The organism is Caloramator mitchellensis (assembly GCF_001440545.1).
Taxonomy (GTDB): Bacteria; Bacillota; Clostridia; order Clostridiales; family Caloramatoraceae; genus Caloramator; species Caloramator mitchellensis.
Genome location: NZ_LKHP01000009.1, coordinates 1 through 57671 on the forward strand (window position 1 = coordinate 1; position 57671 = coordinate 57671).

A 57671-nucleotide genomic window follows, 5' to 3' on the forward strand; every position below is an offset into this window, starting at 1 on the left:
AAAGAAGGGGTAGGTGAATCACCTACCCCTTAATTACTTTGCTATCTTTAAACGAGCAATTTCATTCCAATTTTTAGAAGTTACAAGCTCAACTGCCGATAAATCCTCTTTAATTTCGCTAACTTCACTTGAAATATTATCAAGTTTAGTATTAACATCCGTTTTAAATTCTGTAAGGTCAGCAACTTGATTAAAAACAGAATCTAATTTTCCCTCAATCTTTATAAGTTTATTGTTAATAGGTTCTAATTTTTTATCGAGTAATTCTTCAATTGCTGCTAAAAGATTCTGATTATCCATATATAAACACCTCCGGAAATGATAATATAATTATATCATAGCCAAGTAAATTATAAAATAATCACATAGACTTTTTATTTGAGGGAATTGAACAAAATTTAATTTTTCTGAATATCTCAATGGATAGCTAATAGCCTATTGTTTTTATTATAATGTTCTTTTAAACAATATCCATAATATTTTTTACCCATTTAAAATTAATCTTCAAATCTAACAAATCAATTTTAACTTCATCTTCAAATGTAAATTGTTCAGGTGGTCCGAACTCTTTATCTTCCTGTAATTTATATACTAGTATTTTTTGATTATTTGGGTTTATAATCCAATATTCTTTAACCTTATAGTGATTATATAAATTTAATTTTTTTACATAATCAATAGAAGCAGAAGATGGTGATACGATTTCAATTATAAAATCAGGGCTTCCTACAACACCTTTATCGCTAAGTTTACTTTTATCACAAACAACAAAAATATCTGGCTGAACCACATCTTTAGAAGAAAACATATTTTCGTTTTCACCAACAAAAATAACATCCAAAGGTGCAGAGTAAACTTCGCATGACGAATTAATTGCTTTTAAATGATTATTAATTAAAGTAACCAATTCAACTATAATTTTTTGATGAACTCTTGAAGGTGAAGGGGACATATTATATGGTATACCATCAATAATTTGAATATTCGAATTTTCTGGAAAAGCTAAATAGTCCTTAAAAGTCATAGGTTTAAAATCAGCAAGCGGCATATAAAACACCTCCTTTCTTATTATAGCATACTGAGAAATACTGTAAAATAATAACCTTTTTTGAACACAAAAAAGAATTCAAATTTATGGCATTATAATGGTATAATAATATAAATATGTTTGGCACATGAGGGGGATTATCTATGGACAGAAAAATTACGATTTTATCCAACCTTGCACTTCTTTCAACTGCAATGATTTGGGGGGGAGGATTTGTTGCAACCAAAAGTGCGCTTTCTGAAATTACTCCATTATATTTAAACGCTTTTAGATTTATAATAGCAACTGTTGTATTATCCATAATTTTTTATAAAAGAGTCAGAAACATTAACAAAGAAGAATTAAAGGGCGGACTTATAATAGGGCTATTTCTAAACTTTGCATTTGCCAGTCAAACGATTGGACTTCAATTCACTACGCCAGGAAAACAGGCCTTTATTACTGGAACAAACGTAGTATTAGTTCCATTTTTGGCTTGGGCTCTTTATAAAAAAAGACCGGACATATACTCATTTGCAGGAGCAGCACTATGCTTTATTGGGATAGGGGCACTTACATACAATAAAGGAATGTCAATAAATATAGGCGACCTTTTGACAATGGTGTGTGCATTTCTATATGCAGGGCATATAGTTTCAACTGGCTTCTTTGCTGAAAAATTAGACCCTATAAATCTTTCTGTTATACAGTTTGCAGTTGCTGCAATTCTTTCGCTTTTAACAGCATTTATATTTGAACCACCGGTTAAGGCAGTTACAATGAACTCATACCTTGCTATAGCCTACCTTGCTCTTTTGTCAACATGTGTTGCATTTGTGCTTCAGACAGTCGCACAAAAATATACAAAATCAACATCTGCAGCGATATTTTTGAGCATGGAGGCTGTATTTGGAAGCATATTTTCAGTAATATTTACAAACGAAGTATTCACTTTTAGAATGATACTTGGCTGTGCTCTAATACTAATGGCAGTAATAACAGTAGAAACAAAGCTTGAATTCTTAAGAAGGTGATAAAATGTGCGGAAGATTTTGGCTTGAGGGAGAAATAGAAGATATAGCAAAGTATTTTGGAATAAACAAAATAGAGGATAAAGAATTCACAAAGGGAGAGATTTTTCCCACAAATTTTGCACCCATAATCACAAAAACTGTGGATAAAAATTCAAAGGATGTGGACAAATTAATAACACCATTTAAATGGGGATTTCCATTCCAAAACAAAAGCATAATAAATGCAAGGGCAGAGACGATAGATATAAAACCATTTTTCAAAAATTCCTTCTACAATAGAAGATGCCTTATACCTGCAAGCGCATTTTTTGAGTGGAAAAAGGAAGATAGAAGCAAAACAAAATATAAAATATATAAAGATGAAAAGTATTTGCTTCTCGGTGGAATATATAATGAAAATTCATTTGTAATAATAACAACTCAGCCTAACGAAGAAATGTCAAGGATACATGATAGAATGCCGCTTATTATCGATAAAGACAAAATGGACTACTGGCTGTTTGGAGATATAGAGGATGCAAAACATATAATCAATATTAACACAAACAACAAATTAATATTCACACCCCAAACTGAGGGACAATTAAAATTTTTATTTTAAGAACGGGAAACCGTTCTTTTATTTTTTGAATAATATATATTAGATTATTTTTAGGGGATGGTGGGATGAAAAGTATAGGTAATAAAATTCTTATCTCAAGTATTGTTTTGATGATTTTAATATTTTCTACAATATTCATAAGTTTTTGAATAATATTAAATAGAACATATGAAAAATATCAAATAGATGTTAAGGAATTTATTACTGAAGGTGTAAAGGTTATAGATGGAGATATGCTTGAAAAACTTACAAAAACAAAGGATATGGGTAGTGAAGAATACAAAACAATTCAGCATAATATGATTGATTTTGTTGCTGGGCACAATATTAAGTATTTCTACACGATGGCTGTTGAGGATGGAAAATTGTTTTTCGTTAACGATGCAGCGTATGAGCCTACTCCAATTGGAGAGCCGTATGAATTTAGCAATGAAATAAAAAGAGCATTTGAAGGTGAACTAACAATCACAAAGGAACCTTATACGGATAAATGGGGAAGTTTTTTAAGTGCCTTTTGCCCAATTAAAAATTCAAAGGGAGAAATAATAGGAATTGCAGGTGCAGACATAGATGTAGGAAATTTTTTAAAAGTTAAAGGTGATTTTAATAGAATATTTATCATAACGAGCATCACTATAATGCTATTATTAACCATAGTAGCTTATTTATTTACAAAGGGAATTAGCAAGGATGTAAAATTAATTTCGTCAAACTTAGATAAAATATCAGCTGGTGATTTTACAAATATGATACAGGTTAAAAGAAGGGATGAGCTTGGAAAAATCCAAGAAAGTATTAATATAGTAAATAAAAAGATGAAAGAATACGCAGAAACATTAAAAAAAGGAAGCCAAAATATACTCAATTCATCTGAGATAATAGATAAAAATTCTGAAAAAATAAACATTAAAATACAGCACGCATCAGCATCTACCCAGGAGATTTCAGCAAGCATTGAAGAAATATCAAATCTTTCAAAAATAATATACGACAAAATTGAAAAATTAAAAAGTACTACTCAAAACACACAAAATATAACAAAACAAGGACTTGATATTTTAGAAAAAATTGAAAAAAATTCACTTGAAATAAGTAAAAAAACAAAAAAGACAATTGAAAATGTAAAAACATCATATAACGATATAAAAACAAAAATGCAAAGGGCAATAGAAGATGTGAAGATAGTAAACCAAATTTCAAAAGTGGCAGAGAGCATACTTGAGATATCACAGCAAACAAACCTTCTCGCACTTAACGCTGCAATTGAAGCTGCAAGAGCTGGAGAATCGGGAAGAGGATTTGCAGTTGTTGCACAGGAAGTAAAAAAACTTGCCGAAAAATCATCAGCCGACGTTACAAAAATACAGGATAGTATTAAAAACGTCTTATTTATAGTCAACTCACTTTCGGAAATTTCCAGGGAAATACTCGAGTTATTCGATAAAACGATAATATCCGATTACAATAATTTTGTAAGTATAAGCGAAGAGTTTAACAAAATTGGAGTAGAGTTTAAAAAGGTAATAGAATACGTATATTCTATGATAGACGAAACAACAAATGCAACTTCTGAGATTTATGAATCCATGAGCAGCATTAACTCAACTATAATCCAGGTTTCAACTGCAACTAACGAGATTGCAAAGGGAATGACGGAAATAGCAGAAGAGAATATGAAATTAACTGATATAATTGAGAATAATTTTGAATACGCAAAACAACTATATGTCATGACAGAAAAATTTAAAACAGGTAGTTAATCTACCTGTTTTTTTATGTGCATATAGTGGACAAGATAATTGTATAGAGCAAAGAAGGCTAAAAATATTGCACAGTATAATAAATATATGCCATATGTCTTGCTATAAATCAAAGTTCCAATTGCTAAATAAAAAAGAACTGTAGCTGCCTTTCCGTAGTATTTTGCAGCTATAACTGTTTCATGTTTTTTAAACAGAGTAAATCCACCGATAATCATCAGGGCTTCTTTAATAAAAACTATAAAAAACACCCAGTGGGGAATTATATTTGTATAGGATAATGAAAATAATACTGTTAAAAGCATTATTTTATCGGCAAGAGGGTCAAGAAGTGTTCCCCATTTAGTAATCATATTAAACCTTCTTGCTATAAATCCATCCAATACATCGGTTACTCCTGCAACAAAAAATATAAGCATTGCGTATACAAAGGAATTACTAAAACCCGAAAAGTATATATATAAATAAAAAGGAACAAGTAAAAATCTAATTAATGTTAAAGCATTAGGAATATTCATGACGGCCCTCCTTTCAAGTTCTATTTTAATTATATCATAAAACTTGGAAATAAAACATATTTCAAAAATACGAATATATTATTCTATTATTGCTCGTATATTACACAAATATACGAATAACAAAACTATCAATGCGTTTTATTATTGACTATTACCAAAAGCTTTGTTAATATTAATCTGTGCTAAAACCCTAAAAAATAAAAGGGGGTATTAAAATGTATGATGTATTAATAGTTGGAGGAGGGCCATCAGGAATTTTTGCAGCTCTTGAGCTTGTAAAGTATAGCCCAACTTTAAAAATCGCTCTTTTGGAAAAGGGAAAGAGCATGAAAAACAGAAAATGCCCAATAATTGAAAAGGGAGTAAAATGCCAGCACTGCAAACCCTGTGCAATAGTATCAGGCTGGGGCGGGGCAGGGGCCTTTTCAGACGGTAAATTAACATTAACTACAGAATTTGGAGGAGTTCTTGACGAATACATAGATACACAGGAGCTAAACAAACTAATAAACTACGTTGATGAAATATATGTTGATTTTGGAGGACCAAAGGAAGTTCACGGCGACATAACTCCCGAGGTCGAATCAATAATGAAAAAGGCTGCAGCAGCTGACCTTAAATTCATCCCCGCAAGGATAAGACACCTCGGAACAGACAACTGCTTCAACATTCTAAAGAGCATGGAAGATTATTTAAGAGAAAGAATAGATGTTAAGACAAATACAGAGGTTAAAAGGCTAATAGTAGAGGAAGGAAAAGTAAAGGGTGTTGAACTTAAAAACGGAGAAACTTTAGAGGCAAAATATGTTGTAGTTTCACCAGGAAGAGAGGGTTCTGACTGGTTTTCAAAGGAGATAGAAAGGCTAAACCTTGAGGTTACAACAAACCCGGTTGATATAGGGGTAAGGGTTGAATGTCCAGCCATTGTTTTCAAGGATATTACCGATGCTGTTTACGAATCAAAACTTGTTTACTACACAAAATCCTTCGACGACAGGGTAAGAACATTCTGCATGAACCCATTTGGAGAGGTTGTTGTTGAAAACAACGGAGGCATTAAGACGGTTAATGGACATAGCTTTGCTAATAAAAAGAGCGAAAACACAAATTTTGCACTCCTTGTCTCAAAGAACTTTACAAAGCCATTTAATTCTCCTATAGAATACGGAAAATATGTAGCAAGTCTTGCGAATATGCTTGGAGATGGCGTCATCGTTCAAAGGCTTGGAGACCTTTTAGAGGGAAGAAGAACAACTGAGGAAAGGTTAAAAAGAGGACTTGTTAAACCTACATTAAAGGATGCAACAGCAGGGGATTTAAGTTTGGTATTACCATATAGATTTTTAACTGATATAATAGAGATGTTGGAGGCACTTGATAAGGTTGCCCCAGGAATTTATTCAAAGCACACACTTCTTTACGGTGTGGAAGTCAAATTCTACTCATTAAGGGTAAAGCTTACGCAAAACCTTGAAACGCAGATAGAAAATCTATTTGCAGGTGGAGATGGTGCGGGCATCACAAGAGGGCTTGCACAGGCTTCTGTATCAGGAGTAATAATTGCTAGGGAAATACTAAAGAGGATATGAGGTGATTAAATGGGACTGGTAGTAATAGGTGCCCAATGGGGAGATGAAGGGAAAGGAAAGATAACAGACTTTTTAGCAGAAGGCGCTGACGTTGTTGTAAGATATCAGGGAGGAAACAACGCAGGGCATACAGTTATTGCAAACGAAAAGAAGTATAAACTTCATCTAATACCATCAGGAATTCTTTACGATGAAAAATTATGCATAATTGGAGACGGTGTTGTTATAGACCCTAAGGCTCTTTTAGATGAAATAGAATATTTAAGAAATGAAGGAGTAGTTGTTACTCCTAAAAAGCTTTTGATAAGCGACAGAGCTCATGTTATAATGCCATACCATAAACTTATAGATGCATATTCAGAAAAGCAAAGGGGCAGCAAGGATATAGGAACAACAGGAAAAGGAATAGGCCCTTGCTATACCGACAAACACGAGAGAACAGGTATAAGAATCTGCGATTTACTTCACAGGGAAATATTTGCGGAAAAATTAAAAACTAACCTTGAAGCTAAAAATAGAGTAATAAAAGAGATTTATAATGAAGAAGAATTGAACTTTGATGAAGTTTTTAATTCATACATAGAATATGCAGAAAAAATAAGAGAATTTGTAACAGATACTCCATATGTTCTATATGAAAAAATAAAGGAAAACAAAAAGGTTTTATTCGAAGGGGCACAAGGAACTTTGCTTGACATAGACTATGGAACATACCCATATGTTACCTCTTCCCACCCAATATCAGGCGGTGTTTGCATAGGAGCTGGGGTTGGACCTACTATGATAGATAGGGTTGTTGGGGTTTGCAAGGCATACACAACAAGAGTTGGAAAAGGGCCATTCCCAACAGAGCTATTCGACGAAGTAGGAGAATTCATAAGGGAAAAGGGATTTGAATACGGAACAACAACAGGAAGAGCAAGAAGATGCGGCTGGCTCGACCTTGTAATATTGAAATATGCAGTAAGAATATCAGGCCTAACAAGCATCGCAGTAACAAAGATAGATACACTTGCAGGAATAGAAAAGATTAAGGTTTGCACAGGCTATGAGCTAGACGGTAAAGTAATTGAATATTTCCCAGCATCCCTTGAAGACCTAGCAAAATGCAAACCAATCTATAAGGAATTTGACGGCTGGGACGACTCAATCCAACACGCAAAAACATTCGAAGACCTTCCAAAGAACGCAAAGGAATACCTGAAATTCATTGAGGACTTTACAGGAGTGAGAATCTCAATAGTCTCCGTAGGTCCAGAAAGGGAAAACACAATAGTTGTAGGGAAGTATTAATCCGGTGGCATCACCGGATTTTTTTCGACCTTTTATAGAAATTCTAACATAATTTTGTTAGAATGTTATATAGGTGGAAATTATCAATGATTGGGGGATTGTGGGATGAAAATTTTAAAAGAAGAAAAAAGTTTAAAGAAACAATATAAGGTTTATTTAATTTCTACCATTATTTCTTTTTTACTATTGCTATGGAATTTTCAAGTTATTATTAATTCAATTGATAAACCTTCAAATGTATCTGTATATTCTGAAATAATTTTCTTGTTTATATTCGCGTTTTCATCATCAAGATTTGTTATATTTGCAAGAGGAAGCATAGGTGAGAAAAGAGTTGTAAAAGCATTAAGTAAATTCCCTGATGAATACATTTTGATAAATGATATAAGGATTAATAATGGTGAAAAATCAGCTCAAATTGATCATATCTTGGTATGTCCCAAAGGAATTTTCAGCATAGAAACAAAAAGCCATTTAGGTAAAATATATGGAAATGAAGAAGAACAATATTGGATGCAATATAAAAAATCAAGCAAGGGCAGGACTTATGGTAATAAATTTTATAATCCGATAAAACAAAATAAAGGACATATTAATGCTTTAAGAAATCTCTTAAACGATAAATATTACATAAACTCAATTATCGTCTTTACATCTGCAAAAGAATTAAAGGTTTATACAAAACATGTTCCTGTATTAAAAGTCAATAAACTATATGATTATCTATCAAATTATGCTACTAATAATTTTTTAGGTATAGATGAAATAAACGAAGTTGCAGAGTTGATATTAAAAAATGATATATCAAAATAAATTAGAGGATGATGATTATGAAAAAAGACGAAATAAGACTTGCAAGTCCAGCAGAAGATTTATTTATTGAACTCTTTTCAGATATATTTGGAGTAGATAAAACTAAATATTTATTTGTCCAATATCCTGTAGTTGATATTTACGGGAACAATAGATTTATAGATTTTGCACTTGAATGTGATAATTATAAAATTGCAATTGAAATTGACGGCGAAAAATATCATAACCCTTATAAAGTTAATGAAGGTAAATATTATGATGATTTATTAAAGCATAATAGTCTTGTATATCAGAATTGGAAAGTTTATAGATGGGCATATAAACAGTTAAGAGATCAACCTGAGAAGGTAAAGGATGAAATATTAACCTTTATAGGAGAAATGCCTATATTTAAAGAATTTGAAGAATTTTTACCAAAACAAAAAGGACGAGCTATAGTTCTTAAAAATCACCAAGAAGAAGCATTGAAAAATCTAGAAGAGATGAGACAGGAAGGCGAAAGCATAGCTCTTTTATACCACGCAACAGGAACTGGCAAAACAGTTACAGCTATAACTGATGCTAAAAGAGTTGGGAGAAGAACTTTGTATCTTGCTCATACAAAGGATTTGGTATATCAAGCAAGTGAAAAGTTTAAGGAGTTTTGGCCTGAATTTGAACCAGGATTATATATAGCTGAAAAAAGGGAAAAAGATTCCTATATTGTTTGTGGTAGTGTGCAAAGTATAAGCCAAAATATTGAAAGTTTTAATCCTGTTGAATTCGGATATATCATAGTTGATGAAGCTCACCATGGTGCAGCAGAAACATATAAAAAAATATTAGGCTATTTTAAACCTAAATTTACATTAGGATTGACAGCTACCCCGGAAAGAATGGATGGAGAAGATATACTTGAACTTTTTAAGAATGTAGCACATAAGCTAGACTTAAAGACGGCTATTGATATGGGGGAACTAGTTCCAATAAGATGCATAAGAGTAAAGACTAATGTTGATATTTCAAATGTTAGATTTAATGGAATAAAATATAATTCTCAAGATCTTGAAAGTAAGATATTTATTCCTGAAAGAAACAGAGTTATTGTAGATACTTATTTAAACTATGTAAAGAACAAAAAAACTGTAATATTTTGTGCTTCGGTTAAACATGCAGAAACTATTGCAGAAATGCTAAAGGAAGAGGGAGTAAAAGCAGAAGCAGTTTCAGGAGCTATGTCATCAAAGGATAGACAAAGAATTTTAAAAGATTATGAGCATGGGGATATAAATGTTTTATGTGCATGTGACCTTTTGAATGAAGGATGGGATAGCCCAAGAACAGAAGTTTTATTTATGGCAAGGCCGACAATGTCTAAAACCATTTATTTACAGCAATTAGGTAGAGGCACAAGGAAATATGAAGGAAAAGAATATTTAATGGTGTTTGATTTTATAGATAATGCAAATATGTTTAATATGGGATTATCTTTGCACAGGATATTCAACATTGATAAATATAAACCAGGTGAATATGTTTTAGCTCCAGAAGAAATGAAAAAGCATGAAGACAATATGCTTAAAAATGGTGAAAAACCTGCTGTTTATTTAGATTTTCCTGTAGATGTAACCGACTATGAATATGTAGATTTATTTAACTGGCAGGAAAAGGTTAAAGATTTGATTTCTCAATTGGAGTTTGTAAGGATGGTTGATGTTCAGCAGGAAACGATAGCAAGATATATTAGAGAAGAAAAAATAATACCTGACTTTCAAGTTCCTACTGGAAGTAAAGTTTTCAATTATTTTAAAAAAGAAACTGTTGAATTTTATGCTAAACAGTTCGGATGGAGATTGATAAATCATAACAACATGAAAGATATGTTTATAGAAATGATTAAAAAGATGGACATGTCATATTCCTATAAACCTGTTCTTTTAAAGGCGATGTTAAAATATGCTGATAATTATGGAAAAGTATTGATAGAAGATGTTGTTGATTACTTTATTGAATTTTATATGAATAGAAAAAAGAAGGGGTTAATAGTTGAAAAACCAAATAGCTTATACTGCAAAGATGAAATTGATAAAAAAGCAGTTAAAAGAAATATTTTTGAAAATCCATTTAAAAGATTTGAAGATATGAGGTTTTTAAGAAAATCAAAGGATGTAGAATATGTAGAATTCAGCCCCTATGTATGGAAGAAGCTTTTGGATGAAGAAAAGGAATGGATAGAAAAATACTGTGATGAGAAATTAGATGAATATTATAGTAGATTTAATAAATAAAATTTAGGAGTTTGCTTATGGATTCTATTAAATATTATGATGAAAACGCTATAGAATTTTTTAACAATACTGCTTATGTTGATATGGGTGAAACATATGATAGATTTTTAAAATATCTTAAAAGAGGAGATCACATATTGGATGCCGGTTGCGGCTCTGGAAGGGATACAAAATATTTTATAGAAAAAGGATTTAAGGTTACAGCAATTGATGCTTCAGAGGAAATGGTGAAGTTAAGTTCAAATTTTACAGGTCATCAAACAATCAAAATGGATTTTAATGAAATAGACTTTGAAAATGAATTTGATGCAATATGGGCATGTGCTTCTATACTACATGTGCCTAAAAACGAAATAAAAGATATATTATTCAAGTTTGCTAAAGCATTAAATGATAATGGAATATTATTTGCTTCATTTAAATATGGTGAAGGTGAACAATTTAGAAACGGAAGGTTATTCAACTACTATAACGAGGACTCTTTAACAAAAACTTTGAATGAGATTGGAATATATGATATTTTGGAAATATGGAAATCTAGTGATGTTCGAAAAGAAAGAGAAAATGAAATATGGATTAGTGTGATTTTAAAAGAAAAAAAGATGTAGTATAAAAGTAGAAAAACTTTTTAATCAAATTCTATTTCATACAGATAGAGCCTTGAACTATCTAGTTTTTGATCATTTTGAGGATTCAGGAGGCTAAGAAAATGGAAAAAAATCAATTTGAAGCAATTTTGCCCATTATTAGCTCTAGTATTGTTGAAAGAATACAAAAAGAACTAAATATAACTGAAAAAGATGCTATAAGAGAGTTTTATTCTTCTCATCTTTATGAATTATTGGAACAAGAAGAAACTAAAATATGGCAATACAGCACAGAAAAACTGTTTGAAATGTTTTTGGAAGAAAAAGACAAAGGAAAGATTACATTCCCACAGGTGTGAGGTGGTTTTTATGAATAAAACACTAGATTTTACTGTGTTTTGTCTTGAGAGTTATAAGCAGGTGCATAATCTTACTGGAAAAGAGGCATTAAAAGTATTTGATGAATATGATATATTTAATTATATAATATCTTTTTATGATGTTCTTCATTCAACTGGAAGAGATTATATTGTTAAAGACATAGACCAATATATAAATACAAGAACAAGTAATAAACAAGCTTAAACTTAGCAGGCTAACTATGAAATTATACTGAGAAAAACCGAGTAAAGCCAAAGCAATCTTTGAAAAAAAGCTAATTGAATAAATTACTGTATGTGAGTTTTGAACAGTAAATTTTCTTGTAAAAAATAAGTAAATTATATATAATTTAGTGATAGGTTTATTTTATTAAGGGGGATTTATATGGAAAATTATACTTCTCAAATTAGAATCAACCCAGAACTTAGAGCTGCAGCAAGGGAGCAGCTTAAGGGCAAATGGGGAGTGGCAGTTTTAATTACAATACTACCATCATTAATAGGTGGACTTTTAGGAGCAATTCCTTATGCTGGAGTTATAATTAGTATACTTATTTCTGGTCCTCTTGCTCTAGGCGTTGCTATGTGCTTCTTAAAAATTATTAGAAAAGAAGATGTAAAAATTGAAAATTTATTTGATGGTTTTAAAAACTTTAAAACTTCTTTCTTAGCGCAGTTATTAATAGGTATTTTTATATTCTTGTGGTCATTGCTGCTTGTAATTCCTGGAATAATTGCATCATTAAGTTATTCATTAACTTATTATATAATAGCTGATGAACCTGAATTAGGAGCCCTAGAGGCTATAAAGAAAAGCAAGGAAATGATGAAGGGATATAAGTGGAATTTGTTTTTGTTGTATTTAAGCTTTATAGGCTGGGGAATATTATCTCTATTAACTTTAGGAATAGGATTTTTATGGTTAGGGCCATATGTTAATGCTTCATTTGCAAACTTCTATGAAGATTTGAAGAATGCAAGAAATCCTAAGGTTTCGGCAATTGAAGGAGTTAATGAGAAGCTAATTCAAGAATCATATGAACAAAAAGATGAACAAAATGATGAAGCCTAAGCATTTGCTTAGGCTTTTTATTTTAAAATATATTTTGCCTGACTTGCAATAGAATTGTTATAATATAATAGTAATAGAACCTTTTTAAGGGGTGGAATATTTTGAATACATATGAGATAGTTAAAATTTTTAACAACAATGTAGTTTTGGCTAAAAGAGAGAACACAGAGTATATTTTAATTGAAAAGGGATTGGGTTTTGGAAGAAAAAAAGGGGATATTATTGAAAACAATCGTTTTGAAAAGGTTTTTATTCTTGAAAAGGATATTAACGAAAGGTTTAAGGAACTTACTAAAAATATTGAGTCTGAGATTGTTGGTGTTTGTGAAGAAGTGATTGGATTGGTTTCAAAGGAATTTGAAATTTTAGATAGAGAAATCCATATCAAGCTTGTTGACCATATTGCATTTGCTATTAAAAGAATAAAGGAAAACGATGAAATTGAGAATCCATTTACAACTGAGATAGAGGCACTGTATGAAAAGGATTATGAGGTTGCAAAAAAGGCAGTTGAACTGATTGAGAAAAGGCTTGATATTGAGGTTCCAGAAGGGGAAATTGGATTTATTGCACTTCACATAAATGCTGCAAAAAATAGACAGGGAATTTCTGAGACTATAAAATGTGCATATATATGCAACAGCATAACTGAAATATTAGAAGATGAACTTAAAATTGATATAAACAGACATTCAATTGATTATGCAAGGTTTGTAACTCATATTAAATTTGCAGTGCACAGAATAAAAAATAAGATACCTATAAAAAATGAACTAAAGTCTGCAATAAAGAGAAAGTATAAAGAGGCATATAATATAGGCAAATTAGTTGCTAAATTTATGGAGAATGAATTGGGAGAGAAAATTTCAGAGGATGAAATAACATACCTTGCAATGCATATTGAAAAGTTGAAAAACAAGAGTGTATATTGAATGTTTTAGTTTAATATTATATAATTAAATTAAGGCAGCGTGCAACACAAGGCAAGAGCTGAAGGGAAACCTTCGGCTCTTTTTATTTGGAGGGATTTTATGAGGATTTTAATTGAAGAAAATTATGAAGCTATGAGCAAGAAAGCAGCATTGATGGTTGCAGGGCAGATTCTTTTGAAACCAAACAGCGTTTTAGGGCTTGCAACGGGTTCAACTCCGCTTTATATGTATAGGGAACTTGTTAGAATGCACAGGGAAGAGGATTTGGACTTTTCAAGTATTACTACATTTAACTTAGATGAATATGTTGGGCTAAATCAAGATAATATAAACAGTTACCACTATTATATGTTTGATAATTTGTTTAATCATGTGAACATTAAAAAGGAAAATATTTTCATCCCTGATGGAATGGCGGAAAACCTATATGAAGAATGCAAAAGATATGAAAAGCTTATAAAGGATAGAGGGGGTATAGACCTTCAGATTCTTGGAATTGGTAAGAATGGGCATATTGGGTTTAATGAGCCTGATTTAAAGTTTGAGGCAACTACCCATGTAGTTGAATTGGATGATGAGACCATCAAGGCTAATTCAAGATTTTTTAGCAGTATTGATGAGGTTCCAAGAAGGGCTATAAGCATGGGGATAAAGACAATTATGCACTCAAGAAAGATAATACTACTTGCAAGCGGAGAGGAAAAAGCCGAGGCAGTTAAGAAGGCTATTTTTGGACCAATTATTCCAGGCCTTCCAGCATCTGTTTTGCAGCTTCATCCAGATGTGACTATAATACTTGATAGAGAAGCAGCTATGTATGTTGAAAATATTGACAACATACAATAGAAGGTATAAAATGAAATTAATAGAATATTTATAAATAATTGGCGTGCGACTTTGTAAGGCAAGAGCCAAAAAGGTAGTCTTTACCTTTTTGGCTCTTTTAAATTTATAAAAAGAAGGGGGATTTTTTAATGGGTAACAACAAAATTCTTGCCAGTTTGCAAAAGCTTGGCAAAGCATTAATGACTCCAGTTGCCGTGTTGCCTGCTGCAGCGCTCCTTTTGAGACTTGGAGCACCGGACGTTTTAAATTTGAAATGGATGTTTGCAGCTGGTGATGCAATATTTGGCAACCTTGCGCTTTTATTTGCGATAGGTATTGCTATTGGATTTGCTGAAGAAAACAATGGTGTTGCAGGACTTGCGGCGGCGGTAGGATACTTTGTATTGACCAAGGTTGCTACAACATTTGATGAAAAAATCAACATGGGTGTTTTAGCAGGTATTATAGTTGGTATTTTGGCAGGAACTCTTTATAACAAGTATAAAGCGATTAAACTTCCTGACTTTTTAGGATTCTTTGGCGGAAAGAGGTTTATTCCAATCGTTACTTCTTTCTATTCATTAGTTATAGGTGTTTTGGCTGGATATGTATGGCCTTTAATTCAAAACTTCATTAGTTCTTTTGGAAATGCAATAGCATCTTCAGGTTCAATTGGAGGTTTCTTCTTCGGACTATTAAATAGACTTTTGATTCCACTTGGACTTCACCATGTTATTAATTCATTCGTATGGTTCCAGTTTGGAGAATTTACTGATTCTGCAGGAAAGATAATTACTGGGGACCTTTCAAGATTCTTTGCAGGAGATAAAACTGCTGGAACGTTTATGACAGGATTTTTCCCAATAATGATGTTTGCACTTCCTGCTGTATGTTTTGCTATGATTATGGCTGCTAAAAAGGAACACAGAAAAGAAGTTACTGGTATGCTCCTTGGTGTTGCTTTCACTTCATTCCTAACAGGTATAACAGAACCTATTGAATTCTTATTCATGTTCTTATCACCTGTTCTATATGTAATTCATGCACTGTTAACTGGTTTAGCACTTGCTGTTACTGCAGCTTTGGGAATGAGGTGCGGATTTGGTTTTTCTGCAGGGCTTATTGACTATGTTTTAAACTATGGTATCTCAAGTAAACCAATAGGACTTTTAGTTGTAGGACTTGTATTTGGCGTAATTTACTACTTTGTATTCTATTACATCATTGTAAAGCAAAATATTCCAACTCCAGGAAGAATTGAAGAAGAGTCAAGCGTTATGGCTAAATTGTCTTCCTCAGGACTTAAGGATAAAGCAACCGAGATATTAGCTGCACTTGGAGGAAAGGAAAATATACAAAATATTGACGCTTGTGTAACAAGAATAAGGGTTACTGTAAATAATCCGGAAATTATAAAAGAAGAAGATTTTAAGGCTCTTGGTGCAACAGGAGTTATCAAGATGGGTAAAAATAATTTCCAAATTGTTGTTGGAACTTCAGCAGACCCACTTGTTACTCATATTAAGGCTATAATGAATAGCAAGAATTTGAGTATGTAATAATCTTCCCGGGCCTTTTCGCCCGGGGATTTTTTGAGGTGTCCTATGAAGAGATTTTTGGATTGTTTTGCATCGGATTTTAGTAGGATGAGTAAAAATGAATTTATTCAATCGATTAAAATGAGTGAAGGCAGGGTTGTTGTTTCTGAAGTTATAGGCACTTTGCAGCCAGTATTAGTTAATATAAGCAATGCGGAACTTGCTTCTGCTTTTGGTGCAGATATTATATTGTTAAACATGTTTGATGTAGATAATCCCTTGATTAATGGAATAACTGTTGAAGATAAGAGTGACTATATTAAAAAATTGAAAAGGCTTACTGGAAGGGTTGTTGGAATTAATTTAGAGCCTGTAGATTTTACAAGAGCAAATGTAAATATTTCAAGAGGAAGAGTTGCGACAGCAGAAAATGCAATAAAGGCAAAGAATTTGGGAGCAGATTTTATTGTTTTAACTGGGAATCCAAATAATTATGTTACAAACAGAGAGATAATAAATGCTATAATTGAAATTAAAGATGCCGTTGAAAATGATTTAGCTGTATTTGCAGGAAAGATGCACTCTTCTGGCATTATTGATGAAAGTGGAAAAAGTCTAATAACCATTGAGGATATTAGTTCATTTATAGATGCTGGTGCGGATTGTATTTTAATTCCAGCACCGGGGACAGTTCCAGGAATAACTTTGGATTATGCAAAGGAGCTTGTAGATTTTATACATTCTAAGGGTGCTTTGGTTATGACCGTGATTGGAACATCGCAAGAGGGTGCGGATGAGGAGACTATAAGGGAAATTGCACTTATGTGTAAGATGGCAGGTGCTGATATGCATCATATCGGAGATGCAGGGTTTGCAGGAATTGCAATTCCAGAGAATATTCTTAAGTATTCAATTGCGATAAGAGGTAAAAGGCACACTTATTTTAGAATGGCGGCATCAATTGAAAGATAGGGAGGAGTTAATTTGTTCGGCTTTTTTAAAAGAAATACAGCAGAGGTTGAAGTTAAATCATTGCTTAAAGGAAAGGTTGTCGATTTAAAAAGCGTTCCAGATGAAGTTTTTTCCAGCAAGATGGTTGGAGATGGATTTGCAATAGAGCCATACGAAGACGCTGTTTATTCACCTGTTGATGGAGTAGTTGTTCAGGTGTTCCCAACCGGTCATGCTATAGGGATTAAAACAAACGAAGGGTTGGAGATATTGATTCATATTGGAATCGATACTGTTGAGATGAAGGGAAGAGGCTTTACGACATATGTAAAACCTGGAGATGTTGTTAAAGCGGGAGATAGGTTAATTTCCTTTGACACAGAACTTATTAGAAAAGAAGCAAAGTCAACTGTGATACCTGTAATTATTACAAACATGGAATTGGTAAAGGATATAAAGGTAAGTTTAGGAGATGCTGAGAGAGGAGATAATATTGCTGTAATAAGGTTAAAATAGAGAGGTATTCATATGAGGGGTATAATCAATGGTAAATTGATTTTAAAAGATGGCATAGCTCTTGATAAGGTTTTGCTGTTTGATGAGAGGATAATAGACATAGTTCCAAAGGATGAGATTAATTTATCTGGAGTAGAAATTATAGATGCGGGTGGTAATTTTGTTTCAGCAGGCTTTATAAATATTCATGTTCACGGATGCAGTGGTTATGATGTAATGGATGAGGAAGGGTTAGAGGAGATTTCAAAAGGTCTTTTAAAGACAGGAGTTACTTCATTTTTGGCTACGACTATGTCTATGGAATGGGAAAAGGTTGAGGGTGCTTTAAATAGAATAAGGGCAGCGATGAAAAATAATAGATATGCCAATGTATTAGGTGCACATCTTGAGGGGCCGTTTATTAGCAGAAAATACAAGGGTGCCCATGATGAAAATTATTTGATGGAACCTAATTATGAGCGCATAGAATCTTTTAGGGATGTAATTAAGATAATAACTGTTGCACCAGAGCTAAAGGGTGCTGTTGAATTTATAAAAAGGTGCAGCGAAGATAATATAATAGTCTCGATAGGACATAGCTGTGCAAGTCTTGATGAGATGAATGTTGCAATTGACCAAGGTGCAAGGCATATAACTCATCTTTTTAATGCAATGCCACAGCTTCATCATAGAAATCCATCGGTTTTAGGTGCAGCATTTACAAGGGATGTAACATGTGAGATAATCCCAGATAATATTCACGTTCATCCCTCCCTTTATGAATTTGTGGTTAATGTAAAGGGGAAGGATAGGGTTATAATTATAACCGATTCAAACAGAGCTTGCCTTTTAGAAGATGGAGTTTACGATTTAGGCGGACAGGATGTATATGTAAAGAATAAAAAGGCAACTTTAAAGGATGGAACTATAGCAGGAAGCATTTTGCCTATGAATGAAGGAATAAGGAACTTTTATGAAAATACAAGCCTTGAGCTGTGGGAAGTTGTGAATATGGCAACTTTAAACCCTGCAAAGCTGTTAGGGATAGATGACAAAAAGGGAAGCATAGAAAAGGGCAAAGATGCTGAATTTTGCGTGCTTGATGATAGGTTTGAAGTGGTTAGAGTAATAAAATAATTTTAAAGAGTAGGTTTCTTCTCCCCCTTTGCCTACTCTTTACTTATGTCACTAACTCATGTTGACAAATACGTGGTTTCTTTAAGTTGAAATGGTGCCAAAACTGAAGATATAATTAAATTAAAGTTTTCAAACTTTTCAAATTTTATTCAAAATTTATTAAAATATTAAAGGGGGAAAAACGATGAATACAGGTATGCAAACAAATGCAGCACCTCAGGCAGGAATCAAGGAAAGGGTTCAGACCTTTGGAAGATTCCTTAGCGGTATGGTAATGCCAAACATCGGAGCGTTCATAGCTTGGGGACTTATAACAGCATTATTCATTCCAACAGGATGGACACCAAACGAAAACTTAGCAAAACTAGTAGGACCAATGATAGTATATCTATTACCACTTTTAATAGGATATACAGGCGGAAAGATGGTAGGAGGCAACAGAGGAGGAGTGTTAGGAGCTATAGCAACAATGGGTGTTGTAGTAGGAGCCGACGTTCCAATGTTTTTAGGAGCCATGATAATGGGGCCAATAGGTGGATACGTAATAAAGAAGTTTGACGAATCAATAGAAGGAAAAGTGCCAGCAGGATTTGAAATGTTGGTAAACAACTTCTCAGCAGGAATCATAGGAATGGTTCTAGCACTATTAGCATTCTTAGGAATAGGACCAGTAGTTCAAGCGTTAAATGGAGCATTAAAGGCAGGAGTAGAAGCGATAGTAAAGGCAGGACTTTTACCATTATCATCACTATTCATAGAACCAGGAAAGATATTGTTCTTAAACAACGCAATCAACCATGGTGTATTAGGACCAATAGGAGTAGAACAATCAAAGGAATTAGGAAAATCAATATTCTTCTTACTTGAAACAAACCCAGGACCAGGGCTTGGAATACTACTAGCATACTGGGTGTTCAGCAAAGGAATGGTAAAGGAATCAGCGCCAGGAGCGATAATAATCCACTTCTTAGGTGGAATACATGAAATATACTTCCCATATGTATTAATGAATCCAGTATTGATACTTGCAGTAATAGCAGGAGGAATGAGTGGGGTATTAACATTCGTAGCATTTGGAGCAGGATTGGTTGCGACACCATCACCAGGAAGTATATTTGCACTACTAGCGATGACACCAAAGGGAGGATTCTTAGGAGTAATAGCAGGAGTAACGGTAGCGACAGTAGCATCATTCTTCATAAGAAGGTCAAAGAACCTATCAAACAGCGAAGACTTAGAAAGAGCAAAGGACAAGATGGTAGAATTAAAGGGAGTAAAGAAGACAGTAGTAAAGAAAGTAGTATTTGCATGCGATGCAGGAATGGGCTCAAGCGCGATGGGAGCATCAACACTTAGAAACAAGTTCAAGAAGGCAGGATTACAAATAGAAGTAATAAACACAGCGATAGAAGATATACCATCAGATGCGGACATAGTAGTAACGCATGAAAGTTTAGCAGCAAGAGCAAATGGAGTAGCACCAAGGGCGGAGATAATAGCAATAACAAACTTTGTTAACGACCCTCAATATGATGCTCTTGTTGAAAGACTTAGCGGCAATAAGGGAATTGAAGTTGTTGAAGAGGCAAAAGTTGAACCAAAAGAAGAACAAGGAATTCTTTTAAAGAAAAATATAAAGGTTGGACTTCAAAGCGTTGATAAGGTAAGGGCTATTGAGATGGCTGGAGAGCTTTTAGTTGAAAGCGGATATGTTGATGTTGAATATATAGACGCTATGAAGGAAAGAGAAGAGATGGTTTCAACTTATGTAGGTTTTGGCGTTGCAATTCCGCATGGTGTTGGAGCTGCAAAGGAGAAGATTAAAAAGTCAGGTATCGTAGTTCTTCAATTCCCAGAAGGAGTTGACTTTGGCGAAGAAAAGGCTCATTTAGTGATAGGAATTGCAGGTGTAGGAAATGAGCATTTGAGCATACTATCCAATATAGCTTCAATTTTTGAAGATGAAGAACTTGCAAATAAGCTAACTAAGACAACTGATGTTGAGTTGTTATACGAAACATTTACTAAAAGCCAAAACTAAGGGGTGATTTGCTTGAAGAAGGCTATACAATTTGGAGCAGGTAATATTGGTAGGGGTTTTATTGGAGCTTTGCTTTCACAATCCGGATATCATGTAGTTTTTGCTGATGTTAATCAGGCAGTGATTGACGAGATAAACAAGGTTAAAGGATATCAGATAAATGTTTTAGGAACTGACGTTAGCAAGGAATATATAGAAAATATTTCAGCATGCAGCGTCATGGATGCGGAAATTTTCAATCATATTGCAGAGGCTGAAATCATTACAACTGCAGTTGGCCCTAACGTTCTTCCTAAAATAGCACCAACACTTGCAGAAGGAATCAGAAGAAGAATAGCAGCTGGAAACAAATCATATTTGAACATTATAGCTTGTGAAAATATGGTTGGAGGTTCAGAAAGCTTAAGGGAAGAAGTAAAAAAGAGTTTAAATTCAGATGAAATAGAATTTTTAAATTCATATGTAGGCTTTCCTAACTCAGCAGTAGACAGAATAGTTCCTCCTGCATCAAATTCTGATAGAAATATATTAGAGGTTGATGTTGAAACATTCCATGAGTGGATTGTTGATAAAACAGGGTTTAAGGGCGAAATTCCAAATATTAAGGGAATGGAGCTAACTGATAAATTAATAGCATTTGTTGAAAGAAAATTATTTACGCTGAATACTGGTCATGCAATAACTGCATACTTGGGATTTTTGAAAGGATATGCTACAATTAAAGAGAGCATAGAAGACAAGGTTATTTACAAGTATGTAAAGGGTGCTATGGAAGAGAGCGGTGAAGCGCTTATAAAGAAGCACGGATTTGATGCAGATGCTCATAATAAATATATTGAAAAGATTCTTGGAAGATTTAAGAACCCATATCTTAAGGATGAGGTTTTAAGAGTTGGAAGAGAACCTTTAAGAAAGCTATCCAGCAAGGATAGACTTGTAAATCCTTTATTAACAGCAGTAGGCTATGGAATAGAGTGCAATAATCTGATTCTTGGAATAGCTGCTGCAATGCACTATGAAAATAAAGATGATGCACAGGCTATTGAATTGAGAAGAATGATTGATGAATTAGGAGTTGGAAAGGCGCTTGAAAAGGCTACAGGCATTGAGGAAAATTCAGAGCTTGGAGTTAAAATAGTTAACACTTATAAAAACATAAAATCATTAATATAATTAAGCATAATATATTTCTCCTCGGGTCCTCCGAGGATTTTTAAAGTAATCAAAGGGGTGTAACATTATGAAAGAAGTAAAGGTAAAAGTTGTTAATCCAACAGGACTGCACGCAAGACCAGCAAGCTTGCTTGTTAAGGAAGCAGCAAAATACAAGTCAAGCATTACATTAACTAAGAATGGCAAGGACTACAATGCAAAGAGCATAATGAGCGTTATGGCAATGGGAGCAGCAATGGGAGAAGAGCTTGTTTTAAAGGTAAATGGTGAAGATGAGGATGTTGCAGTAACTACTATAAAAAATCTTATAGAGAGCTTCAAGGATTGAGGTGGGATAATGTTTAGAGGTATCGCTGCATCCCAGGGAATAGCTATTGGCAGAGCACACATAGTAAAGAAGGAAGTCGAAGTAAGGGGATTTAGCGTAGAAAACACTGAAAAAGAGATTAAAAGATTAGATAAAGCCATAAATGCTGCTAAGGAAGAGGTAGTTATAATAAAGGAAAACTCAGCAAATACAATAGGACAGGAAAATGCAGAGATATTCGAAGCACATTTGATGATTCTTGAGGACGAAGAATTTATAAATGCAATTAAAAATAAGATAAACGACGAAAAAATAAATGCTGAATACGCCGTTAAATTGGTTGTTGATGAGTTTGTTCAGATATTCTTGAATATGGACAACCAATATTTCAAAGAAAGAGCATCAGATGTAAGGGATATTGGAAATAGAATAATAAATATTTTAAGTGAAAAGAGCAGCAATTCAATTGCAAATGTTCGTGAAAAGTGTATTGTCGTTGCTGATGATTTAACTCCGTCTGAAACTGCACAGATGAATAAAGATTTGGTTCTTGGAATGGCTACAAACCTTGGTGGGAAAACATCCCATGCAGCAATAATTGCAAGGACCCTTGAGATTCCAGCTGTTTTAGGCCTTGGACACATTACTGATAATGTAAATGAAGGAGATATGTTAATTCTTGATGGTAATGAAGGGGTTATTATTATAAATCCAAGTCAAGAGGAAATAGAAAAGTATGAATCCATCCAAAAGAAGATGGAAGAAGAAAAGAATGAATTGTTGAAGTTTAGGGACCTTAGAATAGTCGATAAGAATGGCAAGAGGATTGAAGTTGCTGCAAATATAGGCGGCACATCAGAGGTTGATATAGCACTTAAATATGGTGCAGAAGGAATTGGTTTGTTCAGAAGCGAATTTTTGTATATGGACAGGGACAACCTTCCAACTGAGGATGAGCAATTTGAAGCATATAAATATGTTCTTGAAAGAATGGGAGAGAAGGCTGTAATAATTAGAACACTTGATATAGGTGGGGATAAGAATCTTCCATATTTGAGCATGGAACACGAGCAAAATCCATTCCTTGGCTTAAGAGCTGTAAGGCTTTGCCTTGCAAGAAAGGACATATTTAAAACTCAGCTAAGGGCTCTTTTAAGGGCTTCAGTTTATGGAAACTTAAGAATTATGTTCCCCATGATTTCAGGGCTAGAGGAACTTTTAGAAGCTAAAAAGATTTTAAAAGAGGTTGAGGACGAATTAAGAGCAGAAGGAATAGAGGTTGGAAAATATGAAGTTGGAATAATGATTGAAATTCCTTCAGCTGCAATAATATCCGATATACTTGCAAAGGAAGTTGACTTCTTCAGCATTGGAACTAACGATTTAATTCAATATACGCTAGCAGTAGATAGAATGAACCAGAATGTTTCATACCTATATAATCCATCCCACGAGGCAATTTTAAGACTTATCAAGATGGTAATCGACAATGCCCACAGGGAAGGAAAGTGGGTAGGAATGTGCGGCGAAATGGCTGCAGACTTATCCATGACAAAAACGCTTTTAGAAATGGGACTTGATGAATACAGCGTAACTCCTCCGATGATTTTAAGGGTTAGAAAAGAATTAAACTCAATTTTATGATTAAAAACTTAATCTTAAGTGCCTGGCACTTAAGATTAAGTTTTTTTGTTGCAATTTCTGTCAAATATACTTCATTGGTGGCAGAAAATAAACAATTTTTTGAATTGACAAAACTATTTACCGTAATGTATAATATACTTAACCGGTTCAGTAAAACGGTTAAGTATGCATGGGTAGGTGAATTTTATGTTTGATGTTTGCGTTTTAGGAAGTTTGAATATGGATTTAGTAATAAACGTTGATAAAATTCCTGCAGTTGGTGAAACAATTCTTGCAAATGGATTTATGAAATTTCCTGGAGGTAAAGGAGCAAATCAAGCGGTAGCTGCTGCAAGATTAGGTAGCAGGGTTATAATGCTTGGTTGCGTAGGAAAAGATGATAATGGTGACATACTTTTAAATAATTTGAATAGAGATGATATAGATACAAGTTTCATTAAAAGAATAGATAGCGCACCTACTGGAATTGCTCTAATAACTGTTGATGGAGCAGGAAATAACACAATTTCAGTTTATCCTGGTGCTAATATGAAAGTTGATTTAGATTACATAGATAATGCTAAGGGTTTTATAGAATCTTCTAAGATTGTTGTTGCACAATTTGAAACTCCAATAGAAGCTACTAAAAGGGCTTTTAGAATTGCAAAAAAGTTTGGAAAAAAAACCATTTTAAATCCTGCGCCAGCAAAAAAAATTGATGAAGAATTAATTAAACTGTCGGATATTATAGTTCCAAATGAGACTGAAACAGAAATAATTACGGGGATTTTACCTGAAAGTGAAGATAGCATAAAAGAAGCAGGAAAAATTTTGATTGAAAAGGGTGCTGAACATGTAATAATAACCCTTGGAAGTAAAGGGGCAGCTATAATGGATAGAATTAATTTTGATATTGTCCCTGCATATAAAGTTAACGCTGTAGATACAACAGCAGCAGGGGATTCGTTTATAGGAGCAATCTCTTATTATTTATCAAAGGAGCAAAGAATTGACTTTGAAACTTTAAAAAGTGCTGTTAAGTTCTCAAACAAGGTTTCTGCTATTGCAGTTACAAGAAAAGGAGCTCAATCTTCACTTCCGTATTTGAAAGAGGTCATTGAAGTTTTTGGGGAGGAATAGAAATGAAAAAAATTGGTATTTTAAATCATGAAATTTCTGAAGTTATTTCAAAGATGGGACATACAGATAGTTTAGCGATTGGTGATTGTGGACTCCCAATTCCGGATGAAACAAAAAGGATTGATTTAGCGCTTGTAAAGGACATCCCAAGATTTTTAGATACATTAAAGGCAGTTTTGCTTGAGTTAAAGGTTGAAGAAGTAATTGTTGCAGAGGAAACTGCAAAAATTAGTCCTCATATATTTGATGCTATAAAGAAGGAAGTTGGAGATGTTAGGATAATTTTGGTAAGCCATGAGGAGTTAAAGGCTGAATTGAAAAAATGCAAGGCAGTTATTAGAACTGGTGAGCAGACTCCATATGCTAATGTTATTTTAAAATCTGGAGTTGTTTTTTAAGGGGGATTATGATGCAAAGTAAAAATCCTATCTTGGAGATGACGGGAATTTCTAAGTCATTTCCAGGCGTTAAAGCGTTAAGTGGAGTTAATTTAAGAGCCTTTCCCGGAGAAGTTATGGCACTTTTAGGTGAAAATGGTGCAGGAAAATCTACTTTGATGAAAATTTTAAGTGGTGTTTATAAAAAGGATGAAGGTTCTATTAAGATAAATGGAGATGAAGTTGAAATAAACGGAATTAAAGATGCTCAAAGGCTTGGTATTTCAATAATACATCAGGAATTAAGTTTATTGCCTAATTTGACTATATATGAAAATTTATTTTTGGGCTGTGAATTGTTTGATGGTTTTAAATTAGATAAAAAAGAAATGATAAGAAAAAGCCAAGAACTGTTAAGAAAGTTTGATTTCACACTGTCTCCAAAGACGTTAACTAAGGAACTGACAGTTGGCGAAATGCAGATGGTGGAAATTATTAAGGCTGTTTCAAAAGATGCAAGGATTATAATTATGGATGAGCCTACAACTGCTCTAACAGAAGTTGAAACGGAAAAGTTGTTTAAGATAATAAAACAGTTAAAAGACCACGATGTAGCTATTATATATATTTCTCATAGAATGGAAGAGATATTTAGAATATGTGATAGAATAACAGTTTTAAGAGATGGTAGCTTTATTGGGGAAGAATCTATTGAAAATGTGGACAAGGATAAGCTGATTTCTATGATGGTTGGAAGAAGATTAGAAGAACAGTTCCCATATGCTGAAGTTAAAGCAGGCGAAGCAATATTAGAGGTTAAAAACTTATCATGGGGAAATAAAATTAAAAATGTATCCTTTGAGCTTAAAAAGGGTGAGATATTAGGAATTGCAGGACTTATGGGTTCAGGAAGAACAGAAGTTGCAAAACTGATATTTGGCGAATACAAGAGGACAAACGGAGAAGTTATTATAGAGGGTAAGAGGGTTAAGATAAATTCACCCAAAGATGCTATTGAAAATGGTGTTGCATATCTTTCAGAGGATAGAAAAAAAGAAGGTCTTGTTTTAAAGCTTTCTGTTCTTGAGAATATGACTCTTTCAAATATTAAGAAATATGAGAATAGGATTAAAAAAATTAACAAAAGAAATGAATTAAAAGACTGCAACGAATTTTCAAAGAAGCTTTCAGTTAAGATGTCATCACCATATCAGCTTGTGAAGAATTTAAGTGGAGGGAATCAACAGAAGGTTATTATTGCAAAGTGGCTTTTAAATGCACCTAAAATACTAATTTTTGATGAACCGACAAGGGGTATAGATGTTGGAGCCAAAAAGGAAATCTATGAGATTTTAAATGAGTTGAAAAGGCAGGGAAAGGGAATTATTATGATTTCTTCCGAAATGGAAGAGATTCTTGGAGTAAGCGATAGGATTCTTGTAATGCATGAAGGCAAGATAACAGGAGAAATATCGAGAAAAGAAGCAAATCAAGAAATTATTATGAAATATGCAGTAGGGCTTGCAGAATAAAGGGGTGAAAGGATGGATAGATTTAAATCTGTTTTGTTAAAATTCAAGTCGTTGATAGGCCTTTTGATTCTATGCGTTATTATTTCGATAATAACCCCAAGGTTTTTGAATATAAATAATTTATTAAATGTATTAACGCAGGTATCGGTTAATGCAGTTATCGCTCTTGGAATGTCGTTTGTAATATTAACCGGCGGTATTGACCTTTCGGTAGGCTCCATTCTCGCTATAACTGGAGCTATTGCTGCATCGATAGTTGTTAAGTCCAATAGTTTACTTCTTGCAATTTTAGTTGCACTAATTATTGGAGCGTTGATTGGAGCGTTTAATGGTATAGTAGTGGCAAAGGGTAAGATTCAACCTTTTATAGTAACTCTTGCTGCTATGACAATTTTTAGAGGAGTTACTTATGTATATACTAATGGAACTCCAATATCAGGGCTTGGAAAGAATTTTACTTTTATAGGTAATGCAAAGATAATAGGGATACCTTTTCCAGTAGTAATAACTCTTTTTATATTCTTAATTGCATGGTATTTGATTAATGAAACTCGTTTTGGAAGATATGTATTTGCACTTGGTGGAAATGAAGATTCTACAAGGCTTTCAGGTATAAATACAGACAGGGTTAAGTTGTATGTATATATTATTTCTGGTATTGCAGCGGCAATAAGCGGTGTTATTGTAACAAGCAGAATTGGCTCTGCATCTCCCAACGCTGGAACCGGTTATGAGCTTGATGCCATTGCAGCAGTTGTATTAGGTGGAACGAGTCTTTCGGGCGGCGAAGGAAGTATAACAGGAACCATAATTGGTGCCATGATAATTGGTGTTTTGAACAATGGATTAAACTTGATGAATGTTTCTCCATTTTACCAATCAATAGTAAAAGGTTTAGTAATTCTTCTTGCTGTATTAATAGACAAGAAGAATAAAAAATAAATTAGGGGGGAAGCCTAAAATGAAAAAAGTATTAAAGACATTATCAATCATTCTGACTCTTGTTTTAGTCGTTGGAGTTTTTGCCGGCTGTGGAAGCAAGAGTTCATCAGAGGGAAGCAAAAAGATAGGTGTGGTTATTTCAACTTTAAACAATCCTTTCTTTGTTACAATGAAGGAAGGTGCTGAAAAGAAGGCTAAGGAACTTGGCTACGAAGTTATCATTTTGGATTCACAAAACGACGCATCAAAGGAAAGATCTAATGTAGAAGACTTAGTTCAGCAGGGTATTGCAGTATTGATAATCAATCCAACCGATAGTGATGCTGTTGCTAATTCAATTTCTGTTGCTAAAGAAAAGAATATACCAGTTATAACTGTTGACAGAGCTGCTAATGGTGTTGATGTTGCTTGTCATATCGCATCAGACAACGTAGCAGGTGGAAAACTTGCAGGACAATTTATATTAGATACTCTTGGAGGAAAGGCAAAGATAGTTGAACTTCAAGGTATTCCTGGTGCTTCAGCTACAAGAGACAGAGGACAAGGGTTCCATGAGGTTGTAGATGGAAAGGATGGAGTTTTAGTTGTAGCAAGCCAAGCTGCTGATTTTGATAGACAAAAGGGCTTAAACGTAATGGAAAATATAATTCAAGCAACTCCTGATTTTGATGCTGTATTTGCTCATAACGATGAAATGGCTCTTGGCGCAGTTAAGGCTCTTGCTGCAGCAAACAAAAAGGTTCTTGTTGTTGGTTTTGACGGAACAGCTGATGCTGTAACTGCTATTGAAAATGGAGAAATGGCAGCAACAATTGCACAACAACCAGATGTTATGGGAAGCCTTGCTATTGAAAATGCAGTTAAATTAATTAAGGGAGAAACTGTTGAAAAGCAAATCCCTGTTGATTTAAAGGTTATAAAGAAGTAATATTAAATTAAACATGTTGCGTCATCGTTTGATGACGCAATAATTTTAAAAGGGTGATAATATGAAAAAGGTTACGATAAACGATATTGCAAGGATTGCGGGTGTTTCGAAGGCAACGGTTTCGATGGTTTTCAATAAAAAAGACGAAAATATCAGCCAGGAAACAAGGGAAAAAATTTTTAAAGTAGCCAAGGAACTTAACTATATACCAAATTCTGTAGCGAGAAGTCTTGCAACAAGCAAAAGCTATTCAATTGGAATTATTCTTCCAGATATTACAAATCCATTCTTCTCTGAAATTGCAAGAGCCATTGAAGACGAGGCAAATATTTTAGGATATAATGTTATACTTTGTAATACCGATAATAAGATAAAAAAAGAGGAAGAATACATCAAGCTTTTAATCAGCAAATTGGTAGATGGAATAATATTTATTGCAGGTGGAGCAAGCAAGAAAAGCTTGAAGTTAATTAAAGATAATAGCGTTCCGTTCGTTCTTGTCGATAGATACATTGAAGATTATGAAGATAATTATGGAGTATTCTGTAAAAATTATGAAGGTGTAGTTGAAGGGGTTGAATATCTTTTAGGGAAGGGAAAAAAGAAAATATTGTTTGTTAAAGGCCCAACAGAACTTGAAATTTCCAAACAAAGATTTGAAGGTTATAAGACTACAATGAGCAAATACGGTCTATATATAGACGATTATGTTTTTGAGTCTGATTTTACATTAGAAGGCGGTAAAAGGGCTACTGAGGAGATTTTAAATAAATTAAATGATTTCGATGCTATATTTTATAGCAATGACGTTATGGCATTTGGCGGAATCAAGGTATTAACAAGAAATGGATATAAGATACCTGATGACGTTAGTGTGGTTGGATTTGATAATATTCAAATATCAGAGTTTATCGAGCCAGAACTTACTACTATTTCTCAGCCGATTTATGAAATGGGAAAAGACGCTTGCAACCTTCTAGTCAAGGTCATAAATGAAGATGAAAACATTGAAAAGGTGCATTACTACACACCAAAGTTAATAATAAGAGGAACTGCATAAAATTTTTTAAAAAGTATTGACACAAAGAAACAGGTATAGTATAATTAATTGTGTCAATTGTGGCCCCTTGGTCAAGTGGTTAAGACATCGCCCTTTCACGGCGGTAACAGGGGTTCGAATCCCCTAGGGGTCACCATTTACGGGCGCATAGCTCAGCTGGGAGAGCATCTGCCTTACAAGCAGAGGGTCATAGGTTCGAGCCCTATTGTGCCCACCAAAACTTAATCTTAAGTGCCAGGCACTTAAGATTTCACGGCCCAGTAGCTCAGTTGGTTAGAGTGCCGGCCTGTCACGCCGGAGGTCGAGGGTTCGAGCCCCTTCTGGGTCGCCATATTTGCCGGCTTAGCTCAATCGGTAGAGCAACTGACTTGTAATCAGTAGGTTGTAGGTTCAAGTCCTATAGCCGGCTCCATTAAGCCTCTAGCATATGCAAGAGGCTTTTTTGTGTTTGTAAAAATAAAATAAAGTGAACGACTAATTGTAATCGTTATTTATTATAATTATAATTAACTTATATATAATGTAATTTTGAATGTTTAAAGTTAAGAGCAGGCGCATAAGAAGGAGAAGGATATGTATAGGATAAGTCAGTTTTTTCAGGCAGTTTTTGCAAAGCTTGAAAGGGACGATATAGTTTTTGTTAATACCTATTTGAGTGAAAGGGAGCGAGGCCTTTTTTTTAGGCTACCAAAAAGTGAACAGGTGCATAGCATAAGAGTGGCTAAGGATGTTCTTAATGCTTCTTTAGATTGCGAATGTTACGATGTTCTACTTATTAAAGCTGCGCTTTTGCATGATATTGGGAAGATAGGAAGCGGTCTAAATCCTATTACAAAATCGATTATGGTTATCCTTGATAAAATTCTTAAAGATAAACTGAAAAGGTATAAAAATATAAGAATAGTCAAGCATTATTATGACCATCCTGAAATTGCACTCGAATATCTTGAAAATGATAACAGGTATTTAAAGTTTTTGATAAAGAATCATCATAATTATGATGTCCGTGATAAAAAACTACAATTATTACAACATGCAGATTGCAATAATTAGAATATTTGAATTTAAGTAAATAAATGTTATAATACTGTATATACACCTGAATAATTAATTGGGGGGATTATTTTGAGTTATAGAATACTTCTAATCGACGATGAAGAAAACATCGTAAAGGGCATAAAATACAACCTTGAGAATGAAGGATATGCTGTTGATGTTGCATACGATGGAGAGACTGCAGTTAGATTTATAGCTGACAACGTGTATAACTTAATTATTTTAGATATAATGCTTCCAAAATATGATGGTATGTATCTATTAAAAAAGATAAGAGATAGGTCGAGTGCAATTCCGGTTCTTATGCTTACAGCAAGGGGGTATGACGAAGATAAGGTTAAGGCATTTGAAATGGGAGCAGATGATTATCTTACAAAGCCTTTCAGCATTGTTGAGTTGAAGGCAAGGGTTAAGGCACTGCTTAGAAGAGCCTATGACCTTTCAACAACAAAAATAGATATAATAAAAAATGGCGATATATTAATCGATGTTGCGTTAAGAAAGGTTAGTGTTGACGGAAGAGTAGTTGATTTGACATCGAAGGAATTTGATATCCTATTTCTTTTAGTTTCAAATCCAAGAAAAACTTATTCAAGGGACACTCTTTTGGAAATAATATGGGGATACGATTATTATGGCGATTCAAGAACCGTTGATGTGCATGTTAGAAGGCTGAGAGAAAAGATAGAAAGGGACCCTGGGAATCCACAGTATATTATGACCAAATGGGGAGTTGGTTATTATTACAATGGCGAATAATACTTTAAGAAGTAAACTTCTTATTTCCTATTTTTCAATAATTCTATTATTTGTAGTGCTTATTAATGTTTCAATCTTTCTGGTCTTAGAAAACTTTTATATAGAATCCAAAAAAAAGGATATTATATCAGCGCAAAAGAATGCGATTAATTTTATTCGTGTTGAAAACTCAAGAGTATTTGAGGATGGAATTAAACAAATTGAGGCAGATGTTTGTTCAAAGTCTGTAATTTTAATTAAAGAAAAAATTGCGTATAACGACTTTAATATGCAATTTCCAATCGATAACTTTAAGAAGGATTATATTGTTTCAAGGAAGTTAAAAATTAACAACGGCAATTATTTTGTTGTTTCGTATCCTTTGGTTGAAAAAAAAGAGCATGTTGGAAATATTATATTTTTTTACCCAATGGATTGGGGACTTAAGAAAGTTTTCTTAATTGAAAAGCAGATTATGATAATTTCAATTTTAGCGCTTGTTGTTGTCTTTATTTATAGTGTTTATATTTCAGGAAGTATTATAAATCCACTAAATAAAGTAATAGAGGCGATTGAATCAATTAAGGTTGGAAAATTTAACAAGAAAATGGATGTTAAAGGTTATTCTGAAGTTCAAAAATTATGTTGTGCATTTAATAGTTTAAACAATAGGATAGCTGAACTCGATAATAAAAGAAGGCAGTTTGTTGCTGATGCTTCACACGAGTTAAAATCCCCTCTTGCCGGGATGAAGGTCCTTGTCGAATCGCTGATGGCTGGAGGAATTAATGATAAAGAAGTTAGTGAAGAATTTTTAATGAGCTTAAACAATGAAATAGATAGATTAACAAATGTTGTAAATGGATTATTAGAGCTTGCCAAGATTGAAAATTCAGATGACTTAAAGACTAATAGACTAGATTTGAAATTATTGCTTGAGGATGTTATTAAAAGTCTTAAACCAATTGCTAAAACAAGAAATATAAATATAAATTTTGAGGGAGATAGTATATTATATGAAGTAAATAGGGATAATATCTTTAGGGCTTTTTATAATATAATAGAAAATGCAATTAAGTATTCAAATGAAAATTCAAAGGTTGATGTTACATTGTTAAAGGATGATTTTGTTAAAGTTATCATTAGGGATTATGGTATTGGAATACCAGAAGAGGATATCCCATATATATTTGATAGGTTCTATAGAGTTGATAAGACAAGGGCAAGGCAGACAGGCGGAAGTGGACTTGGTCTTTCAATTGCAAAGCATATTATAAAACTTCATAAGGGGGATATTGAAGTTGATAGCAAAGTGGGGGAAGGAACTGCGTTTATAATTAAACTACCTATGTGATGGAGGTATAGTTATGAAAAAAGTGGTTTCCACTTTGCTTTTATTTTTTCTAATCTTAGGGTGCAAGAAAGTAGAAACAAAGACGGAAGGGATAAATATTGAACAAAAGAAACAGATGGTTAATATAATTTTATTTTTTCCTGACAGGACCAACAAATTCTTAAAAGCTGAAGCAAGGGATGTTGTATTTGACAAATCTCTTGAAAGAACCATTTTAAACGAACTTATTAAGGGCCCTAAAACACTAGGACTTGTTAATGCTATACCAAATGGGACAAGAATATTGTCTATAAACAAAAATGAAGACATACTGGTAGTTAATCTTTCAAATGAATTTATAAAAAATCATCCAGGAGGGATTGATAAGGAGAGGGCAACGCTTTATTCTATTGTAAACTCACTTACTGAAATCCCTGGGGTTAAAGGTGTTCAATTCCAAATAGGCGGGAGAAAATATGATACATACAAGGGAAATATTTCAATAAATGCTCCCCTTAGAAGAAATAGGGATTTATTTATTAGGGATAAGAAGATGCTTCCCAATGAGGTTCTGAAGCTTCAAATGAATCTTGAAAAGCAGGGTAAATGGCTTGAGGCATACCTTTTGATGTCAGATGACGAAAACAACACTTATAGAAAATATTTTGATGATTATGTTAAGGAGATGGAGGAGAGCAAAGCATTGGGTTTTTTAAATGCTGACTTTGTCGTTGATGGTTATACTCTTGACCCATCTAAACTTAAGGCAAGAGTTAAGGTCAATTTTTATGAGATGGATGCAAGTGGAAAGAAAATTTTAGGAAAGGATTTGTATTTTACAGTTGTTAAAATAAATGGAGCTTGGATGGTTGATTGGCTAACTGCTCAATGAGGAGGGATAAAATGAAGGGGGAAGAAAGAAGAATAAATATTTTAAACGATTTAAAGGAGTCGAATTCCCCGATAAAGGGAGCTGATATTTCTAAAAAGTATGATGTAACAAGACAGATTATCGTTCAGGACATAGCCATTTTAAGGGCACAGGGGCATAATATTGTCTCGACTCCACAGGGATATGTTTATCTTGGGAATAATTTGAGCTGCACCAAAGTTATTGCTGTTAAACATAAAAGAGAGGATATTGAGGACGAACTAAAGACAATTATTGCCCTTGGTGGAAAGGTAATCGATGTTACAATTGAGCATAAGGTTTATGGCGAGATTACTGGAAAGCTTATGCTAAAATCATTCTACGACGTAGAAAAATTTGTTGAAAGGTTAAATGAAAGTGATGATATGCCTCTTTCAAATTTAACCGGCGGGGTCCATCTTCACACAATTGAAGCTGACTCCGTTGAAACATTAGAAAGAATAGTCCAAGCCCTTGAGAAAAAGGGTTACCTTATTTTGAATTCATAGGGGTGTTATTATGAAAAAAATAGGTTTTAAACTTGTGGGAATTTTTGTTTTGCTGCTTATTATTATATCCAGCATCTCAGGTTTTTTAATCGATATTCAATGGTTTAAGGAAGTTGGATATCTGAATGTATTCTTTACTTCATTTAAGGCAAAGCTTACTATATTGATTCCATCTTTTCTTATATTCTTTTTAGCTATTTATTTCTATGCAAAATTTTTAGCCAAAAATTATCTCGAAATTAGCGATATTGTGTATGACAAGAATGATTTGAAGAGAAGAAACAAGGTTTTGATGATTATTTCGTTTGTCATTTCAATAATTATTTCATTAGTTTTTACATCTGTTTTTTGGTATAGGATACTTGAATATGTCAATGGTGTTGAATTTGGAGTAAATGACCCAATTTTTAATATTGATATTGGATTTTTTGTATTTAAACTTCCTCTTATTCAAGGCATATTAGGGATGTTAATAACTGTTGTAATAGTTTTAACTGCTGTGTCGGCTTTATTTTACGCCTTTGAGAGGGCAAGGGAAGGAATAACTAATTTCAGGGGAGTAGTATGGATTAAGGATGGCCCAAAGGTTAGATTTTTTGCAAAGCAGGTAGCTTATTTTGCTGCATTACTTTTAATTCTTCTTGCAGGGGTATTCTACTTAAGGGCTCTAAATCTTGTTTATTCACCAAGAGGAGTTGCGTTTGGTGCTAGTTATACGGATGTTCATATAACTTTACCTCTCTATAGGATTCTCTCGGGCTTGAGCGTTATTGCAGCATTTGTGATGTTTTATTCAATAGTTAAAAAGAGAATAAGGCATGTTATTTATATAGCTGTATTTATTGTCTTGTTTATTCTGTTTGAAGGAGTGGCATCAGTTGTTGTTGAAAGATTTATTGTATCTCCAAATGCGAGGGAAAAGGAGATGCCATACCTTGAGTATAACATTGAATATACAAGAAAGGCATATGGTCTTGAGAACATCGTTGAACAGGAATTTGATGTTAAAAATAATCTAACTCCTAATGACATAAAAGAGAACAAAAATACAATAGATAACATTAGAATAACTGAGTTTGCACAGTCTCTTGAGGTTTTCAACCAGATTCAAGCTATTAGAAACTACTACAGATTTAATGATGTAGACATAGATAGGTATAATATTGATGGGAAATTAAGGCAGGTATTTATTGCCGCAAGGGAACTTGACAATTCCCAAAGGGACCCTAAGTTCCAGACATGGCAGAATAAACACCTTTTCTATACCCATGGGTATGGTGCAGTAATGTCTTATACTAATACTGTAATGTCAACAGGGCTACCTGAATTCTTAGTAAAGGACATCCCTGTTTCAGGAAAAATTAGTGTCGATAAGCCACAGATTTATTTTGGAGAGATTAATAATGATTATGTAATTATAAATGCAAAGAATAATGAAATCGACTACCCATACGGTAGCGGGGAAAAGGAGAACAGGTATGACGGAAAGGCTGGAATTGTTTTAAATCCTTTAAACAGGCTGCTGTTTACCTTAGGATACGCGGATATGAACTTTCTTTTATCAAACAATATCAAGTCGGACTCGAGAATAATATTGAACAGACAGATAGTTAACAGGGTAAAAAAGATTGCTCCATTTTTGAACTATGACGAGGACCCGTATATAGTTATTGCAAATGGAAGGTATTACTGGATAATGGATGCCTATACTACAACAAATAGATATCCATATTCTGAGCCTTACTTTGGAATAAATTATATTAGAAATTCAGTTAAGGTTGTCGTTGATGCCTATGATGGAACAGTAGATTTTTATATTTCCGATAAAAATGACCCAATAGCACAGACCATTGGAAATATCTATGATGGACTTTTCAAGGATTTGAGCACGATGCCGGAAGAATTGAGAAAGCATTTAAGATATTCAGAGGATGTATTCCTGATTCAGGCAAATGTCTATGAAAAGTATCATATGAAAAACCCTGTTTCCTTCTACAACAGCGAGGATTTATGGGCCATCGCAAGATATAAGAACGCTGACGGAAGTGAAACTCCGGTTGAGGCGGTTTATCAGGTTATGAAACTTCAAGATGACGAAGAATTTATATTGACTATTCCATATACAGTGGCAAAGAAGGAAAATATGGTTTCATGGCTGGCTGCAAGGATGGATAAAAATTTAGGGCAAATGGTTCTTATAAGATTCCCTAAGGAGAAGGCAATATTAGGACCGCAGCAGTTTAATTCAAGAATTAATACTGATATTCAAATTTCAAGTTTGATAACATTGTTGAATCAGCAGGGTTCAAGCGTAATACTTGGCGAGACGAACATTATTCCAATTGAGAATTCACTATTGTATGTAAGACCGCTTTATCTAAGGGCACAGGGAGGGAAGAGCGTTCCTGAACTTAAAAAGGTTATAGTAAACTACGGCGACACAATTGTAATGGAGGATAATATTGCAAAGGCAATTTCGAAGTTGTTTGCAACGACTGAAGTTCCGCTTCCAACGGAAACAAAGGAAGAAGATGTTAAGACTTTGATAATAAGGGCTGATGAGGCTTACAGAAAAGCTGTTGAATCTCAAAAGAATGGAGATTGGGCTGGTTATGGAAACTATATTAAGGAACTTGAGGGAATACTAAATAAGTTGAAAGAAAAGACTAAGTAATATTGTAAAATTTTGGTCCTATGGTATAATTTTCATAGGATCATTTTTGATTGGGGGTTAAACAATGGATAGTAGAATTACAAAACTTGCGGATGTATTGCTGAATTATTCCCTTAACATTAAAAAAGGAGAGAAGCTCTTAATTCAGGGTGGAGAAGCTACATTGCCTTTAGTTAAGGCTGTATATAAAAGGGCTTTAGAGCTTGGGGCTCATCCTCAGGTGGATATTGTTGTTGAGGATTTAGGGGAATACATGCTAAAGTTTGGTTCAGATGAACAGATAATGTATGTTCCTGAATCAACCATTAAGGCGTTTGAAAGCGTTGACGCTTTTTTGACCATTTGGGGAGATGTAAACACAAGATTTTTAACTAACGTTGACCCAGCAAAATTAAAATTAAGGTCAAGGGGAAGGCAGGAACTTGTAAAGATTATCTCTGAGAGGATGGAGAAGAAAGAGCTTAAATGGTGTGGAACTCAATTCCCAACTCATGCAAATGCTCAGGAGGCATCTATGTCTTTAACAGAGTATGAGGATTTTGTTTATGGCGCAGGATACATAGATGATGAAAACCCTGTTGCTAAGTGGGAGAAAATAAGGGAAGAGCAGGACAGAATCTGTGAATATCTCAACAATAAAGAAAATCTAAGAATAGTTTCTAAGGATACTGATATTTCAATGAGCATCAAGGGAAGAAAGTGGATTAACTGTGCGGGTGAAGAAAATTTCCCAGATGGAGAGGTTTTCACTTGCCCTGTTGAAGACAGTGTAAATGGATATATAAGATTTAGTTTCCCTGGAATTTATGCAGGCCGTGAGATTGAGGATATAAGGCTTGAGTTTGAAAACGGAAGAGTAGTCAAGGCAACTGCAGCAAAGGGAGAGGAGCTATTAAAGGAACTTTTGGAAACAGATGAGGGAGCAAAGCTCCTTGGAGAAGTTGCAATAGGAACAAACTATGGAATTCAAGCCTTTACAAAAAATATGCTCTTTGACGAAAAGATTGGTGGGACAGTCCACCTTGCGATAGGTCGTGCATTCCCTGAAGCAGGCGGCAAGAATATGTCTACTATTCACTGGGATATGCTGTGTGATATGAAGGAAGAGGGCAAGATTTACGCCGATGGTGAATTGATATACGAAAAAGGAAAATTTTTAATATAATGTTGTTGCATTTTATATAAAATTTAGTATAATATATTAAAACAAACCTATGAAGGAGAATAGTAGGTAGGGTTTGAACTTAAGAGAGCCGGTGGATGGTGCGAACCGGTGTTTGACCTTATTGAATCCACTCTTGAGGGTTTGCGATGAGCAAAACGGTGTGGCCGTTATACCACGTTGAGAGGACTGCTAAAATTTTGTATTTAGTGGTCAAATAGGGTGGCACCGCGAAAGATAGGCCTTTCGTCCCTTTGGGGATGATGGGCTTTTTTGTATGCCTAATTTAAAACCGGAAATAATAAGATATTAATTAAGTTTAGGAGGAGAGGTTATGTTAGATTTAAAAAGGATTAGAACCAACCCAGATGAGATTAAAGAAGCACTAAAGATCAGGGGGGAGGCTTTTACCCTTGATATGATTGACAAAGTAGTTGAACTTGACGAAAGAAGAAGACAGATACTTGCAGAGGTTGAAACTCTAAAAAATAGGAGAAACACTGATTCTCAAGAGATAGCAAAGCTTAAAAAGGCTGGACAAAATGCAGACCATCTTCTTGCTGAAATGAAGGAACTTTCAGATAAGATTAAGGACATGGATGTTGAACTTGCTAAGGTTGAAGAGGAAATAGAATACATCCTTATGAGAATTCCAAATATCCCAAACAAGGATGTGCCAAAGGGAGATACTGATGCAGACAATGTTGAAGTTAGAAAATGGGGAGAACCTAGAAAGTTTGACTTTGAGCCAAAGGCCCACTGGGATATAGGAACAAGTCTTGGAATATTAGATTTTGAAACTGCAGGAAAGGTAACAGGTGCAAGGTTTACTTTCTACAAAGGACTTGGAGCAAGACTTGAAAGAGCCCTAATAAACTTTTTCTTAGATGTTCATACAGAGAAACATGGATATGTAGAAGTTTTCCCACCATTTATGGTTAATAGAAAGAGTATGACGGGAACAGGACAATTGCCAAAGTTTGAAGAGGATGCATTTAAAATAGCAGACAGCGACTATTTCCTTATTCCAACTGCTGAAGTTCCAGTTACAAACATGTATATGAACGATGTTTTAGAAGGTTCGAAGCTTCCTATTAAACACGTTGCATATTCAGCATGCTTTAGATCAGAGGCAGGTTCAGCAGGAAGAGACACAAGAGGACTTATTAGACAACATCAATTCAATAAAGTTGAGCTTGTTAAATTCGTTGACCCTGAAAAGAGCTATGAAGAGCTTGAGACCTTAACTCGTGATGCAGAGGAAGTTTTACAAATGCTAAAGATACCATACAGAGTTGTTCTTATCTGCTCAGGCGACTTAGGATTTACAGCTGCTAAAAAATACGACATAGAAGTTTGGATGCCAAGCTACGGAAGATATGTAGAAATTTCAAGCTGCTCAAACTTCGAAGACTTCCAAGCAAGAAGAGCAAACATCAAATTTAAGCGTGACGCTAAATCTAAACCAGAATACGTTCATACTCTCAACGGCTCAGGCGTTGCTGTTGGAAGAACTGTCGCAGCTATCCTTGAAAACTTCCAAAACGAAGACGGCTCAGTTACAATCCCAGAGGTCCTCGTTCCCTACATGGGCGGCATAAGTGACATTCACTTGATTCCTTGAGTTCTTGATTTGTTTGTCAATTAGGACATGTTGCATAGATAATTTAAGCATATAGCATAAGGACACCTTTTAAGAGAAGTTTTTACAAATCTTAGAAGGTGTCCTTTATTCATATTATATACTTCTTAGCATATATATGTAATATAATTTTAGGTGGAAGTGATAATTTGGCAGATGAAAAAATGAGAATAATTCAAGAGTATGTTCCAGGAAAGCAGATTACATTAGCTCATATTATTGCAAACCCCCAGAAGAGTATTTATCAAAAATTAGGATTGGATGATTATAAAAGTGCAATTGGAATTTTGACTATAACTCCAAGCGAAGCGTCAATTATTGCAGCAGATATAGCAACAAAATCCTCAGGCGTTGAAATTGGTTTTTTAGACCGATTCAGTGGTTCTTTAGTTTTGATAGGTGATATTTCGAGTGTTGAAGCTGCATTAAAAAACGTTATTGAAACTATGGAATTAGTATTGAAGTTCTCAACCGCTAAAATAACAAAATCCTAGGGGGAAACATGAAGAAAATAATGCTTATAGGGAAAAGTGGTTGTGGTAAAACAACATTAGTTCAAGCAATCTTGAATAAAGAGCTGATTTCTAAAAAGACTCAATCATTTGAATATCATCAATGCATATTAGACACTCCTGGCGAATATATTGAATATAGAAATTATATTAGAGCAATAATTTCGGAAGCTGTTAATTATGATATAATAGCTTTTTTGCAGGATGCTACTCAAGAAAATTGTATATTCCCACCAAACTTTGCGTATATTTTTAGTAAAAAAGTAGTAGGGATAGTAACGAAGATAGATGTAGACCATTGCAATTTAAAATTAGCAGAAGAGTGTTTAAGAAGAGCAGGAGTTAAAGAAATATACTATGTAAGTTCTTATAACAAAATAGGCATAGACGAATTAAGAAAACTCCTTTTATAGAGGAGGAGAGGGTATGAGAAAAAATATTGTTATAGTTGATGATGAACCAATAACAAGGATGGATTTACATGAATTACTTAACGAGTCGGGATTTAATGTAATTGGTGAAGCATCTGATGGTTTAGATGCTGTAGAACTTTGTAGGAGATTAAAACCTGATTTAGTTTTAATGGATGTAAAAATGCCACTGCTTGATGGTATAAAGGCATCAAAATTAATAATGACTGAAGAGTTAACCAAGGCGGTTGTTCTTTTGACTGCTTATAGTAGTTCTGAATTTGTAGAAAGGGCAAAGGAATCCGGAGTCATGGCTTATCTAGTTAAACCTGTAGAAGAAAAAACTTTAATCAATACGATTGAAATAGCATTACATAAAGGATATGAAATTCAAAATATGAAGAATGAAATAAAAATTGCAAGAGAGAACTTGGAAGCAAGAAAAATAATTGAAAAGGCAAAAGGAATATTAATGACTAAAGAAAATATTTCAGAAAAAGAAGCCTATAATTTAATGAGAAAAGTAAGCATGGATAAACGATGTTCAATGAGGAAGATTGCTGAGACAATTTTACTTAATGAAAGGTGAAAATATGTTAAGAGATTTATGTCAATTACATACAAATCTTAGGGATGAAGATATTCTGATCCTGGAAAACATAGCAAATATTTTAACTTATATAGCTGACCTTGTAAGAGCAGATGTTTTTATTGACTGTTTGACAAGAGACCCAGATGTTGCGATTGTTGTTGCTGAAGCAAAACCAAGCAACTCTCCGTCGATGTATAAATACTCAGTTGTTGGACAACTTGCTCTTCAAAAAAATGAACCTGCAGCTCTTAGGACTTTGCAAATAGGTGTCAGCACAAGAGATTTAAAAGCAATTACTCAGGAAAATATAACAGTAAAGCAAAATGTTGTTCCAATAAAAAACAAGAATAATGAAACCATAGGTGCATTAATAATGGAACAAGATGCAACAAAAGCTGTAAATCAAAACAAACAGATGCAGATGCTAGCTGAAACTGCAGAACAATTGACTGAAACTTTATTTTCATTAACTGATAATGAACATGCTCTAACATATCATCTTAATGATGCTATAGTTATGTTTAATGAAGAAGGCAGAGCTATATATTCTAATCCTGTAGCTGAAGAACTGTATAATAAACTAGGATATAAAGACAGAATAGTTGGCATGCATTTTGAAAACTTAGTATTAGATGGAAGCAGTATAGATAAAATAGTTGCTGAAAATTTTTTCAATATTGGAGAAGTTAATGTAGGTAAATTGACATTTCAGGTTAAATATTTGGTAAAACGCAAAAAGAAAAAATTAGACGGTTTTATTATGTTAATTAGAGATATTACTGAAGTAAAGGAAAAAGAAAAAGAGTTGATTTTAAAATCTGTTGCTATAAAGGAAATTCATCATAGAGTTAAAAACAATTTGCAAACAATTGCAAGCCTATTACGATTACAATCTAGAAGAATACAGGAAGAAAATGCAAAGAAATCATTTAACGAAAGCATAAATAGAATACTTAGCATTTCAGTAACTCATGAAATATTAGCACAAAATGGAGTGGACGAAGTAGATATAAAGACTATAATAACAAAAATTGCAGAAAGTACTATTAATTATTGCCTATCACCAAATGAAAATATAAAGGTTTTTATCTATGGTGATAGTTTTAAAATAGATTCAGATAAAGCAACATCTATTGCTCTAGTTGTAAATGAGATACTACAAAACTGTATAGAGCATGCCTTTGAAGCAAAAGAGAATGGAAAAATCGAGGTGACCATAAAAAAAGGAATAATGTATTCTACCATTTCAATTATAGATAATGGGCGAGGTTTTGATATTAATAAGATTAGAAATGGAAGTTTAGGGTTAAGTATTGTAAAAAGTATTGTGAAAGATAAATTATTTGGTCATTTCAATATAGATTCTAATGAATTTGGAACTAAAATACTATTCGATTTTAAAAATGAATAAAATAGCACAATGGAGTGCTATCATGAAGGCAAAGAGGCCAAATGTTCAGGCCTCTTTTTGTTTTTATGAAGGGGGAAGATAATTTGAAAGAGGAAATAATCAGCGTAGGTATCGATATTGGAACAAGCACAACCCAGCTTATTTTTAGCAAGCTTATTATTGAAAATACTGCTTCAGCTTTTACTATTCCTAAAATAAAAATTGTTGATAAGCAGGTGTTTTTTAAAAGCGAAATTTATTTTACTCCACTTATATCTTCTACGGAAATCGATATGGAGAAGGTAAAAAAAATTATAGAAATTGAATATTCTAAAGCAGGAATTAAACCTGAAGATGTTAAAACTGGTGCGGTAATAATCACTGGAGAAACTGCAAGAAAGAAAAATGCTAACAATGTGTTAAATTCATTAAGTAAATTTGCAGGCGAATTTGTTGTTGCAACTGCTGGTCCTGAACTTGAGGCTATTATTGCTGGAAGAGGAGCAGGAGCTGAAAATATATCCAAAGAAAATGACTATTGCGTAGCTAATATAGATATCGGCGGAGGAACGACAAATATTGCTGTTTTTGACAGTGGTGAAGTTGTAGATACGTGTGCCTTGGATGTAGGTGGAAGGTTAATAAAGTTTGATGAAAATAATAGAAAAATTAATTATGCATCAAACAAAATCATTGAACTAGCAAAGGAATTAGGCATTGATTTGAAATTAGATGATGAAATTACTCTTGGAAAAATAAAAATTATTTGTTCACGAATGGCTGAAATATTAGAAGAAGTATTTGGATTGAGAGCAAGAAGCAAATTATTAGAAAAAATGCTTATTACTAAACCCTTAAATTTGAACTATAAAATAGACTCTATAACCTTTTCAGGAGGCGTAGCTGACTTCATTTATAATCAATCTGATAATTACTTAGCCTTTAATGACATCGGAATTGTTTTAGGTGAAGCAATCTCAAAATCTAGTTTATTTAAAAAGCTTAAAGTTTTTAAACCTCAAGAAACGATAAGGGCTACTGTTATAGGTTCTGGTATGCATACAGTAGAACTTAGCGGTAGCACTATAATGTATTCAAAAGATATATTTCCGATTAAAAATATTCCAGTAATAAGATTAAACAATGAAAGTGATTATAAATTATTTTCAAGCGAAATAGAACAAAAAATTAATTGGTTCATTGCAAATGAAGAATTACAAAATATAGCGATTGCTTTCAAAGGAACAAAAAATCCAAGCTTTAATAATGTAAGTTCTTTGGCAGAAAAAATAATAACAGGCTTGAATAAATTAGTTGAAAACAGATTACCTATAATTGTCATTGTCGAAAATGATTTTGCAAAAGCATTAGGTCATTCTATAGTAAATAAACTTAACAAAAAAAATGATGTTGTATGTATTGATGGAATTAGGGTAGAGAATGGTGATTTTGTTGATATTGGGAAACCTATATCAAATGGTAGGGTAGTCCCAATTGTAATAAAAACATTATTATTCAAATAAGGAAGGGGTGAATAATTTGAGATTAAAGACAAAATTGTTCGGAAAAACTTATCAATTTGGTTCTGTTAAAGAAGTTCTAGCAAAAGCAAATGAAGAAAAATCAGGAGATAAATTGGCAGGTATTGCAGCTTCTTCTGTTACTGAAAGAATTGCTGCAAAAGAAGTTTTAAGCAATTTAACCCTAAACGATTTAAGAAATAATCCTGTAGTTCCTTATGAAATTGATGAGGTTACTAGAGTAATTCAGGATTCAGTTAACGAAAGAATTTATGAAGAAATTAAAAATTGGACAGTAGCAGAACTTAGAGAATGGATATTGAATGATAAGACTTCAGGTGATGACATAAAGAGAATCAGCAGAGGTCTTACTAGTGAAATGGTTGCAGCAGTTGCGAAACTCATGTCAAATCTAGATTTGATATATGGTGCAAGCAAAATAAGAATAAGTGCTCACTGCAACTCAACAATTGGCCTTAAAGGGACACTGGCAGCTAGATTGCAACCAAATCACCCAACTGATGATATTGATGGAATAATGGTTTCAATTATGGAAGGACTAAGCTATGGGGTTGGTGATGCTGTAATTGGATTAAACCCTGTAGATGACACTGTTGATAATGTCTATAAAATATTAAAGAAGTTTGATGAGTTTAAAAAGAAGTGGGAAATTCCAACTCAAATTTGTGTTCTTGCTCATGTTACGACTCAAATGGAATGTATAAGAAAAGGAGCACCAACAGACCTTATCTTCCAGAGTATTGCAGGGTCACAAAAAGGGAATGAAGCATTTGGTATAAGCGTTAAATTATTGGATGAAGCTTACGATTTAGCTCTAAAACAAGGAACAGCAACAGGTCCAAACGTAATGTATTTTGAAACTGGACAAGGCTCAGAATTATCTTCTGATTCGCATCATGGTGCTGACCAAGTAACCATGGAAGCCAGATGCTATGGATTAGCAAAAAGATATAAACCGTTTATGGTAAATACTGTTGTTGGTTTTATAGGACCGGAATATCTATATGACAGCAAGCAAGTAATCAGGGCAGGCCTTGAAGATCATTTTATGGGCAAACTTACTGGAATTCCAATGGGTGTTGATGCTTGTTATACCAATCATATGAAGGCGGATCAGAATGATGTTGAAAATTTAGCGGTTCTATTGACTGCTGCAGGGTGTAACTATTTCATGGGAATTCCTGCTGGGGATGACGTAATGCTTAATTATCAATGCACAGGATATCATGAAACTCCTACATTAAGAGAATTACTTGGATTAAGACCTATAAAAGAATTTGAAATTTGGCTTGAAAAAATGGGATTTATGCAAAATGGCAAATTGACTAATAAAGCTGGGGATGCATCAGTTTTTTTGAAATGAGGTGCCGCTGATGATACTCAAAACAAAACTGTTTGGAAGGATATATTCTTTTAAAGACATTAAAGAAGTATTGGCAAAAGCAAATGAAGAAAAATCTGGTGATAAGCTTTTGGGGATAGCAGCTGAAACGGTTCAAGAAAGAATAGCAGCTAAAATAGTTTTAAGCAATTTGACATTAGAGGATTTAAGAAATAATCCAACTATTCCATATGAAGAAGATGAAGTAACAAGAGTAATAGATGAACAGGTAAATGAAAGTATTTATAAAGAGGTTAAATCATGGACAGTAGGCAAGTTAAGAGAATATATTTTGGATCACAAAACAACTGGTGAAGATATTAAAAGAATTAGTAATGGTTTAACATCTGAAATGATTGCAGGTGTAGCAAAGTTAATGTCTAATATGGATTTGGTTTACGGAGCCAGCAAAATAAAGATTTGGGCTAAGGCTAATACTGAAATAGGTAAACCGGGGACATTGTCCTTTAGATTGCAACCCAATCATCCAACAGATGATATAGATGGGATAATAGCTTCAATAATGGAAGGATTATCATATGGATGTGGAGATGCAATAATTGGTGTTAATCCTGTAGAAGACACAGTTGAAAATACTAAAAAGATAATGAATGAAATTCATAATTTTATGATTAAATGGAGTATACCTACTCAAACATGCGTTTTATCACACATAACAACTCAAATGGAGGCAGTAAGACAAGGTGCACCAGTGTCAGTTTTCTTTCAGAGCGTGGCTGGTAGTGAAAAGGCAAATACGGCTTTTGGCGTTAGCAAGGATATTCTTGATGAAGCATTTGAACTAATAAAGAAATATGGAACTGCACCCGGTCCTAATCTTATGTATTTTGAAACTGGTCAAGGTTCTGAAATGTCCCTGAATGCAGATCATGGGGTAGATGAAATGACACTCGAGGCAAGAACTTATGGATTTGCTAAAAGATATAAGCCTTTTATGGTTAACAATGTTTCAGGATTTATAGGTCCAGAGACTCTTTATAATGGTAAAGAGATAATTAGAGCAAGTTTAGAAGACCATTTTATGGGTAAGTTGACAGGTTTACCTATGGGTATGGCGCCATGTTATACAAATCATGTTAATGCAGATCAAAATGATCAAGAAACAGCAACTATGTTGCTTACCATGGCAGGGGCAAACTACTTTATGGGTGTTCCAGTAGGTGATGATGTAATGCTAAGCTACCAAGATACAAGTTATCATGATGATGCTACCTTAAGAGAGTTGTTAAATTTAAAACCCGCCGAGGAGTTCTTCAACTGGTTAGTTGAAATGGGAATAATGGATAAAAACGGAAGACTCACTGAATTTGCAGGAGATCCTTCTATATTCTTGAAATAAATTGAAAGGGGGAATAAAAGTGGTAAAAGAAGACGATTTAAGAAAGATAGTTGAACAAGTTTTAACAGAGATGGGATATTCTTCTCTACCTGAAAAAGCTATAAATACTATAAAAGAAGCTATAATTGATGAACAAGAAGGGATTCCAGATCTGACAACTATTGATATTAGAAAACAGGTGCTGGTTCCTAATCCTGAAAATTTAGAAGCTTTATTAAAATTAAAGAGCAAGACACCTGCAAGAATTGGGGTTTGGAGATCAGGGCCAAGATATAAGACAGAAACACTTTTAAGATTTAGGGCAGATCATGCTGTGGCAATGGATGCAGTATTTACTGACGTTTCTGAGGAGTTATTACAGGAAATGAATCTGTTTTCAGTTAAGACGATGTGCAGAAATAAAGATGAATATTTAACAAGACCGGATTTAGGAAGAAAATTTGATGATGATTCCATAAAAATGATTAAAGAAAAATGCAAAGCTAATCCGCAAGTTCAAATATACGTATCTGACGGATTAAGTTCAACTGCAATTGAGGCAAATGTGAAGGATGTTTTACCGGCAATTATTCAAGGTTTAAAAGCATATGGAATTGAAGTTGGAACACCATTCTTTGTAAAATACGGAAGAGTTCCTGCTATGGATGTAATTTCGGAAGTAACAGGAGCAGATGTAACATGTGTTTTAATTGGTGAAAGACCAGGTTTAGCTACAGCAGAAAGTATGAGTGCATACATGGCGTATAAGGCAACTGTAAATATGCCAGAAGCAAGAAGGACAGTTGTTTCAAATATTCATAGAGGTGGAACACCGCCGGTTGAAGCAGGTGCTCATATTGCAGAAATAATTAAGCTAATGATTGAGAAGAAAGCAAGTGGAATTGATTTGAAATTATGATAAGGGGGGATATAAATGAAAAATGATCCTATTCGTGCGACGGTTTTAAGTGTTAAGATAATTCCAAATGTAAATCCAGATATGGCTAGTGCACTAAAATTAGAGCCAAATCAAAAAAGTGTAGGTATTATAACTACAAATATAGATGATGTTTCTTACACTGCTTTAGATGAAGCAACAAAAAAGGCAGATGTTCAAGTAGTCTATGCAAGATCTATGTATGCTGGTTCAGCAAATGCTAGCACAAAGTTGGCAGGGGAGTTTATTGGTATTATTGCAGGTCCAAATCCTGCTGAAGTAAAAAGTGGATTAAATGCTGCAATACAATTTATTGAAAATGATGCTTGCTTTTATAGTGCAAATGACGATGATAGCATTGTTTATTATGCTCACTGTATATCAAGAACAGGTTCATATCTTTCAAAGGTTGCAGGAATAGAAGAAGGAGAGGCTTTGGCTTACTTAATTGCACCTCCGCTTGAAGCAACTTATGCGCTAGATGCTGCTCTCAAGGCTGCAGATGTTAAATTAGCGGCATTTTATGGACCACCAACAGAAACAAACTTTGCTGGCGGATTATTAACTGGAAGCCAGTCTGCTTGTAAAGCTGCCTGTGAAGCTTTTGCAAATGCTGTTAAATATGTAGCTGATAATCCATTAAGTTATTAAAGTGAATGAAGATGAAAAGAGAAGCTTTGGGAATAATTGAAACCTATGGATTTACTGATTTTATCGTAGCTTTTGATATTGCTTTAAAGAGTGCTAACGTTAAATATCTAAGTCATTGCTTCGTTAGAGCTGGATTAGTTTCTGGATATATTCAAGGTGATGTTTCAGATGTTGAGGAAGCGTTGCAGTCGGTTAAGAGTTATTTTCAAACGTTTAAGAAGAATATAAAAATTCATTGTATACCTCGTCCTTATGAAGATACCTGCAACCTAATTGAGCCTTTGTGTGGGGAAAAAGATGAAGTAATAGTCATAGAAAAGAAAAAAGAAATTGAGGATGATGTATCCATGAAAGTTGAGGCTATTTTAGGAACTCATTTTGATGAATTGAAAAATATGAAAACAGTAGACTTAAGAAAATTAGCGAGGCAATTAGATAGTCTGTCAATTCCAAGAGATAAAATAAAATTTGCAAGAAAAGATGAACTCATTAAAGCTATTATCGAGTTCTGTGAAAGGAAGTTGAGATGATGGACAGAGACTTAATTTCCATCCAGGAAGCAAGGGATCTTGTAAGAAGAGCAAAGGAAGCACAGTTTAAGCTTTCAAATCTTTCTCAGAAAGAATTAGATGAAATTGTAAGATCTATGGCTGAAGAAGCATATCAAAACTCGGAAAGACTTGCTAAAATGGCAGTTGAAGAAACAGGGTTTGGTAAATATGAAGACAAAATAATTAAAAACAAATTTGCAAGCAAAATAGTTTTCGAAAGCATAAAAGAAGTTAAAACAGTAGGAATACTTAAAAATGATGATATAAATAAAATTTTAGAAATAGGTGTCCCAATAGGGATTATTGCTGCATTAATTCCATCAACGAATCCAACTTCTACAACAATTTATAAAGCTCTTATAGCAATTAAATCTGGTAATGCAATAGTTTTTAGTCCTCATCCCGCAGCAGCACGTTGTATTTTAGAAACAGCAAAGATACTAGAGAAGGCAGCAATAAAATCTGGAGCACCAGAAGGTATAATTGGCTGTTTACAAAATCCTACCTTAGAAGCAACTAATGAACTTATGAAGAATAAAGATGTAGCTTTGATTTTAGCAACAGGCGGTTCAGCAATGGTAAGAGCTGCATATAGTTCAGGAAAGCCTGCTCTTGGCGTTGGGCCAGGAAATGTCCCTGCTTTTATAGAGAGAACAGCAGATATTCCGTTATCTGTTAAGAGAATAATTGAAAGTAAAACATTTGACAATGGAACTATTTGTGCATCTGAACAAGCTATAGTAACAGAAAATTGCATTAAAGAAAAAGTGAAAGAGGAACTAATACTACAAGGTGGGTATTTCTTAGATGAAGAAGAAGCAAGGAAGGTTGCAAAAGTATTAGTTAACCCATGCGGAGGTCTAAATCCAAGAATAGTGGGGCAACCAGCAATAAAAATAGCTCAAATGGCAGGATTAGAGATTCCAGATAATATTAAGGTTTTAATAAAGGAAGAAAAAGGTGTGGGTAAAGAATTTCCATTTTCGATGGAAAAATTATCGCCTATATTAGCCTTTTATACTGAAGAAAACTGGGAAAAGGCCTGTGAAAAATGTATTGAAATTTTAAATTTTGGAGGACTAGGTCATACGCTTGTTATACATTCAAATAATGAAGAGGTTATTATGGAATTTGCTTTGAAAAAGCCAGTATCTAGGCTATTGATTAATACATCTGCATCACAAGGAGCAATAGGAGCTACGACTAATTTACAGCCAGCTCTTACATTGGGATGTGGAAGTATTGGTGGAAGTTCAACTTCGGATAATATAGGACCTTTACACTTAATAAACATAAGAAGAATAGCCTATGGGATAAGAGAGACAAATGAGATTTTTAGCAACAGCAATGAAGATAAAGTAGATTTAGACTATCTAAAAAAATTAATAATAAATGAAATAAATAAAATTAAAAAAGGAGGAGTTTTAAATGGCTAATACAAATGCTCTTGGTATGATTGAAACAAAAGGTTTGGTTGGAGCTATTGAGGCTGCTGACGCAATGGTTAAGGCTGCGAATGTTACTTTGATAGGAAAGGTTCTTGTAGGTGGAGGACTTGTAACTGTAATGGTTAGAGGAGATGTAGGGGCAGTTAAGGCGGCAACAGATGCAGGTGCTGCAGCTGCAGAAAGAGTTGGGGAATTGATATCAGTTCACGTAATTCCTAGACCACACGGAGAAGTAGAACTGATTCTTCCAAAGGCAGAATGATAATATTCCCGGGCTCTGCCCGGGAAATATAAAAGGATGTGGTTGATGTGAGAGTGCTGACAGAATATGATTTGAGAATTGAATTGAAAAACAAAAAGATTGACAAATACTATGTTGATGCAGAAACAATAATAACTCCATCGGCAAAACAGTTTCTATCAGAAAAAGGAATAGAATTATTAACAACAAATAAAAAAGATACCAAAATTGAAGAAAGTATTGAAATACCCGAAAAAAATAAAAAAGTTTTTGCCGATGCTATGTATGAAGTTTTTTATGATAAGAAACCAGAATTTATGACGCATTTGCATGGGAATAAGCTTGTTCCTAAGAATCATCCAAGGATTATTCTTAGGGGAAAACTAGATACTTTACAAGCAAAAATATTAGAAGTTCAAGTGATTGCAAACAAAAACAAACTAGATAAGCTGGTTGCTGATTTAGATGAGTTATTAAAGTTTGCAAGAAATGTTTTAAGAGCAGAGGTTTTAGATGAAACCCTTGATAATATAACATTATTGGGATTAAATGATGAACAACTAAGAGAAATGTCCCAAAATCCCAAAAAATATTTTAATCAAGAACATTTATTACCTAGCTATAAAATGGGAGATATAGTAATTATATTAAACAGTTTAAGATGTCTAGCAAGAGAAACTGAAATAAGTGCCATTAAAGCCTTCAAAACTAATGATGGATTTTCAAGATTAGATATAATAAAAGGATTAAATAGACTAAGCAGCTGTATTTATATAATGATGATTAAGGTAAATAGCGGAATTTATAAATGATGTGAGGTGATAGGGTGGAAGTTTTTTTGGATAATTTAGCAAAAAATATTGTAAGAAACATTAAATGTCAAAGACTAATCCCTATCGAGGCATCTGGAAGGCATGTTCACTTAAGTATTCAGCATGTGATTGAACTTTTTGGAAAAGATTATGAATTAAAAATTAAGAAGGAATTATCTCAAAAAGGACAGTATCAGTATGAGGAAAAGGTTATGTTGATTGGGCCTAAGGGAGTTTATAAAGATGTTTCGATATTGGGTCCACCTAGGAGTAAAACGCAAGTTGAAATTTCTAAAACTGATGCGATATTTTTAGGAGTTGATGCTCCTTTAAGGGATTCAGGCAATTTAAGTAAATCGCCATCTATAATAATTGCAACTGATAAGGCAGCAATTAGAATTGCAGAAGGAGTTATTATTGCTAGGAGACATATTCATATGAACGAAAAAGATGCAATAGAATTTAGTGTTAAAGACAAGCAATTAGTTAGTGTGAAAATATTAAGTCAACGTCCTGTTATTTTTGAAGAAGTTTTAGTTAGAGTTAATAGGGATTATTCTTTAACAATGCATATAGATTATGATGAAGCTAATGCATGTGGATATATAGATGGAGTCTACGGAAGGTTAATAGTTTAGGGAGTGATATTATGTATGATTATACTTTGGTTAATAAAATGGTAAAGGAAGTAGAAAAGAGTATATACGAAACAATAGAATTCGATAAAACAAATGAAATATTATTAGGAGTTGATTTGGGAACTGCATATATAGTATTGGTAGCATTAGATAAATATAGAAGACCTATAGCAACTGAAATGGAATATGCTAATGTCGTAAGAGATGGTCTGGTTGTTGATTTTATTGGTGCAACAAATATCGTCAGAAGACTAAAAAGAAAATTGGAAGATAAGTTAAATGCAGAATTAAAATATGCAGCGATAGCTGTGCCGCCAGGAACAAGTGCAAGAGACTGTGATACTCACAGATATGTTGTAGAAAGGGCAGGTTTGGAAGTTGTAAAAGTATTGGATGAGCCAACGGCCGCAAACGCAGTTTTGAACATTAAAGATGGTGTTATCGTAGACATAGGGGGAGGAACAACAGGATTATCTATTATAAAAGAAAATAAAGTTATATATACGGCTGACGAACCTACAGGTGGAACTCATTTGTCTTTGGTAATTGCAGGCAATTATAAGATTGATTTTGAAAGTGCAGAAGAGATTAAGAAGGATAAATATAAGCAAAAAGAAATATTTCCAATCGTATTGCCTGTTATTAAAAAAATAGCATCAATAATTAAAAAGCATATTTTAGAATCAAAAACGGATGTAAATTCGATATTTTTAGTTGGGGGGACATCTTGTTTAGAGGGAATAGAACAGGTTATAGAAAAGGAAACTGGAATACAGACTACAAAACCATATAATCCATTATTTATTACGCCTTTAGGAATTGCCTTGAATTGCTTAATCGAGGGAAGTGAATGAGATGGAATTTGATAGCTTGGTTGAAACAATAATAAAAAGAGTAATTGAAAAAATAAATGATTTAAATAAAAAAAGGTTTTTAATTTTATCTTCAAATAATCAAAGCATGCTTGACGTTTTGGAATGCATTTCATCAAAATTTATTGCCAACGTTAGTGACAATTATGAGGAGATTAAGAATCATGATTATGTTGTTATTGAGTCCAATGAACTGCTTAAAATTTTAAAGAACAAACAAGTAAAGTGTATTGAAGAAGATATAACATCAAAAAAGGAATTAAATGACATATTTAAAATAGAAAAGAGAATTATAACTGAAAAGGATTTACAGCCATTAATCAGATTAAATGTAAGAAGAATTCATGTTTTGGAAAGGGCTATTTTAACACCTTTGGCTTTAGATTTTATAAGAGAAAATAAAATAGAATTGGTAAGAAAAAGGTGAAAAATATGTTAATAGGTAAAGTTGTAGGAAATGTTTGGGCGACACGAAAGGACGAAAGTTTAAATGGTTTGAAATTTCTAATAATTCAGCAGATTGACTATTATTTAGATAAGGAGTTTCCTACTTTTGTAGCGATAGACACTATAGGAGCAGGTATTGGCGAAACAGTGCTGGTTTCAAAGGGAAGTTCAGCAAGAAAAATTATAGGTAAAAGTGATGTTCCGATAGATGCCTCGGTGATTGGAATAATAGATACGATTGAAGTGGAGAAGGCATTTAAGGAGAGGTGATAAGGTGGATTTAATAGAAAAAATTTATAATGCAGGAGTAGTTGGGGCAGGTGGCGCAGGTTTTCCATCACATATTAAATTGAATAATAGAGCAGAGTATTTGATTATAAATGGAGTAGAATGCGAGCCGCTTTTAGGAACAGATAAATTCTTGATGAGGAATAAGGCTAAAGAAATTGTCTTAGCGATTAATGAGATTGCTAAGAATTTAGGAGCAAGAGAAGTTTTTATTGCTACAAAAGAATCGTATAACGAAGAAATAAATAGTGTAACAAAAGAGATTAAAGAAAATGGTTTCAGAATAAAGATTCACAAAATGAAAAGTTTTTATCCAGCCGGAGATGAACAAGTTTTAGTTAAGGAAGTTATAGGAAAAACTGTTCCGCCCGGAGGCATACCAATAAATGTTAATACTGTAGTATCTAATGTTGGAACTGCTTATAATATATATGAAGCTATAAATGACAAACCGGTTATTAGAAAATTTATTTCTATTTTAGGTGAAATTAAAAACCCAATGATATTGAATGTTCCTATAGGAACTTCAATTTTAGAATGTATAAATGCGGCGGGGGGAAGCACAATAAAGGATTATGCGATAATAATAGGTGGACCTATGATGGGCAAAATAATATCGCATGAGGAAGCAAAGAATAGAACAATAACAAAAACGGATGGAGCTTTAATTATCATATCTAAGAATCATGTCCTATACAAAAGAAAATCCCTTGGATTAGATAAAATAATAAAAATTTCAAAGTCTGCATGTATTCAGTGTAGCTATTGCACCGACCTTTGTCCTAGATTTCTATTAGGACATGTTATACGTCCGCATAGAATTATGAGAGCATTGACTTGTTTTGATGAAGATAATGAAATATTTAATGAAAGTCTATTATGCAGTGAATGTGGTGTATGTGAGAATTATGCTTGTCCGATGGGGTTATCTCCCAGGGAAGTAAATGTTTATATAAAATCAATTGTTAGGGCAAAAGGGAAAAAAGCTAACCAGAAATTATTAGAAGAAAATTCTATGAGAGATTTTAGATTAGTTCCAACAGAAAAACTACTAATTAGACTAGGATTAAACAAATATAAGACTCAAAAACTTCAAAGTTATATGGAAATCAGTGCTGATAAAGTTACAATCTCTTTAAAACAGCATATTGGAAGTCCTGCAAAACCTGTTGTAGAAGTTGGCCAAAGGGTAGAGGAAGGACAGTTGATAGGAGATATTGAGAAAAATTTACTTGGAGCAAAAATCCATGCAAGTATTAGCGGGATTGTAAAACATGTAGGAGAGCAAATAGTTATTGAGAGCGACAATAAAGAGGTGATTAAATGACAAAAGCAATAGGATTGGTAGAGTTGAATAGCATAGCGAAAGGAATTGAAACTGCAGATAAGATGTTTAAATCGGGAGATGTAGACATAATAATCTCTAAGCCTATATGCCCCGGAAAATTTATCATACTAATAACAGGAGATGTAGGAGCTGTTAAGTCATCTGTAGAAAAAGGAATAGAAAACGCTGAAAATTATATTGTTGACAGCCTGATATTACCTAAAGTGCATACTCAAGTTTTAGAGGCAATAAATTATACAACCAAGATAGAAAAACTTGATGCCCTGGGTATACTTGAATTTTATAGTATAGCTACAGCTGTAGTAGCAGCTGATGCTGTAGCAAAAACATCACAAGTTCAACTAATGGAACTTAGATTAGGTATAGGAATAGGTGGAAAATCTTTTCTTACATTTACTGGTGATGTAAGTTCGATTAATGAAGGAATTGAAATTGGTGAAAAAATTGGTGAGGAAAATGGTATGTTGGTTTATAAATCCATTATTCCATCTCCAAGTCCAGAGATATTTGAATTTTTAATATAAAGGGGGATTAAAATGAGTATTAATGAAATAATCGTTTATATAATGGTCGGATTTATGCTACTTGGTGCCCTTGACAAAATTATTGGAAATAAATTTGGCTTAGGAGAAAAGTTTGATGAGGGTTTTATGGCTATGGGTTCACTAGCAATAGCCATGGTTGGGGTTGTTTCGTTAGCACCAGTATTAGCAAAGATTCTTAAACCTGTTATAGTTCCAGTTTATACTGCTCTTGGAGCAGATCCAGCAATGTTTGCAACTACGTTACTTGCATGCGACATGGGGGGATACCCTTTGGCAATGGAACTTGCATTAACTAAAGAAGCAGGTCTATTTGCAGGATTAATTTTAGGAGCTATGATGGGACCTACTATAGTTTTTACGATACCTGTAGCACTTGGAATAATTGAAAAAGAAGACCATAAATATCTAGCTACGGGTATTCTGGCAGGTATGATAACTATCCCATTGGGAAGTCTAGCAGGCGGTTTAGTAGCCGGATATAGTTTCAAAATGATATTCTCAAATCTAATTCCAATTATTATTGTATCAGCGCTAATTGCATTTGGATTGTGGAAAATTCCTAACAAGATGATTAACGGATTTAATAAATTTGGAAAAGGTGTTGTAATAGTTATAACTATTGGAACTGCTGCAATAATTTTTGAAACTTTAACAGGTGTAGTATTAATACCCGGTATGGCTCCTATAAGTGATGGTATACAAATAGTTGGAGCTATAGCTATTATGTTATGCGGTGCATTTCCAATGGTATATTTTATAACTAAAGTTTTCAAAAAGCCTTTGATGAAACTTGGAGGGCTTTTAGGTATGAATGATGTTGCTGCAGCAGGTATGGTTGCAACTCTTGCAAATAATATACCTATGTTTGGTTTGATGAAGGATATGGATGAAAGAGGTAAAATTATTAATGTTGCTTTTGCTGTTAGTGCAGCATTTGTATTTGGAGATCATCTAGGTTTTACTGCCGGTGTTAATAAGGAAATGATTTTCCCAATGATAGTCGGCAAGTTAGTTGCAGGAATAACAGCAGTAATTTTGGCAATGTATATCGCACCTAAGAAATCAAAAGCTTAGAGGTGTTATTATGTTTGACGAAAAGTGCTTGAAAGAGTTAATTAAACAGATTGTGATTGAACAAATGAATTTGGAAAGAAATAATTTTGTAAAAAATGTTGATAAGAGCGGCATAATGAGTGTGAAATCCGAAACTGTTAAGTGTGAACCTTTTGATACAGGAAAAAAAGGAGACAAGGTATTTCTTAAGGATGTATTTACATTAGAGGAGAGTCCTAGAATTGGTTGCGGTGTAATGGAAATGTATTCTTCTAGCTTTGATTGGACGCTCTGCTATGACGAAATAGACGTAATTTTAGAAGGAACTCTGGAAATCGTAATAGATGGGAGAAGTATAGTTGGAAAAAAAGGAGATATTCTTTTTATTCCAATGGGGAGTCAAATAACATTCTCTTGCCCAGATTATGCTAGGTTTATATATATCACTTATCCTGCTGACTGGCAAAATACTAAATAAATAACTTCAATAACAATAAGTTGACTGACATTCAGTTAACTTATTGTTATTTCCTATGGTAATTCTTGAAGTATTTACTTCTTGAAATAAGACCTTGTTCATTGTATACTATCATATGTGGTCATCAAGCTGGTTAGGAAACAGAGAGGAAGAAAAAAGCATATAAAAAAGTTAAAAAATTTGTTGACAGAGTAAAGGACAGCTGATATAATAGTAAATGTCCGATACGGA

59 protein-coding genes, 5 tRNA genes and 1 other annotated feature (1 of these 65 running past the window's edge) are annotated in these 57671 nt (G+C 33.7%); of the genes, 61 read left to right on the forward strand and 3 right to left on the reverse strand.

Features of this window, described 5'->3' with window-relative positions; translation table 11 throughout:
• Nucleotides 1-33: 33 nt before the first annotated feature.
• On the reverse strand, nucleotides 34-300 hold the full coding sequence (locus tag ABG79_RS08125) for a hypothetical protein (RefSeq protein ID WP_057978974.1): 267 nt from the start codon (nucleotides 298-300) through the stop codon (nucleotides 34-36).
• A gap of 160 nt (nucleotides 301-460) precedes the next feature.
• A complete protein-coding gene (locus tag ABG79_RS08130) occupies nucleotides 461-1048 on the reverse strand; it encodes a Uma2 family endonuclease (RefSeq protein ID WP_057978975.1) in 588 nt (195 codons plus the stop codon).
• Between the two features lie 143 nt (nucleotides 1049-1191).
• On the opposite strand from ABG79_RS08130, the gene ABG79_RS08135 reads away from it, so the two are divergent.
• The 3 genes from ABG79_RS08135 to ABG79_RS08145 all read left to right on the forward strand — a co-directional run bounded on the left by ABG79_RS08135 (nucleotide 1192) and on the right by ABG79_RS08145 (nucleotide 4422).
• Nucleotides 1192-2061: a DMT family transporter gene (locus tag ABG79_RS08135; RefSeq protein ID WP_057978977.1), complete on the forward strand. Its 870-nt coding sequence runs from the start codon at nucleotides 1192-1194 to the stop codon at nucleotides 2059-2061.
• Between the two features lie 4 nt (nucleotides 2062-2065).
• Nucleotides 2066-2662, forward strand: coding sequence for an SOS response-associated peptidase (locus ABG79_RS08140; protein ID WP_057978979.1), 597 nt, complete (start codon nucleotides 2066-2068; stop codon nucleotides 2660-2662).
• Nucleotides 2663-2895: 233 nt separating this feature from the next.
• Nucleotides 2896-4422: a methyl-accepting chemotaxis protein gene (locus ABG79_RS08145; RefSeq protein WP_057978981.1), complete on the forward strand. Its 1527-nt coding sequence runs from the start codon at nucleotides 2896-2898 to the stop codon at nucleotides 4420-4422.
• On the opposite strand, the gene ABG79_RS08150 is transcribed toward ABG79_RS08145, so the two are convergent.
• Nucleotides 4419-4940: a CDP-alcohol phosphatidyltransferase family protein gene (locus ABG79_RS08150; protein ID WP_057978983.1), complete on the reverse strand. Its 522-nt coding sequence runs from the start codon at nucleotides 4938-4940 to the stop codon at nucleotides 4419-4421. The two genes, ABG79_RS08145 and ABG79_RS08150, sit on opposite strands and share 4 nt — an antisense overlap.
• Nucleotides 4941-5155: 215 nt before the next feature.
• On the opposite strand from ABG79_RS08150, the gene ABG79_RS08155 reads away from it, so the two are divergent.
• The 58 genes from ABG79_RS08155 to ABG79_RS08445 all read left to right on the forward strand — a co-directional run.
• On the forward strand, nucleotides 5156-6529 hold the full coding sequence (locus ABG79_RS08155; RefSeq protein ID WP_200956810.1) for an NAD(P)/FAD-dependent oxidoreductase: 1374 nt from the start codon (nucleotides 5156-5158) through the stop codon (nucleotides 6527-6529).
• A gap of 9 nt (nucleotides 6530-6538) precedes the next feature.
• On the forward strand, nucleotides 6539-7822 hold the full coding sequence (locus ABG79_RS08160) for an adenylosuccinate synthase (RefSeq protein WP_057978986.1): 1284 nt from the start codon (nucleotides 6539-6541) through the stop codon (nucleotides 7820-7822).
• 105 nt (nucleotides 7823-7927) lie between these two features.
• Complete coding sequence (locus tag ABG79_RS08165) at nucleotides 7928-8635, forward strand: nuclease-related domain-containing protein (RefSeq protein WP_057978988.1); 708 nt, start codon at nucleotides 7928-7930, stop codon at nucleotides 8633-8635.
• A gap of 17 nt (nucleotides 8636-8652) precedes the next feature.
• Complete coding sequence (locus ABG79_RS08170; RefSeq protein WP_479722825.1) at nucleotides 8653-10902, forward strand: DEAD/DEAH box helicase family protein; 2250 nt, start codon at nucleotides 8653-8655, stop codon at nucleotides 10900-10902.
• Between the two features lie 17 nt (nucleotides 10903-10919).
• On the forward strand, nucleotides 10920-11510 hold the full coding sequence (locus ABG79_RS08175) for a class I SAM-dependent methyltransferase (RefSeq protein ID WP_057978991.1): 591 nt from the start codon (nucleotides 10920-10922) through the stop codon (nucleotides 11508-11510).
• Between the two features lie 101 nt (nucleotides 11511-11611).
• Nucleotides 11612-11848 (forward strand): hypothetical protein, encoded by a 237-nt coding sequence (locus ABG79_RS12405; protein ID WP_057978992.1) that lies wholly within the window; start codon nucleotides 11612-11614, stop codon nucleotides 11846-11848.
• 10 nt (nucleotides 11849-11858) lie between these two features.
• Nucleotides 11859-12074 carry a DUF3791 domain-containing protein gene (locus ABG79_RS12520; protein ID WP_057978993.1) on the forward strand — a complete coding sequence of 72 codons (216 nt, stop codon included), beginning with the start codon at nucleotides 11859-11861 and terminating at the stop codon, nucleotides 12072-12074.
• A gap of 180 nt (nucleotides 12075-12254) precedes the next feature.
• On the forward strand, nucleotides 12255-12941 hold the full coding sequence (locus ABG79_RS08190) for a DUF975 family protein (RefSeq protein WP_057978994.1): 687 nt from the start codon (nucleotides 12255-12257) through the stop codon (nucleotides 12939-12941).
• 101 nt (nucleotides 12942-13042) lie between these two features.
• The gene (locus tag ABG79_RS08195; protein WP_057978995.1) at nucleotides 13043-13873 is read left to right on the forward strand and encodes a PRD domain-containing protein; all 831 of its coding nucleotides are present in this window, start codon (nucleotides 13043-13045) and stop codon (nucleotides 13871-13873) included.
• 99 nt (nucleotides 13874-13972) lie between these two features.
• A complete protein-coding gene (gene nagB, locus ABG79_RS08200; RefSeq protein WP_057978996.1) occupies nucleotides 13973-14719 on the forward strand; it encodes a glucosamine-6-phosphate deaminase in 747 nt (248 codons plus the stop codon).
• Nucleotides 14720-14847: 128 nt separating this feature from the next.
• On the forward strand, nucleotides 14848-16257 hold the full coding sequence (gene nagE / locus ABG79_RS08205) for an N-acetylglucosamine-specific PTS transporter subunit IIBC (protein WP_057978997.1): 1410 nt from the start codon (nucleotides 14848-14850) through the stop codon (nucleotides 16255-16257).
• Between the two features lie 45 nt (nucleotides 16258-16302).
• Nucleotides 16303-17208 (forward strand): DUF7916 family protein, encoded by a 906-nt coding sequence (locus ABG79_RS08210; protein ID WP_057978998.1) that lies wholly within the window; start codon nucleotides 16303-16305, stop codon nucleotides 17206-17208.
• Nucleotides 17209-17220: 12 nt separating this feature from the next.
• A complete protein-coding gene (locus tag ABG79_RS08215; protein WP_057978999.1) occupies nucleotides 17221-17703 on the forward strand; it encodes a PTS sugar transporter subunit IIA in 483 nt (160 codons plus the stop codon).
• 12 nt (nucleotides 17704-17715) lie between these two features.
• The gene (gene nagA / locus ABG79_RS08220; RefSeq protein ID WP_057979000.1) at nucleotides 17716-18819 is read left to right on the forward strand and encodes an N-acetylglucosamine-6-phosphate deacetylase; all 1104 of its coding nucleotides are present in this window, start codon (nucleotides 17716-17718) and stop codon (nucleotides 18817-18819) included.
• A 184-nt stretch (nucleotides 18820-19003) separates the two neighbouring features.
• The gene (locus ABG79_RS08225) at nucleotides 19004-20860 is read left to right on the forward strand and encodes a PTS mannitol transporter subunit IICBA (protein ID WP_242859323.1); all 1857 of its coding nucleotides are present in this window, start codon (nucleotides 19004-19006) and stop codon (nucleotides 20858-20860) included.
• A gap of 12 nt (nucleotides 20861-20872) precedes the next feature.
• Nucleotides 20873-22033 (forward strand): mannitol-1-phosphate 5-dehydrogenase, encoded by a 1161-nt coding sequence (locus ABG79_RS08230; protein ID WP_057979001.1) that lies wholly within the window; start codon nucleotides 20873-20875, stop codon nucleotides 22031-22033.
• Nucleotides 22034-22100: 67 nt separating this feature from the next.
• Nucleotides 22101-22361 carry an HPr family phosphocarrier protein gene (locus ABG79_RS08235; RefSeq protein WP_057979002.1) on the forward strand — a complete coding sequence of 87 codons (261 nt, stop codon included), beginning with the start codon at nucleotides 22101-22103 and terminating at the stop codon, nucleotides 22359-22361.
• 9 nt (nucleotides 22362-22370) lie between these two features.
• Entirely contained in the window at nucleotides 22371-23984 is a 1614-nt protein-coding gene (gene ptsP, locus ABG79_RS08240) for a phosphoenolpyruvate--protein phosphotransferase (RefSeq protein WP_057979003.1), read from the forward strand.
• A 186-nt stretch (nucleotides 23985-24170) separates the two neighbouring features.
• Complete coding sequence (rbsK, locus tag ABG79_RS08250; RefSeq protein WP_057979005.1) at nucleotides 24171-25103, forward strand: ribokinase; 933 nt, start codon at nucleotides 24171-24173, stop codon at nucleotides 25101-25103.
• A 2-nt stretch (nucleotides 25104-25105) separates the two neighbouring features.
• Nucleotides 25106-25501 carry a D-ribose pyranase gene (gene rbsD / locus ABG79_RS08255; protein ID WP_057979006.1) on the forward strand — a complete coding sequence of 132 codons (396 nt, stop codon included), beginning with the start codon at nucleotides 25106-25108 and terminating at the stop codon, nucleotides 25499-25501.
• Between the two features lie 11 nt (nucleotides 25502-25512).
• The gene (locus ABG79_RS08260; protein ID WP_057979007.1) at nucleotides 25513-27012 is read left to right on the forward strand and encodes a sugar ABC transporter ATP-binding protein; all 1500 of its coding nucleotides are present in this window, start codon (nucleotides 25513-25515) and stop codon (nucleotides 27010-27012) included.
• A 12-nt stretch (nucleotides 27013-27024) separates the two neighbouring features.
• Nucleotides 27025-27954, forward strand: coding sequence for a ribose ABC transporter permease (gene rbsC, locus ABG79_RS08265; protein ID WP_057979008.1), 930 nt, complete (start codon nucleotides 27025-27027; stop codon nucleotides 27952-27954).
• A gap of 19 nt (nucleotides 27955-27973) precedes the next feature.
• Entirely contained in the window at nucleotides 27974-28882 is a 909-nt protein-coding gene (rbsB, locus tag ABG79_RS08270) for a ribose ABC transporter substrate-binding protein RbsB (RefSeq protein WP_057979009.1), read from the forward strand.
• 61 nt (nucleotides 28883-28943) lie between these two features.
• Nucleotides 28944-29942 carry a LacI family DNA-binding transcriptional regulator gene (locus ABG79_RS08275; RefSeq protein WP_057979010.1) on the forward strand — a complete coding sequence of 333 codons (999 nt, stop codon included), beginning with the start codon at nucleotides 28944-28946 and terminating at the stop codon, nucleotides 29940-29942.
• Nucleotides 29943-30003: 61 nt separating this feature from the next.
• Nucleotides 30004-30078, forward strand: a tRNA-Glu gene (locus ABG79_RS08280).
• Between the two features lie 5 nt (nucleotides 30079-30083).
• Nucleotides 30084-30159: transfer RNA gene (locus ABG79_RS08285), tRNA-Val, on the forward strand.
• 37 nt (nucleotides 30160-30196) lie between these two features.
• A tRNA-Asp gene (locus tag ABG79_RS08290) sits at nucleotides 30197-30273 on the forward strand.
• A gap of 5 nt (nucleotides 30274-30278) precedes the next feature.
• A tRNA-Thr gene (locus ABG79_RS08295) sits at nucleotides 30279-30354 on the forward strand.
• Nucleotides 30355-30515: 161 nt separating this feature from the next.
• Nucleotides 30516-30995, forward strand: coding sequence for an HD domain-containing protein (locus ABG79_RS08300; protein ID WP_057979011.1), 480 nt, complete (start codon nucleotides 30516-30518; stop codon nucleotides 30993-30995).
• Between the two features lie 72 nt (nucleotides 30996-31067).
• Entirely contained in the window at nucleotides 31068-31757 is a 690-nt protein-coding gene (locus ABG79_RS08305; RefSeq protein WP_057979012.1) for a response regulator transcription factor, read from the forward strand.
• Nucleotides 31732-33090: a HAMP domain-containing sensor histidine kinase gene (locus ABG79_RS08310; RefSeq protein WP_057979013.1), complete on the forward strand. Its 1359-nt coding sequence runs from the start codon at nucleotides 31732-31734 to the stop codon at nucleotides 33088-33090. Before ABG79_RS08305 ends, ABG79_RS08310 begins: the two co-directional genes overlap by 26 nt.
• Nucleotides 33091-33103: 13 nt before the next feature.
• Nucleotides 33104-33961, forward strand: a complete 858-nt coding sequence (locus tag ABG79_RS08315; RefSeq protein ID WP_057979014.1) for a GerMN domain-containing protein — start codon at nucleotides 33104-33106, stop codon at nucleotides 33959-33961.
• Nucleotides 33962-33972: 11 nt separating this feature from the next.
• Entirely contained in the window at nucleotides 33973-34488 is a 516-nt protein-coding gene (locus tag ABG79_RS08320) for a transcription repressor NadR (RefSeq protein WP_057979015.1), read from the forward strand.
• A gap of 10 nt (nucleotides 34489-34498) precedes the next feature.
• Entirely contained in the window at nucleotides 34499-37162 is a 2664-nt protein-coding gene (locus ABG79_RS08325; protein WP_057979016.1) for a UPF0182 family membrane protein, read from the forward strand.
• A 64-nt stretch (nucleotides 37163-37226) separates the two neighbouring features.
• Nucleotides 37227-38327 carry an aminopeptidase gene (locus tag ABG79_RS08330; protein ID WP_057979017.1) on the forward strand — a complete coding sequence of 367 codons (1101 nt, stop codon included), beginning with the start codon at nucleotides 37227-37229 and terminating at the stop codon, nucleotides 38325-38327.
• A gap of 40 nt (nucleotides 38328-38367) precedes the next feature.
• Nucleotides 38368-38581: a binding site (T-box leader), on the forward strand.
• A 77-nt stretch (nucleotides 38582-38658) separates the two neighbouring features.
• Nucleotides 38659-39948: a serine--tRNA ligase gene (gene serS, locus ABG79_RS08335; protein WP_057979018.1), complete on the forward strand. Its 1290-nt coding sequence runs from the start codon at nucleotides 38659-38661 to the stop codon at nucleotides 39946-39948.
• A 182-nt stretch (nucleotides 39949-40130) separates the two neighbouring features.
• On the forward strand, nucleotides 40131-40460 hold the full coding sequence (locus ABG79_RS08340) for a BMC domain-containing protein (RefSeq protein ID WP_152978229.1): 330 nt from the start codon (nucleotides 40131-40133) through the stop codon (nucleotides 40458-40460).
• An 8-nt stretch (nucleotides 40461-40468) separates the two neighbouring features.
• On the forward strand, nucleotides 40469-40891 hold the full coding sequence (locus ABG79_RS08345) for a EutP/PduV family microcompartment system protein (protein WP_057979020.1): 423 nt from the start codon (nucleotides 40469-40471) through the stop codon (nucleotides 40889-40891).
• Between the two features lie 13 nt (nucleotides 40892-40904).
• Nucleotides 40905-41477 (forward strand): ANTAR domain-containing response regulator, encoded by a 573-nt coding sequence (locus ABG79_RS08350; RefSeq protein ID WP_057979021.1) that lies wholly within the window; start codon nucleotides 40905-40907, stop codon nucleotides 41475-41477.
• Between the two features lie 4 nt (nucleotides 41478-41481).
• A complete protein-coding gene (locus ABG79_RS08355; RefSeq protein WP_057979022.1) occupies nucleotides 41482-42891 on the forward strand; it encodes a sensor histidine kinase in 1410 nt (469 codons plus the stop codon).
• Nucleotides 42892-42974: 83 nt separating this feature from the next.
• On the forward strand, nucleotides 42975-44393 hold the full coding sequence (gene eutA, locus ABG79_RS08360) for an ethanolamine ammonia-lyase reactivating factor EutA (protein ID WP_057979078.1): 1419 nt from the start codon (nucleotides 42975-42977) through the stop codon (nucleotides 44391-44393).
• A gap of 16 nt (nucleotides 44394-44409) precedes the next feature.
• Nucleotides 44410-45774, forward strand: coding sequence for an ethanolamine ammonia-lyase subunit EutB (locus tag ABG79_RS08365; RefSeq protein ID WP_057979023.1), 1365 nt, complete (start codon nucleotides 44410-44412; stop codon nucleotides 45772-45774).
• Nucleotides 45775-45784: 10 nt separating this feature from the next.
• Nucleotides 45785-47152 (forward strand): ethanolamine ammonia-lyase subunit EutB, encoded by a 1368-nt coding sequence (locus ABG79_RS08370; protein WP_057979024.1) that lies wholly within the window; start codon nucleotides 45785-45787, stop codon nucleotides 47150-47152.
• Between the two features lie 19 nt (nucleotides 47153-47171).
• Nucleotides 47172-48050: an ethanolamine ammonia-lyase subunit EutC gene (gene eutC, locus ABG79_RS08375; protein ID WP_057979025.1), complete on the forward strand. Its 879-nt coding sequence runs from the start codon at nucleotides 47172-47174 to the stop codon at nucleotides 48048-48050.
• Between the two features lie 15 nt (nucleotides 48051-48065).
• Nucleotides 48066-48719, forward strand: coding sequence for an ethanolamine utilization microcompartment protein EutL (gene eutL, locus ABG79_RS08380; RefSeq protein ID WP_057979026.1), 654 nt, complete (start codon nucleotides 48066-48068; stop codon nucleotides 48717-48719).
• 5 nt (nucleotides 48720-48724) lie between these two features.
• On the forward strand, nucleotides 48725-49249 hold the full coding sequence (locus tag ABG79_RS08385) for a BMC domain-containing protein (RefSeq protein WP_083490383.1): 525 nt from the start codon (nucleotides 48725-48727) through the stop codon (nucleotides 49247-49249).
• Complete coding sequence (locus ABG79_RS08390) at nucleotides 49249-50706, forward strand: acetaldehyde dehydrogenase (acetylating) (RefSeq protein ID WP_083490391.1); 1458 nt, start codon at nucleotides 49249-49251, stop codon at nucleotides 50704-50706. The genes ABG79_RS08385 and ABG79_RS08390 overlap by 1 nt, the downstream gene beginning before the upstream one ends.
• Nucleotides 50699-50980 carry a BMC domain-containing protein gene (locus ABG79_RS08395; RefSeq protein WP_057979029.1) on the forward strand — a complete coding sequence of 94 codons (282 nt, stop codon included), beginning with the start codon at nucleotides 50699-50701 and terminating at the stop codon, nucleotides 50978-50980. The genes ABG79_RS08390 and ABG79_RS08395 overlap by 8 nt, the downstream gene beginning before the upstream one ends.
• 47 nt (nucleotides 50981-51027) lie before the next feature.
• Nucleotides 51028-51771 (forward strand): hypothetical protein, encoded by a 744-nt coding sequence (locus tag ABG79_RS08400; RefSeq protein ID WP_083490384.1) that lies wholly within the window; start codon nucleotides 51028-51030, stop codon nucleotides 51769-51771.
• A gap of 14 nt (nucleotides 51772-51785) precedes the next feature.
• On the forward strand, nucleotides 51786-52409 hold the full coding sequence (gene pduL / locus ABG79_RS08405; RefSeq protein ID WP_057979031.1) for a phosphate propanoyltransferase: 624 nt from the start codon (nucleotides 51786-51788) through the stop codon (nucleotides 52407-52409).
• Nucleotides 52410-52420: 11 nt separating this feature from the next.
• The gene (gene eutJ, locus ABG79_RS08410; RefSeq protein WP_057979032.1) at nucleotides 52421-53263 is read left to right on the forward strand and encodes an ethanolamine utilization protein EutJ; all 843 of its coding nucleotides are present in this window, start codon (nucleotides 52421-52423) and stop codon (nucleotides 53261-53263) included.
• Nucleotide 53264: 1 nt separating this feature from the next.
• Complete coding sequence (locus ABG79_RS08415) at nucleotides 53265-53708, forward strand: hypothetical protein (protein WP_057979033.1); 444 nt, start codon at nucleotides 53265-53267, stop codon at nucleotides 53706-53708.
• A 5-nt stretch (nucleotides 53709-53713) separates the two neighbouring features.
• Nucleotides 53714-53998 carry a EutN/CcmL family microcompartment protein gene (locus ABG79_RS08420; RefSeq protein WP_057979034.1) on the forward strand — a complete coding sequence of 95 codons (285 nt, stop codon included), beginning with the start codon at nucleotides 53714-53716 and terminating at the stop codon, nucleotides 53996-53998.
• A gap of 4 nt (nucleotides 53999-54002) precedes the next feature.
• On the forward strand, nucleotides 54003-55343 hold the full coding sequence (locus ABG79_RS08425) for a 4Fe-4S dicluster domain-containing protein (protein ID WP_057979035.1): 1341 nt from the start codon (nucleotides 54003-54005) through the stop codon (nucleotides 55341-55343).
• On the forward strand, nucleotides 55340-55888 hold the full coding sequence (locus tag ABG79_RS08430; RefSeq protein WP_057979036.1) for a BMC domain-containing protein: 549 nt from the start codon (nucleotides 55340-55342) through the stop codon (nucleotides 55886-55888). The genes ABG79_RS08425 and ABG79_RS08430 overlap by 4 nt, the downstream gene beginning before the upstream one ends.
• Before the next feature lie 12 nt (nucleotides 55889-55900).
• Entirely contained in the window at nucleotides 55901-56983 is a 1083-nt protein-coding gene (gene eutH / locus ABG79_RS08435; protein ID WP_057979037.1) for an ethanolamine utilization protein EutH, read from the forward strand.
• Nucleotides 56984-56993: 10 nt separating this feature from the next.
• The gene (locus ABG79_RS08440; protein WP_057979038.1) at nucleotides 56994-57440 is read left to right on the forward strand and encodes a cupin domain-containing protein; all 447 of its coding nucleotides are present in this window, start codon (nucleotides 56994-56996) and stop codon (nucleotides 57438-57440) included.
• Nucleotides 57441-57668: 228 nt separating this feature from the next.
• Nucleotides 57669-57671: transfer RNA gene (locus ABG79_RS08445), tRNA-Ser, on the forward strand (it continues 88 nt past the right edge of the window).

What these genes read in the sequence shown, in the direction of transcription:
- ABG79_RS08125 (WP_057978974.1), bottom strand. Translation starts at nt 300, where the DNA reads ATGGATAATCAGAATCTTTTAGCAGCAATTGAAGAATTACTCGATAAA.
- ABG79_RS08130 (WP_057978975.1), bottom strand. Translation starts at nt 1,048, where the DNA reads ATGCCGCTTGCTGATTTTAAACCTATGACTTTTAAGGACTATTTAGCT.
- ABG79_RS08135 (WP_057978977.1), top strand. Translation starts at nt 1,192, where the DNA reads ATGGACAGAAAAATTACGATTTTATCCAACCTTGCACTTCTTTCAACT.
- ABG79_RS08140 (WP_057978979.1), top strand. Translation starts at nt 2,066, where the DNA reads ATGTGCGGAAGATTTTGGCTTGAGGGAGAAATAGAAGATATAGCAAAG.
- ABG79_RS08145 (WP_057978981.1), top strand. Translation starts at nt 2,896, where the DNA reads ATGCTTGAAAAACTTACAAAAACAAAGGATATGGGTAGTGAAGAATAC.
- ABG79_RS08150 (WP_057978983.1), bottom strand. Translation starts at nt 4,940, where the DNA reads ATGAATATTCCTAATGCTTTAACATTAATTAGATTTTTACTTGTTCCT.
- ABG79_RS08155 (WP_200956810.1), top strand. Translation starts at nt 5,156, where the DNA reads ATGTATGATGTATTAATAGTTGGAGGAGGGCCATCAGGAATTTTTGCA.
- ABG79_RS08160 (WP_057978986.1), top strand. Translation starts at nt 6,539, where the DNA reads ATGGGACTGGTAGTAATAGGTGCCCAATGGGGAGATGAAGGGAAAGGA.
- ABG79_RS08165 (WP_057978988.1), top strand. Translation starts at nt 7,928, where the DNA reads ATGAAAATTTTAAAAGAAGAAAAAAGTTTAAAGAAACAATATAAGGTT.
- ABG79_RS08170 (WP_479722825.1), top strand. Translation starts at nt 8,653, where the DNA reads ATGAAAAAAGACGAAATAAGACTTGCAAGTCCAGCAGAAGATTTATTT.
- ABG79_RS08175 (WP_057978991.1), top strand. Translation starts at nt 10,920, where the DNA reads ATGGATTCTATTAAATATTATGATGAAAACGCTATAGAATTTTTTAAC.
- ABG79_RS12405 (WP_057978992.1), top strand. Translation starts at nt 11,612, where the DNA reads ATGGAAAAAAATCAATTTGAAGCAATTTTGCCCATTATTAGCTCTAGT.
- ABG79_RS12520 (WP_057978993.1), top strand. Translation starts at nt 11,859, where the DNA reads ATGAATAAAACACTAGATTTTACTGTGTTTTGTCTTGAGAGTTATAAG.
- ABG79_RS08190 (WP_057978994.1), top strand. Translation starts at nt 12,255, where the DNA reads ATGGAAAATTATACTTCTCAAATTAGAATCAACCCAGAACTTAGAGCT.
- nagB (WP_057978996.1), top strand. Translation starts at nt 13,973, where the DNA reads ATGAGGATTTTAATTGAAGAAAATTATGAAGCTATGAGCAAGAAAGCA.
- nagE (WP_057978997.1), top strand. Translation starts at nt 14,848, where the DNA reads ATGGGTAACAACAAAATTCTTGCCAGTTTGCAAAAGCTTGGCAAAGCA.
- ABG79_RS08210 (WP_057978998.1), top strand. Translation starts at nt 16,303, where the DNA reads ATGAAGAGATTTTTGGATTGTTTTGCATCGGATTTTAGTAGGATGAGT.
- nagA (WP_057979000.1), top strand. Translation starts at nt 17,716, where the DNA reads ATGAGGGGTATAATCAATGGTAAATTGATTTTAAAAGATGGCATAGCT.
- ABG79_RS08225 (WP_242859323.1), top strand. Translation starts at nt 19,004, where the DNA reads ATGAATACAGGTATGCAAACAAATGCAGCACCTCAGGCAGGAATCAAG.
- ABG79_RS08235 (WP_057979002.1), top strand. Translation starts at nt 22,101, where the DNA reads ATGAAAGAAGTAAAGGTAAAAGTTGTTAATCCAACAGGACTGCACGCA.
- ptsP (WP_057979003.1), top strand. Translation starts at nt 22,371, where the DNA reads ATGTTTAGAGGTATCGCTGCATCCCAGGGAATAGCTATTGGCAGAGCA.
- rbsK (WP_057979005.1), top strand. Translation starts at nt 24,171, where the DNA reads ATGTTTGATGTTTGCGTTTTAGGAAGTTTGAATATGGATTTAGTAATA.
- rbsD (WP_057979006.1), top strand. Translation starts at nt 25,106, where the DNA reads ATGAAAAAAATTGGTATTTTAAATCATGAAATTTCTGAAGTTATTTCA.
- ABG79_RS08260 (WP_057979007.1), top strand. Translation starts at nt 25,513, where the DNA reads ATGCAAAGTAAAAATCCTATCTTGGAGATGACGGGAATTTCTAAGTCA.
- rbsC (WP_057979008.1), top strand. Translation starts at nt 27,025, where the DNA reads ATGGATAGATTTAAATCTGTTTTGTTAAAATTCAAGTCGTTGATAGGC.
- rbsB (WP_057979009.1), top strand. Translation starts at nt 27,974, where the DNA reads ATGAAAAAAGTATTAAAGACATTATCAATCATTCTGACTCTTGTTTTA.
- ABG79_RS08275 (WP_057979010.1), top strand. Translation starts at nt 28,944, where the DNA reads ATGAAAAAGGTTACGATAAACGATATTGCAAGGATTGCGGGTGTTTCG.
- ABG79_RS08300 (WP_057979011.1), top strand. Translation starts at nt 30,516, where the DNA reads ATGTATAGGATAAGTCAGTTTTTTCAGGCAGTTTTTGCAAAGCTTGAA.
- ABG79_RS08315 (WP_057979014.1), top strand. Translation starts at nt 33,104, where the DNA reads ATGAAAAAAGTGGTTTCCACTTTGCTTTTATTTTTTCTAATCTTAGGG.
- ABG79_RS08320 (WP_057979015.1), top strand. Translation starts at nt 33,973, where the DNA reads ATGAAGGGGGAAGAAAGAAGAATAAATATTTTAAACGATTTAAAGGAG.
- ABG79_RS08325 (WP_057979016.1), top strand. Translation starts at nt 34,499, where the DNA reads ATGAAAAAAATAGGTTTTAAACTTGTGGGAATTTTTGTTTTGCTGCTT.
- ABG79_RS08330 (WP_057979017.1), top strand. Translation starts at nt 37,227, where the DNA reads ATGGATAGTAGAATTACAAAACTTGCGGATGTATTGCTGAATTATTCC.
- serS (WP_057979018.1), top strand. Translation starts at nt 38,659, where the DNA reads ATGTTAGATTTAAAAAGGATTAGAACCAACCCAGATGAGATTAAAGAA.
- ABG79_RS08340 (WP_152978229.1), top strand. Translation starts at nt 40,131, where the DNA reads ATGAGAATAATTCAAGAGTATGTTCCAGGAAAGCAGATTACATTAGCT.
- ABG79_RS08345 (WP_057979020.1), top strand. Translation starts at nt 40,469, where the DNA reads ATGAAGAAAATAATGCTTATAGGGAAAAGTGGTTGTGGTAAAACAACA.
- ABG79_RS08350 (WP_057979021.1), top strand. Translation starts at nt 40,905, where the DNA reads ATGAGAAAAAATATTGTTATAGTTGATGATGAACCAATAACAAGGATG.
- ABG79_RS08355 (WP_057979022.1), top strand. Translation starts at nt 41,482, where the DNA reads ATGTTAAGAGATTTATGTCAATTACATACAAATCTTAGGGATGAAGAT.
- ABG79_RS08370 (WP_057979024.1), top strand. Translation starts at nt 45,785, where the DNA reads ATGATACTCAAAACAAAACTGTTTGGAAGGATATATTCTTTTAAAGAC.
- eutL (WP_057979026.1), top strand. Translation starts at nt 48,066, where the DNA reads ATGAAAAATGATCCTATTCGTGCGACGGTTTTAAGTGTTAAGATAATT.
- ABG79_RS08385 (WP_083490383.1), top strand. Translation starts at nt 48,725, where the DNA reads ATGAAGATGAAAAGAGAAGCTTTGGGAATAATTGAAACCTATGGATTT.
- ABG79_RS08390 (WP_083490391.1), top strand. Translation starts at nt 49,249, where the DNA reads ATGGACAGAGACTTAATTTCCATCCAGGAAGCAAGGGATCTTGTAAGA.
- ABG79_RS08395 (WP_057979029.1), top strand. Translation starts at nt 50,699, where the DNA reads ATGGCTAATACAAATGCTCTTGGTATGATTGAAACAAAAGGTTTGGTT.
- eutJ (WP_057979032.1), top strand. Translation starts at nt 52,421, where the DNA reads ATGTATGATTATACTTTGGTTAATAAAATGGTAAAGGAAGTAGAAAAG.
- ABG79_RS08415 (WP_057979033.1), top strand. Translation starts at nt 53,265, where the DNA reads ATGGAATTTGATAGCTTGGTTGAAACAATAATAAAAAGAGTAATTGAA.
- ABG79_RS08420 (WP_057979034.1), top strand. Translation starts at nt 53,714, where the DNA reads ATGTTAATAGGTAAAGTTGTAGGAAATGTTTGGGCGACACGAAAGGAC.
- ABG79_RS08430 (WP_057979036.1), top strand. Translation starts at nt 55,340, where the DNA reads ATGACAAAAGCAATAGGATTGGTAGAGTTGAATAGCATAGCGAAAGGA.
- eutH (WP_057979037.1), top strand. Translation starts at nt 55,901, where the DNA reads ATGAGTATTAATGAAATAATCGTTTATATAATGGTCGGATTTATGCTA.
- ABG79_RS08440 (WP_057979038.1), top strand. Translation starts at nt 56,994, where the DNA reads ATGTTTGACGAAAAGTGCTTGAAAGAGTTAATTAAACAGATTGTGATT.